The organism is Sporosarcina aquimarina, assembly GCF_033253705.1.
In the GTDB taxonomy this organism is placed as follows: Bacteria; Bacillota; Bacilli; order Bacillales_A; family Planococcaceae; genus Sporosarcina; species Sporosarcina aquimarina.
On the sequence record NZ_JAUBDH010000003.1, the window covers coordinates 1 to 57671 of the forward strand.

65 protein-coding genes and 1 pseudogene (1 of these 66 running past the window's edge) are annotated in these 57671 nt (G+C 41.2%); 36 read left to right on the top strand and 30 right to left on the bottom strand.

Going from position 1 to position 57671, the window contains the following annotated elements:
- Positions 1-260: 260 nt before the first annotated feature.
- Positions 261-686, bottom strand: coding sequence for an RDD family protein (locus tag QT716_RS05145; protein ID WP_317934965.1), 426 nt, complete (start codon positions 684-686; stop codon positions 261-263).
- Positions 687-901: 215 nt separating this feature from the next.
- On the opposite strand from QT716_RS05145, the gene QT716_RS05150 reads away from it, so the two are divergent.
- The 5 genes from QT716_RS05150 (at position 902) to QT716_RS05170 (ending at position 4456) form a co-directional block, all read left to right on the top strand.
- On the top strand, positions 902-2494 hold the full coding sequence (locus QT716_RS05150; protein WP_317934966.1) for a M3 family metallopeptidase: 1593 nt from the start codon (positions 902-904) through the stop codon (positions 2492-2494).
- Positions 2495-2506: 12 nt separating this feature from the next.
- Positions 2507-2965: a GNAT family N-acetyltransferase gene (locus QT716_RS05155; RefSeq protein ID WP_317934967.1), complete on the top strand. Its 459-nt coding sequence runs from the start codon at positions 2507-2509 to the stop codon at positions 2963-2965.
- Between the two features lie 57 nt (positions 2966-3022).
- On the top strand, positions 3023-3622 hold the full coding sequence (locus tag QT716_RS05160) for a hypothetical protein (protein WP_317934968.1): 600 nt from the start codon (positions 3023-3025) through the stop codon (positions 3620-3622).
- An 18-nt stretch (positions 3623-3640) separates the two neighbouring features.
- On the top strand, positions 3641-3958 hold the full coding sequence (locus QT716_RS05165; protein ID WP_317934969.1) for a DUF3784 domain-containing protein: 318 nt from the start codon (positions 3641-3643) through the stop codon (positions 3956-3958).
- A gap of 84 nt (positions 3959-4042) precedes the next feature.
- Positions 4043-4456 carry a VOC family protein gene (locus tag QT716_RS05170; protein WP_317934971.1) on the top strand — a complete coding sequence of 138 codons (414 nt, stop codon included), beginning with the start codon at positions 4043-4045 and terminating at the stop codon, positions 4454-4456.
- A 66-nt stretch (positions 4457-4522) separates the two neighbouring features.
- Here QT716_RS05170 and QT716_RS05175 read toward each other — a convergent pair whose 3' ends face one another.
- Positions 4523-5551 carry a DUF4097 family beta strand repeat-containing protein gene (locus QT716_RS05175; RefSeq protein ID WP_317934973.1) on the bottom strand — a complete coding sequence of 343 codons (1029 nt, stop codon included), beginning with the start codon at positions 5549-5551 and terminating at the stop codon, positions 4523-4525.
- Positions 5544-5867: a PadR family transcriptional regulator gene (locus QT716_RS05180; protein WP_317934974.1), complete on the bottom strand. Its 324-nt coding sequence runs from the start codon at positions 5865-5867 to the stop codon at positions 5544-5546. Before QT716_RS05180 ends, QT716_RS05175 begins: the two co-directional genes overlap by 8 nt.
- 235 nt (positions 5868-6102) lie before the next feature.
- On the opposite strand from QT716_RS05180, the gene QT716_RS05185 reads away from it, so the two are divergent.
- Positions 6103-6396, top strand: coding sequence for a hypothetical protein (locus QT716_RS05185; RefSeq protein WP_317934975.1), 294 nt, complete (start codon positions 6103-6105; stop codon positions 6394-6396).
- Positions 6397-6451: 55 nt separating this feature from the next.
- Here QT716_RS05185 and QT716_RS05190 read toward each other — a convergent pair whose 3' ends face one another.
- The gene (locus tag QT716_RS05190) at positions 6452-6670 is read right to left on the bottom strand and encodes a YjcZ family sporulation protein (RefSeq protein ID WP_317934976.1); all 219 of its coding nucleotides are present in this window, start codon (positions 6668-6670) and stop codon (positions 6452-6454) included.
- A 240-nt stretch (positions 6671-6910) separates the two neighbouring features.
- On the opposite strand from QT716_RS05190, the gene QT716_RS05195 reads away from it, so the two are divergent.
- A complete protein-coding gene (locus QT716_RS05195) occupies positions 6911-7174 on the top strand; it encodes a hypothetical protein (RefSeq protein ID WP_317934978.1) in 264 nt (87 codons plus the stop codon).
- Positions 7175-7252: 78 nt separating this feature from the next.
- Here the strand turns inward: QT716_RS05195 and QT716_RS05200 are convergent, their stop codons facing one another.
- Complete coding sequence (locus tag QT716_RS05200) at positions 7253-8038, bottom strand: DUF2268 domain-containing protein (protein ID WP_317934980.1); 786 nt, start codon at positions 8036-8038, stop codon at positions 7253-7255.
- 217 nt (positions 8039-8255) lie between these two features.
- Here QT716_RS05200 and QT716_RS05205 point away from each other — a divergent pair, with 217 nt between their 5' ends.
- The 4 genes from QT716_RS05205 to QT716_RS05220 all read left to right on the top strand — a co-directional run bounded on the left by QT716_RS05205 (position 8256) and on the right by QT716_RS05220 (position 11259).
- Positions 8256-8702, top strand: coding sequence for a GNAT family N-acetyltransferase (locus QT716_RS05205; protein ID WP_317934982.1), 447 nt, complete (start codon positions 8256-8258; stop codon positions 8700-8702).
- Positions 8703-8888: 186 nt separating this feature from the next.
- Complete coding sequence (locus tag QT716_RS05210) at positions 8889-9029, top strand: RAxF-45 family protein (protein WP_317934983.1); 141 nt, start codon at positions 8889-8891, stop codon at positions 9027-9029.
- 86 nt (positions 9030-9115) lie between these two features.
- Positions 9116-10729, top strand: a complete 1614-nt coding sequence (gene abc-f / locus QT716_RS05215; protein ID WP_317934985.1) for a ribosomal protection-like ABC-F family protein — start codon at positions 9116-9118, stop codon at positions 10727-10729.
- Positions 10730-10743: 14 nt separating this feature from the next.
- The gene (locus QT716_RS05220) at positions 10744-11259 is read left to right on the top strand and encodes a P-loop NTPase family protein (RefSeq protein ID WP_317934986.1); all 516 of its coding nucleotides are present in this window, start codon (positions 10744-10746) and stop codon (positions 11257-11259) included.
- Positions 11260-11860: 601 nt separating this feature from the next.
- On the opposite strand, the gene QT716_RS05225 is transcribed toward QT716_RS05220, so the two are convergent.
- Entirely contained in the window at positions 11861-12682 is an 822-nt protein-coding gene (locus QT716_RS05225) for a phytoene/squalene synthase family protein (RefSeq protein ID WP_317935361.1), read from the bottom strand.
- A 189-nt stretch (positions 12683-12871) separates the two neighbouring features.
- On the opposite strand from QT716_RS05225, the gene QT716_RS05230 reads away from it, so the two are divergent.
- The 5 genes and pseudogenes from QT716_RS05230 (at position 12872) to QT716_RS05250 (ending at position 17673) form a co-directional block, all read left to right on the top strand.
- Positions 12872-13324: a MarR family winged helix-turn-helix transcriptional regulator gene (locus tag QT716_RS05230; protein WP_317934988.1), complete on the top strand. Its 453-nt coding sequence runs from the start codon at positions 12872-12874 to the stop codon at positions 13322-13324.
- A gap of 96 nt (positions 13325-13420) precedes the next feature.
- A pseudogene (locus QT716_RS05235) lies at positions 13421-14370 on the top strand (MFS transporter).
- 53 nt (positions 14371-14423) lie between these two features.
- Entirely contained in the window at positions 14424-14906 is a 483-nt protein-coding gene (locus tag QT716_RS05240; protein WP_317934989.1) for an MFS transporter, read from the top strand.
- 286 nt (positions 14907-15192) lie between these two features.
- The gene (locus QT716_RS05245) at positions 15193-15954 is read left to right on the top strand and encodes a DUF3891 family protein (protein ID WP_317934990.1); all 762 of its coding nucleotides are present in this window, start codon (positions 15193-15195) and stop codon (positions 15952-15954) included.
- 126 nt (positions 15955-16080) lie between these two features.
- Positions 16081-17673: a fatty acyl-CoA synthetase gene (locus QT716_RS05250; RefSeq protein WP_317934991.1), complete on the top strand. Its 1593-nt coding sequence runs from the start codon at positions 16081-16083 to the stop codon at positions 17671-17673.
- A 13-nt stretch (positions 17674-17686) separates the two neighbouring features.
- On the opposite strand, the gene QT716_RS05255 is transcribed toward QT716_RS05250, so the two are convergent.
- Entirely contained in the window at positions 17687-18028 is a 342-nt protein-coding gene (locus QT716_RS05255; RefSeq protein WP_317934994.1) for a CHY zinc finger protein, read from the bottom strand.
- 143 nt (positions 18029-18171) lie between these two features.
- Here QT716_RS05255 and QT716_RS05260 point away from each other — a divergent pair, with 143 nt between their 5' ends.
- Positions 18172-18594, top strand: a complete 423-nt coding sequence (locus tag QT716_RS05260; RefSeq protein ID WP_317934997.1) for a DUF948 domain-containing protein — start codon at positions 18172-18174, stop codon at positions 18592-18594.
- Between the two features lie 13 nt (positions 18595-18607).
- Positions 18608-19159, top strand: coding sequence for a DUF948 domain-containing protein (locus QT716_RS05265; protein ID WP_317934999.1), 552 nt, complete (start codon positions 18608-18610; stop codon positions 19157-19159).
- Positions 19160-19287: 128 nt separating this feature from the next.
- Here the strand turns inward: QT716_RS05265 and QT716_RS05270 are convergent, their stop codons facing one another.
- The 3 genes from QT716_RS05270 to QT716_RS05280 form a co-directional block, all read right to left on the bottom strand.
- Positions 19288-19734 carry a DUF948 domain-containing protein gene (locus QT716_RS05270; RefSeq protein WP_317935001.1) on the bottom strand — a complete coding sequence of 149 codons (447 nt, stop codon included), beginning with the start codon at positions 19732-19734 and terminating at the stop codon, positions 19288-19290.
- A 16-nt stretch (positions 19735-19750) separates the two neighbouring features.
- Complete coding sequence (locus QT716_RS05275; RefSeq protein ID WP_317935003.1) at positions 19751-20272, bottom strand: DUF948 domain-containing protein; 522 nt, start codon at positions 20270-20272, stop codon at positions 19751-19753.
- A 97-nt stretch (positions 20273-20369) separates the two neighbouring features.
- Positions 20370-20714 (bottom strand): DUF3899 domain-containing protein, encoded by a 345-nt coding sequence (locus QT716_RS05280; protein WP_317935005.1) that lies wholly within the window; start codon positions 20712-20714, stop codon positions 20370-20372.
- A gap of 243 nt (positions 20715-20957) precedes the next feature.
- Here QT716_RS05280 and QT716_RS05285 point away from each other — a divergent pair, with 243 nt between their 5' ends.
- The 5 genes from QT716_RS05285 (at position 20958) to QT716_RS05305 (ending at position 26813) form a co-directional block, all read left to right on the top strand.
- Positions 20958-22679: a peptide ABC transporter substrate-binding protein gene (locus QT716_RS05285; RefSeq protein ID WP_317935006.1), complete on the top strand. Its 1722-nt coding sequence runs from the start codon at positions 20958-20960 to the stop codon at positions 22677-22679.
- A gap of 161 nt (positions 22680-22840) precedes the next feature.
- On the top strand, positions 22841-23773 hold the full coding sequence (opp3b, locus tag QT716_RS05290; RefSeq protein ID WP_317935007.1) for an oligopeptide ABC transporter permease: 933 nt from the start codon (positions 22841-22843) through the stop codon (positions 23771-23773).
- Entirely contained in the window at positions 23773-24792 is a 1020-nt protein-coding gene (gene opp3C, locus QT716_RS05295; RefSeq protein WP_317935008.1) for an oligopeptide ABC transporter permease, read from the top strand. The genes opp3b and opp3C overlap by 1 nt, the downstream gene beginning before the upstream one ends.
- A 15-nt stretch (positions 24793-24807) precedes the next feature.
- Positions 24808-25869, top strand: a complete 1062-nt coding sequence (locus QT716_RS05300) for an ABC transporter ATP-binding protein (RefSeq protein WP_317935009.1) — start codon at positions 24808-24810, stop codon at positions 25867-25869.
- Positions 25869-26813 carry an ABC transporter ATP-binding protein gene (locus QT716_RS05305; protein ID WP_317935010.1) on the top strand — a complete coding sequence of 315 codons (945 nt, stop codon included), beginning with the start codon at positions 25869-25871 and terminating at the stop codon, positions 26811-26813. The genes QT716_RS05300 and QT716_RS05305 overlap by 1 nt, the downstream gene beginning before the upstream one ends.
- A 59-nt stretch (positions 26814-26872) precedes the next feature.
- On the opposite strand, the gene glnA (QT716_RS05310) is transcribed toward QT716_RS05305, so the two are convergent.
- Together glnA (QT716_RS05310) and glnA (QT716_RS05315) are read right to left on the bottom strand one after the other, a co-directional pair.
- Positions 26873-28207: a type I glutamate--ammonia ligase gene (gene glnA, locus QT716_RS05310; RefSeq protein ID WP_317935011.1), complete on the bottom strand. Its 1335-nt coding sequence runs from the start codon at positions 28205-28207 to the stop codon at positions 26873-26875.
- A 331-nt stretch (positions 28208-28538) separates the two neighbouring features.
- Positions 28539-29873, bottom strand: coding sequence for a type I glutamate--ammonia ligase (gene glnA / locus QT716_RS05315; protein ID WP_317935362.1), 1335 nt, complete (start codon positions 29871-29873; stop codon positions 28539-28541).
- Between the two features lie 201 nt (positions 29874-30074).
- Between glnA (QT716_RS05315) and cax the strand changes: the two genes are divergently transcribed.
- Complete coding sequence (cax, locus tag QT716_RS05320; protein ID WP_398292719.1) at positions 30075-31127, top strand: calcium/proton exchanger; 1053 nt, start codon at positions 30075-30077, stop codon at positions 31125-31127.
- 26 nt (positions 31128-31153) lie between these two features.
- Here the strand turns inward: cax and msrA are convergent, their stop codons facing one another.
- Positions 31154-31687 (bottom strand): peptide-methionine (S)-S-oxide reductase MsrA, encoded by a 534-nt coding sequence (gene msrA / locus QT716_RS05325; protein WP_317935013.1) that lies wholly within the window; start codon positions 31685-31687, stop codon positions 31154-31156.
- Positions 31688-31854: 167 nt separating this feature from the next.
- Here msrA and QT716_RS05330 point away from each other — a divergent pair, with 167 nt between their 5' ends.
- The gene (locus tag QT716_RS05330) at positions 31855-32805 is read left to right on the top strand and encodes an LCP family protein (RefSeq protein ID WP_317935014.1); all 951 of its coding nucleotides are present in this window, start codon (positions 31855-31857) and stop codon (positions 32803-32805) included.
- A gap of 32 nt (positions 32806-32837) precedes the next feature.
- A complete protein-coding gene (locus QT716_RS05335; protein ID WP_398292482.1) occupies positions 32838-34067 on the top strand; it encodes an AI-2E family transporter in 1230 nt (409 codons plus the stop codon).
- Between the two features lie 113 nt (positions 34068-34180).
- On the opposite strand, the gene QT716_RS05340 is transcribed toward QT716_RS05335, so the two are convergent.
- Entirely contained in the window at positions 34181-35173 is a 993-nt protein-coding gene (locus tag QT716_RS05340) for a helix-turn-helix transcriptional regulator (RefSeq protein ID WP_317935015.1), read from the bottom strand.
- A gap of 184 nt (positions 35174-35357) precedes the next feature.
- Between QT716_RS05340 and modA the strand changes: the two genes are divergently transcribed.
- The 5 genes from modA to QT716_RS05365 all read left to right on the top strand — a co-directional run bounded on the left by modA (position 35358) and on the right by QT716_RS05365 (position 38469).
- Positions 35358-36152: a molybdate ABC transporter substrate-binding protein gene (gene modA, locus QT716_RS05345; protein ID WP_317935016.1), complete on the top strand. Its 795-nt coding sequence runs from the start codon at positions 35358-35360 to the stop codon at positions 36150-36152.
- 18 nt (positions 36153-36170) lie between these two features.
- The gene (modB, locus tag QT716_RS05350; RefSeq protein WP_317935017.1) at positions 36171-36851 is read left to right on the top strand and encodes a molybdate ABC transporter permease subunit; all 681 of its coding nucleotides are present in this window, start codon (positions 36171-36173) and stop codon (positions 36849-36851) included.
- 12 nt (positions 36852-36863) lie between these two features.
- Positions 36864-37535 carry an ATP-binding cassette domain-containing protein gene (locus QT716_RS05355; protein WP_317935018.1) on the top strand — a complete coding sequence of 224 codons (672 nt, stop codon included), beginning with the start codon at positions 36864-36866 and terminating at the stop codon, positions 37533-37535.
- A 24-nt stretch (positions 37536-37559) separates the two neighbouring features.
- Positions 37560-37994, top strand: coding sequence for a GNAT family N-acetyltransferase (locus tag QT716_RS05360; protein ID WP_317935019.1), 435 nt, complete (start codon positions 37560-37562; stop codon positions 37992-37994).
- Positions 37995-38097: 103 nt separating this feature from the next.
- On the top strand, positions 38098-38469 hold the full coding sequence (locus QT716_RS05365; RefSeq protein WP_317935020.1) for an rRNA methyltransferase: 372 nt from the start codon (positions 38098-38100) through the stop codon (positions 38467-38469).
- 183 nt (positions 38470-38652) lie between these two features.
- Here the strand turns inward: QT716_RS05365 and QT716_RS05370 are convergent, their stop codons facing one another.
- The 3 genes from QT716_RS05370 to parE form a co-directional block, all read right to left on the bottom strand.
- The gene (locus tag QT716_RS05370) at positions 38653-39888 is read right to left on the bottom strand and encodes an MFS transporter (protein ID WP_317935021.1); all 1236 of its coding nucleotides are present in this window, start codon (positions 39886-39888) and stop codon (positions 38653-38655) included.
- Between the two features lie 109 nt (positions 39889-39997).
- A complete protein-coding gene (parC, locus tag QT716_RS05375) occupies positions 39998-42442 on the bottom strand; it encodes a DNA topoisomerase IV subunit A (protein ID WP_317935022.1) in 2445 nt (814 codons plus the stop codon).
- The gene (parE, locus tag QT716_RS05380; RefSeq protein WP_317935364.1) at positions 42439-44394 is read right to left on the bottom strand and encodes a DNA topoisomerase IV subunit B; all 1956 of its coding nucleotides are present in this window, start codon (positions 44392-44394) and stop codon (positions 42439-42441) included. The genes parC and parE overlap by 4 nt, the downstream gene beginning before the upstream one ends.
- A gap of 235 nt (positions 44395-44629) precedes the next feature.
- Here parE and plsY point away from each other — a divergent pair, with 235 nt between their 5' ends.
- Both plsY and QT716_RS05390 read left to right on the top strand, forming a co-directional pair.
- A complete protein-coding gene (gene plsY / locus QT716_RS05385; RefSeq protein ID WP_317935023.1) occupies positions 44630-45232 on the top strand; it encodes a glycerol-3-phosphate 1-O-acyltransferase PlsY in 603 nt (200 codons plus the stop codon).
- Positions 45233-45267: 35 nt separating this feature from the next.
- A complete protein-coding gene (locus QT716_RS05390; RefSeq protein ID WP_317935024.1) occupies positions 45268-45564 on the top strand; it encodes a HesB/YadR/YfhF family protein in 297 nt (98 codons plus the stop codon).
- 197 nt (positions 45565-45761) lie between these two features.
- On the opposite strand, the gene QT716_RS05395 is transcribed toward QT716_RS05390, so the two are convergent.
- The 3 genes from QT716_RS05395 to acnA form a co-directional block, all read right to left on the bottom strand.
- Entirely contained in the window at positions 45762-45857 is a 96-nt protein-coding gene (locus QT716_RS05395; RefSeq protein ID WP_233505375.1) for a putative holin-like toxin, read from the bottom strand.
- Positions 45858-46511: 654 nt separating this feature from the next.
- The gene (locus tag QT716_RS05400; protein ID WP_317935025.1) at positions 46512-46937 is read right to left on the bottom strand and encodes an acyl-CoA thioesterase; all 426 of its coding nucleotides are present in this window, start codon (positions 46935-46937) and stop codon (positions 46512-46514) included.
- Between the two features lie 116 nt (positions 46938-47053).
- Entirely contained in the window at positions 47054-49768 is a 2715-nt protein-coding gene (gene acnA / locus QT716_RS05405; protein WP_317935026.1) for an aconitate hydratase AcnA, read from the bottom strand.
- A gap of 211 nt (positions 49769-49979) precedes the next feature.
- Between acnA and QT716_RS05410 the strand changes: the two genes are divergently transcribed.
- Positions 49980-50525, top strand: a complete 546-nt coding sequence (locus QT716_RS05410; protein WP_317935027.1) for a cysteine hydrolase family protein — start codon at positions 49980-49982, stop codon at positions 50523-50525.
- 93 nt (positions 50526-50618) lie between these two features.
- Positions 50619-50873: a GlsB/YeaQ/YmgE family stress response membrane protein gene (locus QT716_RS05415; protein WP_317935028.1), complete on the top strand. Its 255-nt coding sequence runs from the start codon at positions 50619-50621 to the stop codon at positions 50871-50873.
- A gap of 38 nt (positions 50874-50911) precedes the next feature.
- Here QT716_RS05415 and QT716_RS05420 read toward each other — a convergent pair whose 3' ends face one another.
- The 5 genes from QT716_RS05420 to QT716_RS05440 form a co-directional block, all read right to left on the bottom strand.
- Positions 50912-51577 (bottom strand): lytic transglycosylase domain-containing protein, encoded by a 666-nt coding sequence (locus QT716_RS05420; protein WP_317935029.1) that lies wholly within the window; start codon positions 51575-51577, stop codon positions 50912-50914.
- A 24-nt stretch (positions 51578-51601) separates the two neighbouring features.
- Positions 51602-52189, bottom strand: coding sequence for an SCO family protein (locus tag QT716_RS05425; RefSeq protein WP_317935030.1), 588 nt, complete (start codon positions 52187-52189; stop codon positions 51602-51604).
- Positions 52190-52297: 108 nt separating this feature from the next.
- Complete coding sequence (locus QT716_RS05430) at positions 52298-52438, bottom strand: YvrJ family protein (RefSeq protein ID WP_398292498.1); 141 nt, start codon at positions 52436-52438, stop codon at positions 52298-52300.
- A 118-nt stretch (positions 52439-52556) separates the two neighbouring features.
- Entirely contained in the window at positions 52557-52778 is a 222-nt protein-coding gene (locus tag QT716_RS05435) for a DUF2922 domain-containing protein (RefSeq protein ID WP_317935031.1), read from the bottom strand.
- A gap of 23 nt (positions 52779-52801) precedes the next feature.
- Complete coding sequence (locus tag QT716_RS05440; RefSeq protein ID WP_317935032.1) at positions 52802-53023, bottom strand: DUF1659 domain-containing protein; 222 nt, start codon at positions 53021-53023, stop codon at positions 52802-52804.
- Positions 53024-53149: 126 nt separating this feature from the next.
- Between QT716_RS05440 and QT716_RS05445 the strand changes: the two genes are divergently transcribed.
- On the top strand, positions 53150-53572 hold the full coding sequence (locus QT716_RS05445; RefSeq protein ID WP_317935033.1) for a DUF2621 domain-containing protein: 423 nt from the start codon (positions 53150-53152) through the stop codon (positions 53570-53572).
- Between the two features lie 22 nt (positions 53573-53594).
- On the opposite strand, the gene QT716_RS05450 is transcribed toward QT716_RS05445, so the two are convergent.
- The 5 genes from QT716_RS05450 to QT716_RS05470 all read right to left on the bottom strand — a co-directional run.
- The gene (locus QT716_RS05450; protein WP_317935034.1) at positions 53595-54122 is read right to left on the bottom strand and encodes a CcdC family protein; all 528 of its coding nucleotides are present in this window, start codon (positions 54120-54122) and stop codon (positions 53595-53597) included.
- Complete coding sequence (locus QT716_RS05455; protein ID WP_317935035.1) at positions 54119-54442, bottom strand: thioredoxin family protein; 324 nt, start codon at positions 54440-54442, stop codon at positions 54119-54121. The genes QT716_RS05450 and QT716_RS05455 overlap by 4 nt, the downstream gene beginning before the upstream one ends.
- 20 nt (positions 54443-54462) lie before the next feature.
- A complete protein-coding gene (locus tag QT716_RS05460; RefSeq protein WP_317935036.1) occupies positions 54463-55173 on the bottom strand; it encodes a cytochrome c biogenesis CcdA family protein in 711 nt (236 codons plus the stop codon).
- A 150-nt stretch (positions 55174-55323) separates the two neighbouring features.
- Positions 55324-57102, bottom strand: coding sequence for an ABC transporter ATP-binding protein (locus QT716_RS05465; RefSeq protein WP_317935037.1), 1779 nt, complete (start codon positions 57100-57102; stop codon positions 55324-55326).
- On the bottom strand, positions 57102-57671 hold the final stretch of the coding sequence (locus QT716_RS05470) for an ABC transporter ATP-binding protein (RefSeq protein ID WP_317935038.1). 1185 nt of this gene lie beyond the right edge of the window; the window shows 570 of its 1755 coding nt (coding positions 1186-1755); its start codon lies off the right edge, out of view; its stop codon occupies positions 57102-57104. Before QT716_RS05470 ends, QT716_RS05465 begins: the two co-directional genes overlap by 1 nt.

Genomic DNA, 57671 nt, shown 5'->3' on the forward strand with positions numbered 1-57671 from the left:
ACTTTTCCACATCCTATTCCTCTCTTTCTATAGACTGCCTACAGTATATAGAAAGTAGATTTATGATGGAAAACTGTTGAATCTTATTTGTTGAAAACTGTTGTCTCTAGTTTAACGTTTACAACGGATTAGGGAACAGTTACAATTGAAACTGTTTCTGTTCGATTAATGATTGAATAGGAAACAAAAAAGAACTTTCTAGGAAATGACTAGAATGTTCTCTTTCGAATTATATGTTGTCTTATCAAGACATTTACCATTCAATTCCTCGCAACATAAGTACCCCCAACTAAATCATGAATACTTCGTTTGTCTTCTCGAAATAAGATCATACCTGCACTAACCACTATTGAAATCCCGAGGGTTAGTGAACCAATTAAATAGTATCCTACGATTTCCCTCATGAACATATTAGATAGTGTTACATTTCCATGATCCATTCGCTTTACTTGGATATTGCACAATCTTTTTCCAATGATATAGCCGCTCCAAACAATGGGGACTACCATTAAATAAAGCGTGTATATAGATTGCCACGCAACTCCATTTGCAAAGCTCAACGAAAACGAACCTTTGATTATAAACGTAAATGAAGCCACGATAATAGACAATACTAAGAAATCCAAAAAACTGGCGAGGACTCTGATACCGAGTCCAGCATGATTCTCTTGAATCAATTCATTCAATCCTTTCTTTACTGACAGTGTTTTTCATTTCAACATTAAAGAATTGTGCTATCTTAATACTCTGCTAGAATTGGGATAAGGATAATATTGGTTTAGATTGAGTTATTAGAATTATACTGTAATTCAATGGAAGATAGATAGCGAAACTTTTTTGAACAATAGAAGTAAAGAATAGAAGTCATGACCTTTAAACTGGTAACAGGGGGCCCCTATAGATGATGAATGAAAAGTTAAGTACATTTTTGGCTGAACAGAATCAACGTTTTGAAGCTGTTTACAAGCCGGTTGTCTTACAAAATTGGATGGCGGCTACAACGGGTGAAAAACAGTGGGAAGAGTTACATGAGAAGTCGCTAACTGCTTATCATAGAAACTTTTCAGAAAAAGAGGACTTTGCAAAAGTCATTCAGTTTAGAAAGGAAACGTACCTTACAAGACTTGAACAGCGCCAACTGGATGACCTATATAGTAAAATGCTGCCCAATCAGCTTGATGAAAAACTAGTACAGGAAACGGTTGCTTTGGAAAAAGAACTATCGAGCAAATTCAATACTTTCCGACCTCTTTTACACGGAAAGAAATGTACCAATAATAAGATACTGAACATTTTGAAAAAAAGTGAAGATAGCGAAGTACGGAAAGAAGCATGGCTATCCAGCAAGCAAGTTGGAGTGGAAATCGAAGAGAAACTACTTCAACTAGTGCATATCAGAAATGAGAATGCACGCGCACTAGGTTACTCAGATTTTTATCAGATGAACTTGGATGTTCAAGATCTAAAAGACGCTGATGTATTTTTGATATTTGAACGTCTCAAGAAGGTTTCAGATGAACCATTCCGTAAAGTTAAAAAAGAAATCGACAACGAACTAGCACAAAAAATGAATATCGATGTAAAGGATCTCCGTCCTTGGCATTATGCAGATCCTTTTTTTCAGGAAGCACCCGCTAAACAGACTATAGACATAGACAAACATTTCACAGGAAAGAATATTGAGGAAGTCGCTTCAGCAACATTTGAAGCGGTGGGACTAAACATTGATGATATTCTCAAAGAAAGTGATTTGTATCCACGTGAGAATAAAAATCCATTCGGGTTCTGTACAAATATCGATAGACAAGGTGATGTTCGGATTTTAGTCAATATAGATGAAAGTGTTTTTTGGACGACTGCACTTCTGCATGAGCTCGGTCATGCTTCCTATTTCAAAAATATCGACAAGGGGTTGCCATTCCTTCTGCGAAGTCATTCACATTCAATCACTACGGAAGCGATTGCATTATTCTTCGGCCGCATGACTAAAATGTCTCAGTGGCAAAGTCGCTTTCTAGGTGTGGAACAAAAGGAACAGGATACCGCCATGAATCAGCTGTTGCAGCGACAACTGTTAGTATTTGCGAGATGGGTGATCACATTCGCCACTTTCGAAAGGGAATTGTACCAAAATCCAAATCAGGACTTGAATGGATTATGGTGGAAGTTAGCTGAAGAAATTCAATTCATAAATCCTCCGGAAAGAACGGATTATCCAGATTGGGCATCGAAAATGCATTTCTCTTTAGCGCCTGTAACCTATCAGGACTATTTGCTGGGGGAATTAGTAGCGTCGCAACTTCATCATCATATCGTTACTACTATTTCTTCGGATATTTTCACTATAAAGGTTGGAGAGTATTTTAAAGACCATATATTTAAGGATGGGGCATCTTTTCAATGGAATGAATTGATTGAAAACGCGACGGGCACTGGTTTAGATCCTACGCATTTTGTCAACCAGTTTTGTGTTGGGTGGAATATTAAAAGTTAAGGGTGATTTTTTATGAAGATACGAAAACTTAGGTTGGATGAGCAACTTCCTATGGATTTGCTGCTACTTGCAGATCCATCGGTTGAAATGATTGAAAAATATTGCGATGCAGGCGATTGTTTTATCGCAGAAAGTGAATCGAAGACTATAGGAGTTTATGTATTGATGCAAGCAAGTGTCAATCGTCTAGAGTTAGTCAATGTAGCGGTAGCTGAAGATTTTCAAGAAAGAGGAATTGGTAAGCAGTTAGTGTTAGATGCTATTAAGGTGGCTAAATATAAAGGCTTCAGCACACTACAAGTCGCCACAGGTAATTCAAGCATTGGTCAATTGGCACTTTATCAAAAGTGTGGTTTTAGAATCGTTGGTGTAGATCCAGACTATTTCCTGATTCATTATTCAGGAGCAATTTTCGAAAATGGTATACAGTGCAGAGATCGCATAAAATTAGAACTAAAGTTAAACAAATGATAATAGGAAAGACCAAAAAATAAATATATGTATGTATTCAAAGGAGTGAAATTTATTGTGAGGAAAAACCTAGTCCTCTTATTTGCTATACTGTTGGTTATTAGCGGGTGTTCAAGTATAAATGCTGAAACCAATACAATCACTGTTTCTGATTTAACGAATCGAGAACAAGCGCTTCTATCAATGAATACAGACAATGCGTTCATGTTCGATTATGATGTTGATAAGGAATTTAAAGAAGTAAGTGTGTGGGTAGAGAAGTATGAAGACGGGAAATTCGCTCATGATCCAATTTCTTCATTTATCACTCCTGTGGAAAAAGACGGTACGATTCTTTTTACATTGCAAAGACCTATACCTGGGTTTGACCAATCAGTTTTGAATCTAGGAGTTATAAGTAAAGACGGCAGCGGCTCTGTACAAAACTCAGATGAACAGCCTGAGAAATTCGAAGAAATGGCATCTACTGCGAGTACTTTTTCTGGAGAGCTGAACCCCCTTAATGAAGAGAATGTAATAGCGACCATCTGCTTCTCAAAGAACGACGCAGGGCTGAGTACAATCACTTCCAGCTATTATGAAGATCCTGAAGCGAATGTAGAAGAGTTGGCTCAATATGACCTCGTGTATGTTTTGAAGGTTCAGTTCAAGAAGTAGGGTAAGGAGAGGAAACAAATGATTATACTAATCGTGCTTATCGTTTTGTTTCTAGGATTGGCAATTCTATTTATGAATGGTAAGGGAGAATTCTTGATCGCTGGATATAACACGATGCCAGATGAAGAAAAAGAGAAGTATGATACAGTTCGCTTGTGTAAATTTATGGGCAAGTCGATGTTTGCACTTACCTTCAGTATGATTATTTGGGGATTAAGTGACTTATTCGGCATGCCTATCCTATTTTACGTAGGTTTGGTAGTATTCCTTGGTATCGTTGTATTTATGATCGTTTATATGAATACCGGCAAGAGATTTCAAAAGTCATCGTTATGATTGAGTGACTTTGAATGAGAAAGGATTACTTACGTAAACTGGTTTTGGGTTCACATGAATGATGTATCCAGAAGGAGGAAGACGATGAACTATGAGGTCGACCATATCGGGATTGCTGTCAGAAGCATTGAAGACGCACTGCCTTTTTATATTAATGTTTTGAAAGGGACGTTGGAAGATCAGTATACAAGTGATGTGCCTGGTGTTGAAGTCCACGTTGCTGTTGTCCAAACGCATGGACAAACATTTGAATTACTTGAACCAACAAATAGAGAGTCACCGATTGCCAGGTTTATAAGACAAAAAGGTAAAGGGGTTCACCATATCGCATATCGAGTCGAGGATTTGGACCAGGCAATCCAAGATGCGAGAGATAAAGGAATCCGCTTTTTAGAAGATACGTTGCGAACGAATGCCAGGGGACGGAGACTTATCTATTTAAATCCTGCTTCAACCGAGGGGACATTGTTTGAGCTATGCAGTTACCCTGGGGATTAACTCCATAATCTTTGCAAACAAAAAAACAGAGATGGAAAGTCTCTGTTTTCTTTTTACAATGTCTAGTTATTGAACAGTTATTCGTCCATTATCTGATCTTAATCGGATTATATGTTCACCTGCTCCAAATGCGGTTCGAGAGTTGTTTTCGCCGAAGACGTCTACTCGACCGTGAGCAGTTTTTGTTTGAATGGTAACATTTGTCGGCTTTTCTTCAGATTGTATTAAGATGCTGCCATTGTCAGTTTGCATATCAATATTACGATCCAAGCTATTGGTCAGCAGTGTAATACGGCCGTTATCCGTTTCGCCCACAATGTTTCCGTTCACGTTGCTGAGCTCAATACGACCATTGTCCGTTTCCACTGCAATTCCATCTGCTTCCACATGATGCATTTCGATCCGGCCATTATCCGTTTTTGCGATAATGCGGTCAGATTGTGTATTCGTAACGTCAATGCGTCCGTTGTCCGTTTTTGATTCCAATAGTCGAGTTGCGATTTCTCGTAATTGAATTCGTCCATTGTCGGATTTTACTCGGAGTGATTGACTCAGCAGCTTTTCAGCGCAAATTTTACCGTTGTCCGTTTTAAGTGAAATGGAATCATACAACTTTTTAGGAATCGAAACCTTTAACGTAACATTTTTCATTGGAAAACTGAACATCATAAATCGTGGACGCAGGCTTTTTACTTTAATAACAAGGAGGTTGCCTTTTACCTCAGCAGACAATTTTAACTTGTCATTGGTGCCTGACAACTCCACTGTTGTTATATGGTCTTCAGAAGGTAATAGGATCAGTGCACCGTATTGAACATCAATGGCAATATCTTTAAAGGAATCATCAGGGATCCGGATGATTTCAGTAGAAGCATCCGGTTTAAGGACTTCTGTCGGCGCAGGATTGGAATCTATCAGATCATTGGCAATGGAAAGAGGGGACCCAAGGGAAGCTGTAATCTCGCTATCTGACTTCCCATCTTTACGCCCGTCACCAAAGTATTCCCGTATGTCCTGAATAATGTCCTGCCGCTCTTCAAATGGAAGCCGGCTCAGCAAACTTTCAAGTTCAGTAATGTATTGGTTTTCAGTCATTATTAAACCCCTCCTTAATTAGTGTGTTCACGCCTTGTGAAAAATGCTGCCACTCCTTCAGCTGTTCATGAAGATACTCACGGCCTGAATCTGTTAGTGCGTAATATTTACGAGGCGGACCTTCTGTGGATTCTTTTAAGTACGTCGTAAAATAGCCTTCCTTTGTTAACCGGCGTAAGAGGGGATAGACTGAACCCTCAGAAATGGAGATTTGATTGGAGATCTTTTGTACCAATTCATAACCGTACCGATCTTGTTTGTCTAGAAGAACTAGTACACACAGGTTTAGAACACCTTTCTTAAATTGGATGTTCACAAGTATTCCACCTCCTCCACTACTATTCATAGTATAGTACTGATTTAAAAAAATACCTTATGGATACTATATCACTCAGTAGTGTTTAATGCAAGGTACTGATTTTAGAATACTTCGTGAAATACATATTGTCTGTGTAGGTATACCTATTTCTGTTAAATAATGAAACAATGGATAGACGTTTTACGTAAAAAAGTAATTCAACCATTGTATTTCATCGGAATGGGGGCACATTATGGCAAGTGAGGGATTAAAGGGAATAGTATTTTTAGGTGTTATTGTTTTGTTTGTCTTACTATTCATCTTCAAAAATGCGGCGCATCGATTTAAAGTAACTTTTTCAAGTTTTTTAATTGCTTTGTTATCATTTGCAATCGTGTACTTGCCGGGTATAGGTTATATATTATTTCTATTTTGGGCGCTTGGATTTTTATTTTCTGGGTTGGGAATCATCGCATTACTAGTTGAAACCATCCTATTTGTGAAGAGGAAGAAAAAACAGGATGAGACTTCTGGTAGTAATCGATAACTAATTGAATAGGCTGAGTTCCCTTATGTATAAGGGAACCCAGCCTGTGTTAAAATTAGCAATCTTTTTTGTGGTGATGACAATTGTCGTTTCCATTTGATACGTAAGAAGCACCAATGATAATTAGTAGAATGAAGAGAACTACGAGAAGTGCAAAACCGCGCCCATTACCTTGACCACGGCCATATCCGCCTTGTTCGCAACATCCACCATGACCGCCATGTCCTCCGTAACCCCCATGTCCATTCCAGCAAGGATCACATCCATAACCCATACTTTTCACCTCCCCGAACTATTAGAATCTCTCTGTCGAACATAATCATAAGCTGTTAAGAGTTAACGAGTTTAAACTCGATTTTCCCCACCTCCAAGTTGCCTATGTAAGTAGAGTATGCGGGCAATTGGTAAGTGACCTGGACGTTCACACAGTTCCTGATATTTTGCGTGTTGTCCCTGCCGATCCATCTTTACTTTCATATACTGCTAGAGGATGACCACGATTGGGGGGATATTAATGGCAAATGGAAACATGTTTCAGACGTGCAGCCGACATCGAGGTAAAGCGGTTATGATCCGAACAAAAGATGGCAGGGAACATCGCGGAATTATCCAGCATGTGGATAATCGGCAAGTGTATTTGCGGCCCATGAATAGCGGAAGGAACTTGGGAGGATTCGGCTACGGTTTTGGAGGTTACAGCTATCGAGGGAGAGGATTTGGTTTTGGAATAGCATTAGGGGCAATCGCGACACTTGTGCTACTCCCGTTCTTTATTTAGTGTGTTGAGGAACGATGGATTTAAAGGGTGTGCCAGGTACTTATTCAATAAGTACCTCCTTCTTTTTTGATATCAGCTTTACGAATAAGAAAGGTTTGCAATGACTTCTGATTCTTCGCCTAAAATATCGACTATACCTATCTTTTTCTCCCGCAAATAATTTTCTACCAAATAATAACCAACGCAATAACCAGCCATTTTAGGGAACTTATTCCACCCGTATAAAAGTTGATTGTGCAGGGGATGGGATCTATTCAGCTTTCGGTCAGGTAAAATAACTTTGTTCCAGATCCTATTAATCTGTTCGTTGGAATAAAAATTTGTCCAGTTCGAAATGAAAGCCGTTCCCAAACGTTCACGTACCGCATGTTCAGCTAGACCTTCCAGAATAATTGAATCGAGCAATGTAAACAACTGTTCATCTTTTTGCAGGTGCCATAATCTGCAAACATGATTGTATTCATGAATGAGTAACGCTTTTAGTTCATGTTCGGAAATCGTTGCAGGAACAAAAAGAATTAGTTTATCCGAAAATGCTAATCCTGCTTTCCCTTTAGTTTCAGTCATTAACTTCTGATTTGCTGTATTCGAGGGCAATATCACAATGGGAACGTCTGGACCTTTCCATTTCTTTTTTAGGGCTTTGTGTTCCTGGTCCACAATTGACCAAATATTACTTTGTTCCATAGTTCGGACAACTTCTCGGCCGCTATGCGATGACTTTTGATACATCCCGTGCATCCGAAAGTAATCCAATATATCCTTTGAAGAAACGTCAGGGAATAAGGGTTTCATTTTATTACACAATTCAATGGGAACCTGATAGAAGTCCATTAACCAATGATCCGTGTCAATAACAGGCATCACAACACTCCTCTTACTGCTATCGTATGCAGCTTTTAACTTGAGGACACCTAACTAAGATACTTTGAACTGCGTACCTGTTTTCATTTCAACAGAAACTTGCATATCTATAGTAAGAGAAGGAGTCAGGTCGTTTGAATAACATAGATTAGGTTAGTTCAGATGTTTTGTTGCTCAGGACTTATAAAGGCACAAATAGATGAGATGGAGGAATGTAGTGGAAATCCGGATGGCTGAAGATAAAGAGATTTTAGAGATTTTGACACATTGGAAGACTGTCATGTCTGAAGCGACTGCAGGATATCTAGATCCGAAAAAGGATAGCGAGCTCACACCGCTTGCTCCATTTTTTTATGGTGATTTCGATTACCTAGTTTGTTTGGAAGATGAAAAAATCCAAGGTTGGATCGGGATAGGGGAAATCCGTGATATATATATAGATGAATCAAAAGGTTTCATATCAGAGCTCTATGTATTACCCGAACACCGAAATACTGGAATAGGTCGGTACCTTTGCATGGAAGCAATCAGGAGGTTCAAAATCGAACAGTATCACTCGGTACAGTTAAATGTATTTAATGGAAATCACGCAAAGAATCTATACGGGGATTTAGGATTTTCTGAAGTAAGTACGTTGATGGAATTAAAGTTGGATACTCAGTAGTTATTACTAATGAATAAGGCTATTCAAGATGAATACTGAAAGCTATGACTTGAAGGTGTGTATTTAACTTTGCAGATTAAGTTTTACCAATGGGTGAAAATTCAAGTTTGTGTTTCGAAGTTTTCTTGCAAGTCAATCAATGGAATGTTACTATGATAGTAACTATTACGAACGGAGGTGGAAAGAATGAATAATACAGTTGCGCTGACAGGTGTACAAGTAGATATAGCTACATATTTTGCACGTGTCATCACTTTCGATTTTTTGGAGAACGGGATAAGTCTGTCCTTTTTTAGAAAACCAAAAAATCTATGCGTAACTGATTAACTTCATTCTTTTTGCGAAAAGACTGCTTGTTAACAGGTAGTCTTTTTTGTTTGCCTGAAATCAGTGCGCTCTTGGAGGCACTTACTATGCATATTAAAGCGGAAAACCTTACAAAATCGCTGGGCGGCACCACTATACTTGAACAGTTAACAATGGACGTGAAATCGGGTGAACACGTTGCACTCGTTGGTCGAAATGGATGCGGGAAAACGACATTATTGAGTTTGCTTGCGCGAATTGAATTTCCAGATGAAGGTCGCGTGATTCAATCAAAAGACAGTAAAATTGGATACTTACATCAAATTCCTTCTTACCCTGATCTCCTTGTCAAAGAAGTGCTATTAGAAGCATTCGATGAGTTATTAACTATTGAAAAGCGCATGAAAGAACTTGAATTATGTATGGCTGCTGAAGTTTCTGAAAGGGTCCTTAGTCAATACGGGGAACTGCAGGAGTCATTCATGGAACTTGGCGGATATGAAATGGAATCTAGACTCGCTAGTATCGCAAATGGATTAGGAATTACCCAATTCTTACCTCAAAAGTTCAAAGAGTTAAGTGGGGGTGAGAAAACTAAAGTGATGTTGGGGCAGATCTTGTTGGAAAATCCAGATATTCTTCTTTTGGATGAACCGACAAATCATCTGGACTTATCAGCCATTCAATGGCTAGAGCAACACATCCAACAGTTCCAAGGTATCGTTATTCTAGTTTCACACGACCGCCAATTCATGAACCGCGTTGTTCATAAAGTGATTGAGTTAGAGGACGGTCAATGTTGGGTTAGTCATGGAAATTATGATGCATTCTTATCTAATCGGGAAGCAAAATTAGAACAGCAGTTTTCAGAGTATAAAGAACAGCAAAAGAAAATTAAAAAGATTAAAGATGCGATCAGACGGCTGCGCCAATGGGCGAATGAAGCATCCCCGCCTAATCCTGATTTATATCGCAAGGCGAAGTCCATGGAGAAAATGCTAACAAGAATCGAAGTCGTTAAAAGGCCTAAAACAGAGAAGGCGATGCGATTGAGTTTGGAAGCAGGTGAACGGAGTGGAAAAGAAGTGGTTCGGCTTGAACAGCTTAGTCATCGTTTTTCATCATCAGACCCAACACTTTTTGACAGGGTTTCAATGTCTGTTTTTTGGCAGGATCGCATAGCGATTGTTGGAGATAACGGAACTGGTAAGTCCACGCTTTTAAAATTGATAATGAATCAAGAAATTCCTACGAATGGACGAATTCATATTGGAAGTAATGTTAATATAGGGTACTTGGCTCAACAATTCGATACATTGAATAATGAAATGCGACTTATTGATGCCTTTCGGGATGAAATAGCAATGCCAGAACCCGAAGCGCGCCATGTACTTGCACAGTTTTTGTTTTACGGACATGAGGTTTTTAAGAAAATAAAAGATTTAAGCGGCGGAGAAAAGATGCGACTTAGACTCGCACAGCTGATGCAGCAGAATGTTAATTTACTACTTTTAGATGAGCCAACGAATCATTTGGATATTGAAAGTCGAGAAGTTCTAGAAGACGTTCTAGAAAATTTCGAGGGTACCATCATCGCGGTAAGTCACGATCGTTACTTTCTGCAGAAGCTATTTTTAAAAATTGCTTGGATTGATAAAAAAACACTTACCGTTCACGATGGAGACTTTGAGTTTGCTGAACGAAAACAAACTGAACTTTGAATGAGGAGGTACTGATGCAGCGGATTGTCGTGTTGGGTGTTTCTGCTGGTGTAGGCAAATCCACTTTCGCTCGTCAGTTGGGAGCAAAGCTTACGCTTCCCGTCACGTATTTGGATAGGTTGTATTTCGAGCCAGGCTGGAAAGAGGTTAGCGAGGAAGTGTTTCAACAACGACAGGCGGAAGTGTGCGTTCAAAGAGCATGGATAATTGAAGGAAACTATTCAAAAACCCTGTCATTACGAGAAGCGCATGCTGATACGATTATCTATTTGGAACTTCCTCTTTTGGTTTGTTTAGGTCGGGTAGTCAAAAGACGAATCAATTTTCATCAACAGACTAGACCGGAACTTGGCGTGGGCTGTCCTGAAAAAATGGATTGGGAATTCCTGAAATATATTGTAACTACGTATAACCGACGTAAGTTCAATATGCGGAATAGAATGAACCGATATGAGCGTGAAGGAAAAGAAGTAATTCGACTATTTTCTAGACGGCAAATTCAAGAGTATCTACAAAAAGAATTTCCATGAAAAGTTAGCGCACTGCATGAGCAGTTTCCAAGTGAAGTGAGTGTGGTAAATAGTGGGGTTTATGATTACATTGCAGGGTTATGAGCGGAATCGGGGATTGATGATCACATTCGAGAGTTTATGAGCGGAATGAGGGATTTATGATCACATTCGAGAGTTTATGAGCGGAATTGGGGATTTATGATCACCTTCGAGAGTTTATGAGCGGAATGAGGGATTTATGATCACATTCGAAAGTTTATGAGCGGAATGAGGAATTTATGATCACATTCGAGAGTTTATGAGCGGAATGAGGAATTTATGATCACATTCGAGAGTTTATGAGCGGAATGAGGGATTTATAATCACATTCGAAAGTTTATGAGCGGAATGAGGAATTTATGATCACATTCGAGAGTTTATGAGCGGAATGAGGGATTTATAATCACATTCGAAAGTTTATGAGCGGAATGAGTAATTTATGATCACATTCGAGAATTTATGAGTAGAATGGGAGATTTTTGATCTAAATTCCAAATTTATGAGCAGACCCAGCTTTAAAACAACTAGCAATCCACACAGCCACAAAACATAAAAAAAGAGCAGCCACAGCTGCTCTTTTTCATGTGGTTTCTTTTAAGATTTCATCCACTGTTTCATTCACTTCGTTGCGTTTCATCTTCTCTTCTCCTTTTTCAAGGGCAGATAAAGTCTTTTTCGCGAGTGCTAGCGGTATCTTGCAAAATAGCGTAATATTTTTCGTTTGAATGGACTTCATGTATTCATCCGCCATCGCCAAGTTTTCCCGCGCGTAGTCGAACAAGTCTTCACGCGTCCAACCTTCTGGAAGGAATTGAACACCACGTTCGGCGTCTTCATCCTGATTCCGCAGCATATTGACTGCTTGCAGTCCGCGGCCATAGCCAATGGCAAGATTGCGATCTGTTTCGGTGCCATCGTATTGCTCCCAAATATCTGAAAGCATGACGCCAACAAGTCCAGCTACATAATACGTATACTCATCCAAGTCTTCTTTTGTTTCAACTTGGAAGTCTTTCTCTACCCATTTCGCCATACCATCCGCCATAATCGCCGTGACATTCCGGACATTTTCATATAAATCAGGTGGACATACAGAAAGCCAGTCTGCTAAACGCAGTGTGACTTCGGGTAATTGGCCTTCAACAGGTTTTAGCAATTCAGCGTAAGCCTCTTCAGTAAATCCATTCCGAAGAAGTTCAGCAGTTGCACGAAGTAATGCTGTTTTTTTAACTGGATCGAGTTGTTCGTGATCTTCAATTTCATCGATTGCACGTAAGCATAGATAAGCAGAACCGACTGTTTTGCGCAAAGTGGGATTCAATAATTTTATCGGTATGTAAAAAGTGCGGCTCGTTGCTTTCAAAACGCGCATCGCATCTTTTTGTAACGTAGCATCATTCATGTTGGTATCCTTCTTTCCATAAAACAAAGTAGTAGTCTCTAATGTTTCCATCATACCGCTTACTGCAACCGTTTTCCATTGATAAGCGGTTTTTATCATTTGACTACGGAGCAAATGGAATTTATACTGATTAACACTTCAATCATTAAAGTATTTAATCGATGAAGGATATATTTTAGGAGGCATTCTATGAATCAAGAAAACCCGTCTGATTTTGTAAAGTTTGAAGAATTGTTTTGGAGCGTTACACGTGAAATGGGGAAGATGTGGAAACAGATATTCGAGGAACAGTTACCGGGATCCCAATCACATCTGGTTTTTACACTTTCACGAAAAGGTTCAATGAAAATGTCTGAACTTGCAACTGTCCTTGGTCTTACAGCGGGTGCAGTGACTGCAACTTCCGATAAATTGATTGATCATGGCTATGTAAAACGAACCCGTGATGACAAAGATCGCCGTATCGTCTATTTAGCGATTACGGATGAAGGAAGAACCATGTTGCAGGAGTTAAGGGAGGTTGGCAGGACAAAGATGTCCGAAGCATTCAGTCATTTGACTGAAGAACAAATGCCTTTTGTTATCGAAGTGTTTGAACAAGCAGCAAAAAATATATCTACGATGAAAGGGAATGAAGAATGACTCATTTATCTGCAAAAGAAAAAGTAACGATTATGATCGCCATTATGATGGCAATGTTTTTTCTCTGCAATTAACCAAACCATTATCGGTGTTGCTATGCCGCGCATCATTTCACGTCTTGGCGGCATGGATTATTACACATGGGTCATTACCATCTATGTATTGACGATGGCGGTTGCGACAATTTTGGTTGGAAAGTTATCTGATATATACGGAAGAAAACCTTTTCTACTGGCAGGTATCGGAATTTTTATGCTTGGTGCCTTCCTGTCTGGTTTCTCTTCAACTATATTCCAATTAATCGTATTTAGAGGAATCACAGGTATTGGCGGCGGTGTGATTATGTCCACTGCATGTACAGCTGTCGGAGATTTGTATTTGCCTAGGGAACGGGCAAAGTGGACGGGTGCAATAGTGGGATTTTTGGTATTTCAAGTGTGCTGGGACCCCTTATGGGCGGATATATTGTAGACCATCTCGACTGGCATTGGGTATTTTGGATTTTCCTACCTCTTGGACTAGTAGCCTTTGTTTTGATAGCTAAACTTTTTCCAAAGGTACCTAGAAGAGAGGGAGAATCCATCGATTACTTTGGTTCTTTCTTCCTTACAGTGACAATCGTTGCGCTATTGCTCGCATTCAGTTTAGCGGGAGAAGGAGTTGGAAAATACGCCTGGGGTTCTTGGCAAATTATTGGGCTCTTCGGGATGACCGCAGTTGGATTAATTGCCTTCATCATTACAGAGAGTAAAGTGAAAACGCCAGTACTGCCATTGTCACTTTTCAAAAATGATATTGTGACGATGTCAAATATCGCAGGCTTCTTGCTTGGAGCAGGTATGATGGGGGTTATGATCTATACACCATTCTTCATTCAAGGTGTAAAAGGAATTTCCCCAAGCGGCTCTGGTTACATTATGATGCCGATGTCAATTACAATGGTATTTGCTACCACTTTTGCAGGGAGCTTCATGACTAAAACTGGGAAGTACAAAGGCTTAGCCATTATTGGGTTAACTATTGGGGCAATCGGATATTTTTACTGAGCTTTATATCGATTAGTACACCCATTGCGTTACTTATTACGTATTTGTGTATCGTGGGTATTGGACTTGGGCTAAGTATGCCGGTCTTCTCGTTAACTGTGCAAAATGCTGTCAGCCTGCGTCAATTGGGTGTAGCATCGGCTTCTTCTCAATCATTCAGATCTTTAGGAAATACAGTTGGCATTGGTATTTTTGGAGCCATTATGAGTTCAGTTATGACAAAGAAAATGACCTCGCAGTTCTCAGGCACTGCAGAAGATACTTTGGCGAATATACCTCCTGAGGAGGCTGGAAAACTCGGTCAACTCATGAATCCTAAAATTTTGCTGGACACTCCAAGACTTGAACAATTGAAAGCAAGCCTTCCGAATGACATTCAACCAATCGCCACCCAGCTGATCAGCTCCATTAAGAATGTGTTTTCAGATGCATTAACGACTACATTCTTTGTTGCTGCTTGTATTATGGTTTTGGGTGCGGTGGTGACGATTTTCCTAAGGGTTATCCCGCTAGTGTCTGCCAGCGATTTTAAGTAGGACAATAAGACTATAGAAAAGTAACTGCTAATAATAAGCTTAGTCGATTCCATAATCGGCTAAGCTGTTTTTTATGAAGGAAGACAAATTGACACGAATTCGGTTAGAATGAGCAGTTAAATTGTCAAGTTATGCGGGAAATATTGAATTGATAATTTACTCGATGTAAACTAACTTTAGTATTGAGAAAATAACTTGAACACACTTTACTTTCTGAAGAGTGTTTTTGAAGTATAACTTTATCCGTTCACTAGTTTACAGAAATGGGGATGTGCTAAAAATGATCATGAGGGAACGCATAGATTCTTTTGTACTAATTGAACAAAATCACCATGGGCAGCTTTCTGAAGAAATTATGAGGCATTGGAAAAAAGAATTATTTCCGGATTCAAGACTGCGTGATTCTGTTTTAACCGCCATTAAATTTCATGATCTTGGATGGGAAGCTTTTGACAAAGAGCCCTTCTGGAATGATGCTAAAAAGAAACCGTATCTTTTTACTGACTTTCCCTTGCCGGGGAAGCTTTCGTTATACTCGCAAGGGTTAGACGAAGTAGAAAAAATGGATAGTTATGCTGCGATGTTATGCAGCTTTCACTACTGTCAATTCATGCTGGAAAGTGAAAATGAGGATGCTAAAAAGTTTCTTGTACAGGAAGAGAAGCGAAGAACACGACTAAAAAGCAGTTATCCTGGCTTTGATGAAAAAGTCTTTCATCAACATTACGGATTGCTGCAACTGGGAGATAACTTTTCACTGTATGTATGTGTGAATGAACCCGGAGCTTCTAAAAGTCAGGAACATCCATTTTTCGTGAATGGAATACCTTCACCGGAAGCCCTGAATGGATTACCAACTCACAGAATGGACATCCATTTTACAGATCATAATACGATTCATATAGAGGGATTTCCTTTTGAAGAATCATTTGAAATTTGCTACAAACAGAAAAACGTACTAAAAAGCAAAATTCAAGAAGTTGGATTAATCCGAGCATACGTGGAAACAGAGAGTGAAGAAGTCAAGTTGAGATTCTTAGAAGAATAAGAGAACAGAGAAGGAGTTATCTCAAAGTGGTCTTAAAAAGCCTTGAGGGATAACTCCTTCTCTTGTTTTAAATAGATATCTGAATTATCATTATAGTTAGTTTTAAAAAGTGATAGGGGGATGTTTATGACGGAGCAACTCAATTTGGCAGAAATTATTGACAGCGCACAGAAAGTTCGGCGGAATACATTAGGAGATCTACTCCAGCGTACAAGTGAGCGGTTTCCAAAAAAGAATGCTCTCGTTTACAAAAACCAACGAATAACGTATGAAGAACTTAATGCATTGGTCAATCGTACAGCTCAAGGACTACTGGCCAGTTCACTAACAAAAGGTGATTTTGTCACGGTAATATCTAGAAATAGTTTGGATTTTGTGGTACTTAACTTTGCATTAGCTCGAACAGGTGCAGTAATGGTACCCATAAATTATATGTTAACAGAAGAAGAGATTGTCTATATTCTTGAGCATGCTAAAATTCGTGCTGTATTTTCTTCGGAGGAATTCCAACCGATTATGGATCAGGCACTTGCTCATCACCAAGTAGATTATAAATTCGTTATGGGAGATTGCAGTCAAGAAGTATCGGATGGATGGACGCATATCCATGATCTGCAAAAGAATCAACCGTTTTCCGCACCTGATGTTCAGCTTGATGACGATGATGTGGTACACGTCCTTTATACCAGCGGCACGGAGTCAAGACCAAAAGGCGTCATGTTAAGTCATAAGAGTCTGATTAGTGAGTACGTAAGTTCGATTATTGATGGTAAAATGAGCGATGAAGACATTGTAATTCATGCATTGCCGCTTTATCACAGTGCTCAGCTGCATGTTTTTCTTGGACCGAGTATTTATTTGGGTTCGAGAGGTATTATATTAGAGCAGCCTAGCCCAGAAAAAATTCTTCAAATAATTGAGGAAGAACGTGCTACTTTATTATTCTGCCCACCTACTGTTTGGATAGCGCTTCTTCGTCATCCCGATTTCGATAAAAGAGATTTGTCATCATTGAAAAAGTGTTACTATGGAGCAGCTATTATGCCGATGGAAATTTTGAAAGAGTTAAAGGAAAGACTGCCTGGTGCATCTCTTTGGAACTTTTATGGTCAAACTGAAGTGGCACCTCTTGCAACCGCTTTACAGCCTGAAGATCAGCTAAGGAAATTAGGATCTGCAGGGTTGCCAAGCCTTAATGTACAAACGAAAATTGTAAATGATCAAGATGAAGAAGTGCCGCGAGGGGAATTAGGGGAGATTGTACACAGAACCCCTCATGCGATGAAGGGATATTTGCATGATGCCGAAAAAACAGCGGAAGCCTTTCGTAGCGGTTGGTTTCATAGTGGAGATTTAGGAATTATGGATGATGAAGGATATATCACGATCGTCGATCGAAAAAAAGATATGATCAACACGGGCGGCGTCAATGTTTCTAGCCGTGAAGTTGAAGAAGTGATATATGAAATGGAAGCCGTATCTGAGGTTGCAGTCATAAGTATACCGGATTCGTATTGGATTGAAGCAGTTACCGCAATTATTGTAACAAAAGAAAGTCATTTGGTAACGGAACAAGAGGTTATTGACTTCTGTAAAACACGGCTTTCCTCTTTTAAAACACCTAAGCATGTGTATTTTGCAGAAGAATTGCCCAAAAACCCTAGTGGAAAAGTATTGAAACGTTCTTTGCGCACAGATTATACGGAACGAGAAAAGTAAGGGCTATTATATTTTATGTATGTCTATCCACTTCAAAATATAAGTGAGTGTGTGCATTACAGCCAGGATTGAAACTGCTTTGACAGTTTGGGCACTCTGACGCGCAGCCTAAGTACTGATTGATGGACAGTTCGAAACCACATGTGCCGCAAAGGATTGCTTTTTCATTAAAGTGGGTTTGCGGCCATCTTCTCAACTGACCACATCCATGCTGTGAATGACATTGATAACAAGGAAAATATTGATTGCAGCAATAAAACTTAATAGCTATGCGGTCGATATCCTTATGAAAATGAGCACATCTTGTTTCTAGATCGACTTGCTCGCCAATCACTACACGTCCATTAATGTTCATAATACTTTCAACTCCTTTTCCATTAGTGTACTTTAAAAAAGGGAAGTATACAAAATGAGTGAATATTTTAAGGACATTAAGTCAATTTGATGCATACTGCAGAAGGTTTTGTGGTATACACAAGTAGGAAGGAGTGATTTTGGATGGCTTTTGTCCATATCGGTGTATTTTTACTCGCCGTATCGTTTGCCATTTTCGCAATCTATTTATGCATTGTTCTTACGCGTATTTCAGGCTTATTAACGACAGTTGGAAAAACAGCAAAACGAATGGAAGACAAAGTTGGAGTCTCCCTAAACGAACTCGAACTAGTAATTGTTGAAGCGCGAACTTCAACTACAGATGTGCAAATGAAATTAGATGCGTTAAACAGTATCGCAGAAACAGCTAAAAATGTGGGGGATACTGCGTACACCGCTACAGAAAGTGTACATAGTATGGTTGAAACTTACGCACAGCAGCCGAATTTGCCAGGTACAAAACCATTTGTCGGTCTGATTCAAGTGTCGGAGTTTGCAGCTAGCCTTTTTTCTACATGGAAAAAAGCTGAAAAAGTAACAAAGTGATGGAGGGATGACGATGAGTTTAAGCGGAATTGGAGTACTCTTAATAGGTATTGCGTTTCTTATTTTAGCGATTTTCCTAGCTCGTGTTCTAAATGGAGTCGCAGGCACGCTAGGTGGTATAAATAAGACACTCGACCAGCTGCCTGATCAGTTAGATGGAATTTTAGGTGAAACGGGCCAATTAATACGGCATTCAAATGATACGTTATCTGATGTTAACGTGAAACTTGAAAACTTAACACCAATGTTTCAAGTTGTAGGAGATGTAGGAAACACAACGCGTAATTTAACTTCTTCAGTGCAAAATGTTACAGATGCCGCAAAACGTAAAGTAGATCATGTTGATGAAGAAACCCGAAACAAATCTATCGGCGGGATATACGGAACAGCGGCACTTGGTTATTTTGCAGTACGAAAGAAAAAAGCTATGAAAAGTCCAGAGAGCTACCCGCGACCAGGAACATTGCTGAGTGAAGGCGAACAACGTTCTAATGACATTGAACGAATGAAAGCAGAAGCTGCTGTCGCTGCTAAAACAGGAAAGTATGTAAAAGAAGATCGTTAAGAAATTAGAAAGCGCTGGCATATGTCAGCGCTTTTTTATGTTGAAAATCACAAATGTCTGTTAGATTGAACGGGTACTCTCAATAAAAGTTATATAAAAAAACCGATGCATAAGCACCGGCTTTTCAATTATTTTTTTAGAACTTCGGCTTCGGCTTTAACTTCTTTCTTGTTTTGCTGAAGATAAAACAGGAAAGAAAGGAAACCATAAAGTCCTTGATACTTTTCACGCCGTGTTAAGTTTGCAGCGTCTGTTGTCGTCGTTTTTAATGAATTCGACTTTTGTAAAGCAGATTGAGTAAGCGACCGAGCCGCTTCACCTGTGTCTCCTACGATCTTGAAAAGCGGAGTAACTTCGTTTACTTGCTGATTCACGTTACCAATCGTTTCATTACTAGTGTTCAATACAAGTTGGGCTTGTCCCGTTACATCATCCATAACAGCAGGAAGCTTGTCTGTTGTTTGTTTCAAGTTTTCCATTACGTCTCCAAGTTTTTTAAGTGGTTTAATCAGAACCACAACTAAAACTGCGAAGGCGACTCCGATGACCAATACACCAATACCTAACCAATCCATCTACATCACCTCAAAGTTAGTTTTTCTGCCCAGGCTCAGGAAGCCTTTTTTGTGGATAGGGGAGCAGATCCATATTTTGTGAAGCAGGGTTGTGATATCGTTCCTGTGAAGAATAATTCGCCTGCTTTGCTTTTTCCCGCTTAGCTCGGAAGAAGATACTTGCTGCAATTCCTGTAATCGTGTTTGCTTTTTGCATAAGATCCTTGTATTTAGGATCCGGATTACTGATTTGCTCTGACAACGATTGAAATGACTTGTTCATATAGGCTGTTGAATCATCCAATTTTTCTGCTGTCTTCGCAACACTGTTCAATGATTGCATTTTGCGCTCTACATCTTCTGTTATTCGATTAGTGTTTGCGAGCAGTTCGTTGGCTTGATCAGTAATGCCGTTCAGCTTGCCTTGCATACTTGTTAAAGTCTCAGACACTTCGTTCATCGTCGCTTTCGCACTTTTCAATGTCGTAATCACGAAAATAGCGATGAGGAGAAGTGATAACGCTGCGATTGCTGCGCTGACGTACAAGAGAATTTCCATTCCACAACACTCCATTCTGACTTTCTTTTCAATTTAACCCCACTTACCTAGTTGTACCACTATTTCATTGTGCATAAACACTTCGCTACATGCAAGTTCAACTATAATAGATAGCCATCGCAACAAACATAACGATATAAATTGGGATACCTGTGAGGAAAAGAACTTTCGGACTCATAGAAAAGACTTCTGAAGGAGAACGCATAGAGTCAAAAGCATCCCTAGTATTCTTCGTAGACATGACTTTTCGCATGCTGCTAGTAAAAAAATCAAATGAGCCTGTGCGAAAGATATAGACTATTCCTCCTGTGAAAAGTAAAAAGCCCCCTACATAGAATGAATTATTAATGTACGTTAGCAGGGTTATTCCGTCATTTGAAAGATATGATAGAATAAAAATAATAAATTGACTAACTAAAAACAACACAGTGATTTTTTTCAAAATTCAAACCTCTTTTTCTTAAAACTCTCTATATTTATTATGTATAATACAATACTATGACAAATTTAACAAAGAAAAAACATAGAAGAAACCGCTTACCGACACAATTCATGGACAATTCATACTCGTCAGTTGGTTATACCTAATTAAATTTCTTTGAAAAAACACTTTGACTTAAGAGAAATTAATTGTATAATGAAATAGTGTTAATTCTTCAGACAATTATAAAAAGGGGGCTAGGCCTTGAAGAACACAAAGTGGTTTTTACTAATGGCAATGACATTAGTACTAAGTATTTTCCTTGCTGCATGTGGCGGTACGGACGATAAAAAAGATGATGCTTCAAAAGACGAAGGTAAAGATGACAATGCAACAGAAACTCCTGCAAAAGAAGATGGGGAGCCAGATGCTGAACAGATCTTGAATCTATCAGAATCTGCTGCGATTCCATCTGTTGACTCAGCAATCGTTGAGGATGCAGTTGGTTTCAACGTATTGAACAACGTAAACGAAGGTCTTTATCGTTTGAACCAAGATAACATTGCAGAACCGGCTATGGCTGCAGAAGAAGCAGAAGAAAGTGAAGATGGACTTACTTACACATTCAAACTTCGCGATGCTAAATGGTCAGATGGAACACCTGTTACTGCTGATGATTTCGTATTTGCTTGGCAGCGTGCAATTGATCCTGCAACTGGATCACCTTACGGACCATTCATGATGTCTGGAACAGTTAAGAATGCTACAGCTATCAGTGAAGGTAAAATGGACAAGAAAGAACTAGGAATCGTAGCGAAAGATGAAAAGACTTTGGAAGTAACGCTTGAGCGTCCAGTTCCTTATTTCTTATCATTAATGTCTTTCGGAACATTCTACCCGCAAAAAGAAGAATTCGTAACTGAAAAAGGCGATGCATACGCAACTAACTCTGACAACCTTCTTTACAACGGACCATTCACACTTACTGACTGGGACGGAACTGGCGGAAGCTGGGTTTACAAGAAGAATGATGAGTATTGGGATGCAGAAAACGTAAAGCTTACACAAATCAATGTAAACGTAGTACAAGATTCAGCGACTGCAGTTAAACTTTACAAAGATGGAAAACTTGACCGCGCTGGAGTATCTGGCGACTTGGCAATGCAGTATTCTACTGATCCAGAAGCTGTAACACAGGCTGAAACATCTGTATTCTACTTCAAGTTCAACCAGGAAAAGGGTGGAGAAAAAACTCCGCTTGCAAACGAAAACATTCGTAAAGCAATTGCAAAATCATTCCAAAAAGAAGACCTTGCAGATGTTGTTCTAGCTAATGGTTCTATCCCTGCAAACTTCCTAGTACCTAAAGACTTCGCATTCGACAAAGACGAGAAAGATTTCCGTGAACTTAGTGGAGATCACTTAGAATATAATGTTGAAGAAGCACAAGAACTATGGAAAAAAGGTTTAGAAGAGTTAGGTGTGGATTCACTTGAGCTTGAAATCTTAGGTGGAGATACAGAGCTTTCTAAAAAGATGGACGAGTACTTCATGTCTCAGCTTCAAACGAATCTTGAAGGTTTGACTATCAAACTTAAAGAAGTACCATTCGCAGTTCGTCTTGAGCTTGACGGCAACCAAGACTATGATATTCAAGTTTCTGGTTGGGGACCTGACTTCCAAGACCCAATTTCATTCCTTGACTTGTTCGTTACTGATGGAACGAATAACTTAATGTCTTATTCTAACCCAGAATATGACAAGTTGATTGCTGATTCAAAAGGAGATCTTGCTTTGAAGCCAGCAGAACGTTATGAAGCATTTGCTAAAGCTGAAAAAATCCTTCTTGATGAGGATGCAGCAATTGCACCAATTTATCAACGTGGATTGATTTTCCTTGAAAAACCATACTTCAAAGGTTTAGTAAGTCACCCATTCGGTGCTGACTATAGCTTCAAGTGGGCTTATATTTCAGGTAAAGAGTAAGCGATAGACAGCTGAATAACGGGAGTATATGGTGGGTTAACGCCATATACTCTCTTTTTAATAATAGCGAGTTTTGTGAATGTTTTGTAAGTGCTTTCATTTTGAAAAGAAACCATCTCGTCGGTTTTATATAAATTAGTACATAGATCTGGAGGTGCACCATGGTTAAATATGTCGGAAAACGAATTATCTATATGTTCATAACAATGTTTTTAATTGCGACTGCAACATTTTTCTTAATGCAAACATTACCGGGTTCGCCAATTGCTTCTTATAACAAATTGAATGACAATCAAAAAGCAATTGTTGAGAAGAAGTACGGAATTGATAAGCCGAAACCTGTTCAATATGCAATTTATATGAAGAACTTAGCTAAAGGTGACCTAGGTACATCATTTGCTTTCAAAGGTAAAAGTGTAAATGATCTGCTTGCTTCACGTATTAAGCCTTCCTTTATACTGGGGGCACAGGCAATGGTCTTCGGAACAATAATCGGGATTTTGCTAGGTATGATTGCTGCATTAAAACAAAATACTTTCTGGGATTACGGAAGTACGTTCTTTGCGATATTAGGAATATCAATACCTTCCTTTGTATTTGCAACGCTACTTCAATATTATATTGCATCACAGTGGCACCTTTTACCAGTTGGATTATGGAATGACGGTTGGAAATCTAGTGTCCTGCCATCGATCGCATTGGCAATGGGACCACTTGCATTATCTGCGCGTTTCATCCGTACAGAGATGATTGAAGTGATGGGGTCCGATTATATTACTCTTGCGAAAGCAAAAGGTGCAAACGGGTTTGAAATCGCATTTAAACACGCATTCCGAAATGCACTGATTCCATTGATTACTGTTTTAGGACCGGTTGCAGCAGGACTAGTTACAGGTTCACTCGTAGTTGAGCAAATATTCGCGATTCCTGGTATCGGTGAGCAATTTGTATCTTCAATTATGGTGAACGACTTTGCAACAATTATGGGTACAACTTTATTCTTCTCAGCATTCCTAATTGTTGTTATTTTCATCGTGGATATTTTATATGGAGTCATTGACCCTCGTATCCGCTTGTCTGGAGGGAAAGCATAATGAAAAAAGATATTGAACAGCTGCCTCAAGACCAATTTGAACGGATTGAAATCGACAGCACACATGCTGAACGTATAGAAAAACCGAGTTTAAGTTTCTGGCAAGATGCATGGCTGCGTCTACGTAAAAACAAGGCGGCCATTGTTAGTATGATCGTTCTTGTTTTACTAGTGATTATGGCGTTAGTGGGACCACATTTAAACGGCCATGACGGCGCAGCACAAAACCTAAGACACGCAAATTTACCTCCTAAAATGCCAGGCATTGAAAAAATGGGGATTATGGATGGAGTAGGTAATTTAAGCGGGGAAAAGGTTGATTTGTATGCGATGAAGAAAGTGGATGAGTATTATTGGTTCGGAACAGACGGATTAGGCCGCGACCTATTTACTCGTCTTTGGGAAGGTACTCAAATTTCACTTCTAATCGCATTTGTTGCAGCCTTAATTGACTTAGTGATCGGGGTATTATACGGAGGGATTTCCGGATACTTCGGTGGTCGTACAGATGATATAATGCAGCGTATCGTAGAGATCCTGATTGGTATACCAACACTGATTGTAGTTATACTCATGATCATGCTGATGGAGCCGGGGATTGGAGCAATCATTATTGCCATCTCTATTACAGGATGGATCGGTATGTCCCGTATCGTACGTGCTCAAATTTTAAAATACAAAAACCAAGAATTCGTGTTAGCTGCCCGTACACTTGGAACGAACGATTCTAGAATAATTGGTAAACACTTAATGCCAAACGTTTTAGGTATAATCATCATCAACACAATGTTTACAATTCCAAACGCGATTTTCTTCGAAGCGTTTCTGAGCTTCATTGGAATCGGATTGCAACCGCCAGCGGCATCACTTGGTACGCTCATTAATGACGGATACAAAGTAATGGAATTCCAGCCTTACGTGTTGTTATTCCCATCCATTGTTATTAGTATTTTGATGATTGCCTTCAACTTAATTGGTGATGGGTTACGTGATGCACTCGATCCGAAAATGAAAGACTGATAGGAGGAAAGCAAAATGAGTAAAATATTACAAGTTAAAGATTTAGAGCTTTCCTTCCATACGTTTGCTGGTGAAGTGAAAGCGATTCGTGGAGTGAATTTCGACTTGAACAAAGGAGAGACACTTGCGATTGTAGGAGAATCCGGCTCAGGTAAATCCGTAACGACAAAATCGATTATGCGATTGCTGCCTGAATCCAGTTCTGAATTTAAAAATGGAGAGATCTTGTTTGATGGTAAAGATCTAACGAAGCTGACAGATAAAGAGATGCAAAAAATTCGAGGTAAAGATATTTCAATGATTTTCCAAGACCCGATGACTTCTTTGAATCCAACGATGACAATTGGAAAACAGATTATGGAACCCATTTTGAAGCACCAAAAAGTCAGCAAATCTAAAGCACGTAAAGTTGCGATTGAATTGTTGAACATGGTAGGGATTCCAAATGCGGAAAACCGTTATAAAATGTACCCTCACCAGTTTTCAGGTGGACAGCGTCAACGTATCGTTATTGCAACGGCTCTTGCTTGTAATCCACAGATTCTAATTGCGGATGAGCCGACAACTGCACTGGATGTTACGATTCAAGCTCAAATTTTAGAATTAATGAAAGATATTCAAAAGAAAATCGATACGTCAATTATCTTCATCACTCATGATTTGGGTGTTGTTGCGAACGTAGCGGACCGTGTGGCTGTTATGTATGGTGGGATGATTGTTGAGATCGGCACAGTCGATGAAATTTTCTATAACCCACAACACCCGTATACGTGGGGCTTGTTAAGCTCTATGCCATCGATGGATGTTAATGAAGAGAAGTTATACGCAATTCCAGGAACGCCGCCTGATTTGCTGAATCCTCCTAAGGGAGATGCGTTCGCATTAAGAAGTGAGTATGCATTGAAAATTGACATGGAGCAGCCGCCTCCATTTTTCCAAGTAAGCGATACGCACTATGCGGCAACTTGGTTATTGCATCCTCAAGCACCTCATGTGGAACCGCCTGCAGGAATCATTGAGCGTATGCGTACTTTCCCAGGAAGCAGATACTATGAAGCAACAGGAGGGCGTGCGTAATGTCTGATGTATTACTAGAAGTAAAGAATCTCAAACAATATTTCAATGAAGGCAAGCCGTCCGAAGTCCGGGCGATTGACGACATCAGCTTCTCTATTAATCGTGGTGAAACATTTGGTCTAGTTGGAGAATCCGGTTGTGGTAAATCAACGACAGGACGGACGATTATCCGGCTATATGATGCAACAGATGGAGAAGTGCTCTTTAACGGAGTGAACGTTCAAGATAAGAAATCAAAAGCTGGAAACAAAGATTTCAACCGTAAAATGCAGATGATCTTCCAAGATCCTTATGCATCATTGAATCCGCGGATGAAAGTTATGGACATCATTGCAGAAGGTATCGATGTCCACGGTCTTGCAAAATCTAAAAAAGAACGAAAAGACATGGTTATCGATTTACTTGAAACTGTTGGGCTAAATCGCGAGCATGCAGAGCGCTACCCCCATGAATTCTCTGGCGGACAACGCCAGCGTATCGGTATTGCGCGAGCACTTGCTGTAGATCCTGAATTCATCATCGCAGATGAGCCGATTTCAGCTTTGGATGTATCCATTCAAGCGCAGGTTGTTAACTTGCTTAGAGAATTGCAAGAAGAGCGCGGATTGACGTATTTGTTCATCGCTCACGATTTGTCTATGGTTAAATATATTTCAGATCGTATCGGCGTAATGTATTTCGGTAAACTAGTGGAAATGGCTTCTGCTGATGAATTGTACCGAAACCCGATGCATTCTTATACAAAGTCGTTACTATCCGCAATTCCACTGCCGGATCCGATTTATGAACGGTCACGGGTACGGACGCCTTACAATCCGAAAGACCATAATTATGGACCTGATGAACATGTAGAGTTTCGTGAAATTGCGCCAGAACATTTTGTGTTATGTTCCGATAAAGAATTTAAAGAAATGAAAGCACAATACGTACCAAAAGAAGGTTAATGTAAAAAGCCAGACACTCTACATTAGAGCGTCTGGCTTTTTTATATATTGTAAGATGATCAATAAACTTTCATATAACGATCTATTTCCCATGGGTGAACAGTGATTCGGTAGCTGTCCCATTCTCTCTTTTTCGCTTCTTTGTAATTTGCGTAAATATGGCTGCCTAATGCTTCTTGAATGACAGCATCTTCACCAAGAGCTAATAATGCGTGGTCAAGATCGGTAGGCAGTGTTACAATTCCTTCACTTTCCAGTTCTGCTGTATTCATTTCATAAATATTGCGATCACATGGTTTGCCAGGATCAAGATTCCGTTGGATGCCGTCAAGACCGGATTTCAGGATGGCTGCTAATGCTAAATAAGGATTTGCTACAGAGTCGACAGAACGTACTTCAATTCGTGTGCTCAGTCCTCTAGAAGCTGGAATCCGAATAAGCGGACTGCGGTTTTGTGCAGACCAGGCAATGTAGCACGGGGCTTCATATCCAGGCACAAGACGTTTGTAAGAGTTGACCGTCGGATTTGTGATTGCTGTAAAACCTTCCACGTGATCGAGGACACCCGCCATGAACTGATAAGCAGTCTTACTTAACTTGCGCTCACCGTTTTCGTCAAAGAAAGAATTTACACCATCTTTGAATAAGGAGATGTTGCAGTGCATGCCAGAACCATTCACTCCAAAAATCGGCTTTGGCATAAACGTTGCATGAAGACCGTGTTTTCTTGCGATCGTTTTAACAACGAGTTTGAAGGTTTGGATATTGTCACAAGCAGTTAACGCGTCTGCATATTTAAAGTCGATCTCGTGCTGTCCCGGGGCAGCCTCATGGTGGGATGCTTCCACTTCAAAACCCAGTGCTTCTAATTCAAGTACAATATCACGGCGGCAGTTTTCACCGAGATCGAGCGGAGCAAAGTCGAAGTAGTCCCCATGGTCGTTCAGCTCCATTGTTGGTTCACCATTAGAATCTAATTTAAACAAGAAAAATTCTGGCTCTGGCCCGAGATTGAAATCGGTGAAGCCCATGGATTTCATTTCTTCAAGAATTCTCTTCAAGTTGCCTCTTGGGTCGCCGGGGAAGGGTTCTCCATTTGCTAGTGAAACATCACAAATGAGACGTGCAACTTTTCCATTACCTGAAGGCCACGGAAAGACCATCCACGTATCTAAATCCGGAATTAAATACATATCGGATTCTTCAATTCTAACGAAACCTTCTATAGAAGAACCGTCAAACATCATTTTGTTGTCGAGTGCTTTCTCTAATTGGCTGATAGGAATTTCAACGTTCTTGATCATCCCGAGAATGTCGGTAAATTGAAGGCGCAGAAAATTTACGTTATCCTCGATCACATATTTTCGAATATCGTCTTTTGTTGTATTCCTCATCAGGCCACTTCCTTTGTTTAGAATGTATCATTACGACAGTTGCATAATAATTTTTTATAATACGCAACTGAGAGTTAAATTACAAGAATTTTTTTCAATTAAATTGAAGAAAATGGCTAATTGTCGAATTTTATTTTTATAGTATCTATTGGTGTGGAGATATATTACAAAAAAAGGAGGTGGAGCCTAGCTTTTGAAAGGGAATTTTACAGAATTATCTCAAGTTCGCTATCAAGAGCCTGATAGTCGGGAATATAAAAAATAAACCCTGAGGACTCTATTTTTAAAAGAGTCCTCAGGGTTTAAATGAAAATCTGCATATGCAGATAAGTTAATAAATCTTTCTGTATTGATCGATTTCCCAAGGATGTACTGTAATTCGATAGCTATCCCATTCTTTTTGCTTTACTGCACGGAAGTTTTCGTAAATATGGTCACCTAACGCTTCTTGTACGACCTTGTCTTTATCAAGAGCGATCAGCGCATGGTCCAGGTCTGTAGGTAAGGTTGCGATACCAGCTTCCTCCAGCTCTTTTGGCCCCATTTCATAAATATTGCGATCACATGGCTGGCCCGGATCCAGCTTTTGCTGAATTCCGCTAAGTCCAGCTTTTAGAATTACCGCCAGCGCTAAATATGGATTGGCGACGGAGTCTACGGAACGTACTTCAATTCGTGTACTCAGTCCGCGAGAAGCAGGAATTCGGATTGCCGGGCTTCGATTTTTAGCTGACCAGGCAACATAGCAAGGGGCTTCGAAACCAGGGACAAGACGTTTGTAGGAATTGACAATTGGATTGGTGATGGATGTGAATCCTGTCACGTGTTTTAGAATGCCAGCCATGAATTGATATGCTGTTGTGCTCAACTGATGCTCTGTCGCTTCGTCGTAAAAAGCATTCTTGCCATCTTTAAATAGTGAAACGTTACAGTGCATACCGGACCCATTGACGCCAAATATAGGCTTTGGCATAAATGTAGCGTGTAAACCGTGTTCACGGGCAATGGTCTTAACAACAAGTTTAAATGTTTGGATATTGTCACAAGCTTTTAAAGCATCGGCGTATTTAAAATCAATCTCATGTTGACCAGGTGCTGATTCGTGGTGGGAGGCTTCTACCTCAAATCCTAACTCTTCTAATTGCAATACGATATCGCGTCTGCAATCCTCACCTAAATCTAAAGGAGAAAAATCAAAATAATCTCCTTGGTCATTCAAATGCATTGTCGGCTCACCATGTTTATCTAGTTTGAATAGGAAAAATTCTGGTTCTGGACCTAAGTTAAAATCAGTGAAGCCCATTTCCTTCATTTCTTTAAGAATTCGTTTAAGGTTCCCGCGGGGATCTCCTAAGAAGGGTTCACCATTTGAAAGAGAGACATCACAAATCAATCTGGCTACTTTCCCATTACCAGAAGGCCATGGGAATACCATCCAAGTGTCTAGATCGGGGATAAGGTACATATCGGATTCTTCAATTCGAGTGAAACCTTCAATAGAAGATCCGTCAAACATCATTTTGTTGTCTAGTGCTTTGTCGAGCTGGGTGACAGGTATTTCTACGCTTTTGATCATCCCGAGAATGTCCGTAATTTGGAGACGGATGAAATTCACGTTCTCCTCTTTTGCGTATTTACGTATGTCATCTTTTGTTGTCTTACTCATCATTGCACTCCCTTTGAAAGTATCATAGTAGTCTGATAACTAACAATGTTACTAAAAGCGCCAAGTGTTTACAAGAAATAACTTTTCGTTAATAGAGTATTTGGTATATCATGCGATTCATTTTTGCGTTTGTACTTCTTAACAAAAGGGGAATTAGTATAGGTAGAACATAAAGTTTTGACAGAGGAGGGAGGCGGATTGATGAATCGTATTTTTTCTATAGTAGTTTTTACTGGAGTGCCAGTTGTCGCACTCGGAGCTTTCTTGCATTGGTCAGACATTGTCATGTTTGTGCTCAGTTGCATAACAATCATCGGGTTATCCGGATTTATCGGTCGTGCCACTGAGAGTTTAGCAATTGTTAGCGGACCTCGAATTGGCGGTTTGTTGAATGCGACATTTGGAAATGCAGTTGAATTAATCATTTCGATTTTTACGTTAAAAGCAGGACTAATCGGAATCGTACTTGCTTCATTGACTGGTTCGGTTTTAGGAAACTTATTGCTTGTTTTAGGGTTATCATTTTTTGCAGGCGGCGTGAAGTTTAAACGACAAAAGTTCAGCTTACTCGATGCGCGCTATAATTCCGGATTACTTATCTTTGCAATCATCATTGCATTCATTATTCCTGAAGTTTTTTCTATTTCGATGAATGAATCGACCACGTTTAACTTGAGTGTAGGGATTTCTGTCATTCTGATTGCGATTTACCTATCAGGATTATTTTTTAAATTAGTAACACACCGAGGCGTTTTCGCTTCAGGTGATGAGGAATCGACTGTTGAAGAAGTTCCTGAATGGAGCAAAAAGAAATCGATTCTTGTATTATTGCTGAGTACTGTAGCGGTAGCATTTGTTTCAGAGCGACTCGTACATACATTTGAAACGCTGGGAGAGCAATTTGGATGGAGTGAACTTTTCATCGGGATTATTATTGTTGCGATTGTCGGAAATGCAGCTGAACACGTATCTGCGATTACAATGGCGATGAAAAACCGGATGGATGTATCCGTTGAAATCGCTGTAGGCTCAACGTTACAAGTTGCGATGTTTGTTGCGCCGGCACTTGTGCTTATTTCCATCCTGATGCCGCAGCAAATGCCGCTCGTTTTTACTATTCAAGAGCTAGTTGCCATGGTAACTGCTGCGCTGTTGGTCATTAATCTGTCGAATGACGGTGAATCGAATTGGTTTGAAGGTCTGATTCTATTTGCTGCCTATATCATTATGGCAATAGGCTTCTATCTTTTGTAATTAAAAGGAATTAAAAAAGACCGCTGTTACACGCGGTCTTTCCAGTTCTCTTCTATAAAGTCGTCACGGCCTGATTCGGCACGGTCTGCTTCGTAAGCTGCTTTTTCATGTTTGTAGAAATCTTGGTGATAGGCTTCCGCTTCGTAAAATGTTTCTGCCGGTCGGATATCCGTAACAATCGGCTTGGTAAATCGGCCGCTTGCTGCCAGTTCTTCTTTTGAACGCTCCGCTGCTATCTGTTGTGCTTCAGATGTATAGAAGATGGCCGTTGTATAGGAATGACCCCGATCTTGGAATTGACCGCCTGCATCTGTTGGATCAATTTGCGGCCAATAAATAGTTAGCAGTTGCTCGTACGGGAAAATTGCAGGGTCATAGGTGATTTCTACAACCTCCAAATGTCCTGAATTCCCTTCTTTCACTTGACTGTATGTGGGATTTTCAATGGTTCCTCCCATATAACCAGAGACAACTGCATGAATCCCTTCAAATTCTGTAAATGGTTTCACCATACACCAAAAGCAGCCGCCGGCGAAAATTGCCTTTTCAAGTTGTTCCATGTTTTCTACCTTCTTCCTGATGCTAGTAATCGTTTAAGTTCTTTAATTTTAGTCGTTCGTCTAAGAGGTGTCCAGTAATCGAGCATGATATAATAAAGTTTCAGTATGCAACCATCGACTCAAGTGAACGTCCTGTTTTATGACTTCACTAATGGGGGAATAAAATAATGTCAGAACAATATGAAGGTCCAATTCCGAAGCGGCGGAGAAGAAAAAAGTTACGAAAAGGTAGGGTGCTTGTCACTTTATTATTAGTCGGCTTCGTCGGAACAGGACTTTTTTCTTCTTATCAATATGTGGCGGGAAAACGAGCCGTTTCAAAAAATGCAATTGAACCAGGAGACTTTGAAGGTGATTTACTCGATCCTTCAGAATCGTCTGTTGAAAACTATTTGCTATTAGGTGTCGATGACGACGGAAGTGGTAAATCCCGGACGGATACCATGATGGTTCTGTCGTGGGACAAGCAAGCACACAAAATGAAACTCATCTCATTTATGCGTGATATTTATGCAGATATCCCTGGCTATAAATCCTATAAACTGAATACAGCGTATTACTTAGGCGGCGTTCAGAGTGCGAAAGATACGATTACCGGTATGTTTAATTTACCGATTCACCATTATGCCATTGTGGATTTCGATAACTTCGAAACAATTGCAGATACTGCATTTCCTGACGGTGTCGAAATCAACGTGAAAAAAGAGATGTCTGAGAAAATAGGGGTTACGTTACTCCCTGGGGTACGGAATCTAAATGGAAAAGAGCTTCTTGGATATGCAAGATTTCGTGCAGACGCAGAAGGTGACTTTGGACGAGTTCAGCGTCAGCAAGAAGTACTGGCTGCCGTTAAGAAACAAGCGATGTCACCAGGTATGATTTTCCGTGCTCCTAAGATTGCAGGAGTTTTTGCACAAACAGTAGAAACAGATTTAAGTTCTAAAGAAGAGCTGTCTCGTATTTTGAGTCTTCTTGTAAAAGGGGGAGCGGAAATTGAAGCAATGACCGTTCCTGTAAAAGGATCTTATTCATTTAACAATTACCAACATGCCGGTTCCGTAATTGAAGTGAATCTAGAGAAAAACCAAGAGGCGATACGATCTTTTGTCTCGAATTGAACTAACAACTGAATAGTAGAGGAGTGGGGGAGTTGGCGGACAAAAAGGAAAGACCAGCTAAAGAGGAATCGAATGATTATGGGTTCCCGTCTAAGAATCGAATTGTCCGGTTCTTAGGTGGTAAAACGACTCTCTTTATTTTAATTGTCCTGATGCTATTTGGACTAAATGTTATGATATTTGACAAAGTGTCTTTTATCTTTTATCCGATACAAGTACTGTTTTCAACTGTGGTTCTACCTATCGTTTTAGCGACTATTTTGTATTACCTTTTACGACCGCTGCTTCACCTTTTAGAGAGAATTAAGATCCCTAAAATATGGGGGATTGTCATTATATTTTTAACAGCGGTTGGATTGATTACATTGCTCGTATTTTTGGTATTACCATTCTTGAAAACACAGTTTTGGAAACTAGTTGACGAGTTTCCAACTTATTTCAATCAATTAATTTTGACGCTGGATTCGTTCTTCAGCAATTCATTATTTGCTCCTTATTACAATCAACTCGATATCAATGCTGCGGAGCTGCTGGACTCAGGGCTTGAAAACATCGGTCAAATGATTGCGGATGCTTTAGGCGGAATCGCATCAGGATTAACGACTTTTTTATCTGCATTAACGGGTATTATCCTATCCATAGTAACGGTCCCAATCATTTTGTTCTATCTCTTAAAGGATGGGGAAAATCTCACTGGTTATGTCTTAAAGCTTTTGCCGCCAAGAATGCGGGATGATGCACAGACAATCTTTACAAATGCGGACCGTCAAATCAGTGCTTATATCCAAGGTCAAATTCTCGTTGCGATATGTATTGGATTGATGGTAACGATAGGGTTCCTGATCATAGACATGAAATACGCATTTCTCCTCGGTGTGTTAGCGATGTTTACAAGTGTTGTTCCTTATCTTGGTCCGGTAATTGCGATAACACCAGCCATTATCATCGCAATTGTCACATCTCCATTTATGCTGGTGAAACTAGCAGTCGTTTGGACAATCGTTCAGATTGTGGAAGGGAAGTTTATCTCTCCTCAAATCATGGGTAAATCGCTGCATATTCATCCCATCACTATTATTTTTGTATTATTGACTGGCGGCTCCTTATTTGGAGTGGCAGGAGTCATTTTAGGAATTCCCGGATATGCTCTGCTCAAAGTATTCTTTACACATTTCTTCCAGTTACTAAAAGTGCGGTATAACAAATATGAAGTGGATGTGCGGATGCATTATGAAAGACCAGATCGTGACGAACGTGAATAGATAAAAGCAGTCGTGCTGAAAATGCGCGGCTGTTTTTTTATGCGATTAACGACCATAATAATATTATGTAAAGTAGATGTGAAAAAAGACTCTTTCTATTTTAAAAGAGTCTTTTAAGGAGTGTCGAATAGAATTCGGCCCATTTGAGAGAAGTCATAGTCCTTGATAGTAGAGAGTTCTTTTTTAAATGTTTCAGATTGTAAGATCTGCAATACGGTTCCGCGTAATAATTGATTGTCCTCTTTTTTGATCATGACAATATCATATTGTTCTTGCGTCATGGGGATATACTCTACATTTACAAGGTTGGCTGTTTTTTCTATCCCGATTCCAACGTCTGCTTCTCCAATAGCCACTTTACTTGCTACAGCTAAGTGGGTTGTTTCGATATTTCCGTAACCTGTTATCGTCTTCGGAAGAACACCTTCTAACCGAAGTCTTTCGTCCGTCAATACTCGAATACCGGACCCTAGTTCGCGGTTAACCAGTTGAACGTCTTTACGGTTTAGGTCACGCCAGCTCGTAATGTTTTTTGGATTACCGGGCTGAACGTAAAAACCTGCAGATCGGGAGAGTAAGCTTACAACTGTGTATTCACGTCCAACTAGTATTCTGCGAATGTAGGGGAGGTTATAAGAACCCGTGTCTCCATCGAAAAGATGAGTACTTACAATATCGGCTTCACCTTGAACAAGTGCCAGCAAACTATTTAAACTTCCCGTATGAGATCTAAGGGTGCGAAAGTTACTTGCTGCTGCAGAAATTGCGTTTGCTAACAAATCGAGTGTAACGTCTTGTCCGCTAATGATTACGTGCTGCATTGTACGTGGTTGGGGCAGAGGGACATTAGGCTGACTCTCCAATATAGTTTGAGCAGCAGGTTCTTTTTTTTGCACTGGAGGAGGCTCTGTTGTTGGACGTTCTGCTCCGCTTTTCATACGGTCTTTATAGGCTTCAAAGTCAGAAGCGTCAATTCTCATTTGTCTTCCCACACGATAGGCAACGATTTCTCCTTTTTTTATAAGGTCATACACAGTTAACTTGGAAACTTGAAGTAAGTCGGCGAGATCTTCAGTCGTATACGATACTTTACCTTGTGCATTCAACCTAAAAACCTCCATTTCTTTCTTCTATCTTCTCTTATTTTTAGAATTATTGCAATAGATGTAACGGGATATAGATGATAGTATTTAGAATTATATAAATATATATAGATATAGAGAGTACCCTTATGTTATAAATAGTTATATGTAGTTATAATTAGTTATAAATAAGAAAGGGGAGTTTGATTTGAGTAGATTACGAATTGGGATTTTGATGGCGGTCTTGGTAGTATTGCTGGCGGGGTGTTCAAATCACCAGAAAGGTACTGAAGGGAGTGGAACTGACCCGACAGAAAAAGTGGAACTTCATATTTCAGCCGCGGCGAGTTTAACGGATGCGCTCGATGATTTTAAGAAAACGTTTGAAAAAGAACACGAGAACATTGAGTTGACGTTCATGTATGGCGGTTCCGGAAAACTTGCGACATCGATTGATAACGGGGCGCCTGCTGATGTGTTTTTATCTGCAAGTAAAAAGGATATGGATACGTTAGAGGACAAAGGTCTATTGGATGCTGGGACACGTACAGATTTCACAAAAAACGCATTAGTATTGATCGCGAATGAGGATTCCGACTCGGCAGTTACTAGTTTTGATGAGATTAATCCGTCCGCTTTTGACCATTTTGTCATTGGGGAGCCTGACAGTGTTCCTGCGGGGCGTTATACCAAAGAGGTATTGGAACACTTAAAGTTATGGGGACCATTGCAGGATAAGCTTGTGCTAGCTTCAGACGTGCGGCAAGTTCTCACACAAGTTGAACTTGGTAATGCAGATTATGGTGTAGTCTATTCGAGTGATGCGTTCATTTCTGATAAAGTGAAAGTACTTGCTGAGTCGGATTCGAGCTGGCATGAACCGATTGTCTATCCCGGAGCTGTTTTGAAAGACTCTGAGCATACGGAGGAAGCTCAAGTGTTTTTTGACGCATTACAAGGAGAGCAAGGTCAAGAAGCCCTCGCAAAGTATGGATTTAAGTGAGGAAAGGAGGTAGCTGATGTGGATTTAAGCCCTTTATGGCTATCTGTAAAAGTGGCGGTCATCTCTACTGTTATCGTGTTCGTTCTAGGTGTCTTTTTGGCGCATTTGTTAGCAAAACGGCAGTTTTTCGGAAAGTCTATTGTTGAATCGCTGTTTCTTTTGCCATTAGTCTTACCGCCTACTGTTGTAGGCTTTGGATTACTGATTTTATTCGGGAAAAAAGGGTGGATCGGCAGCTGGTTACTTGAAACGTTCGATATCCAAGTTGTATTCACTTGGACGGCCGCAGTCATTGCATCTGTAGTCGTCAGTTTTCCGCTGATGTATCAAAGTGCATCGGCAGCATTTGATAGTTTGGATAACAAGCTGGGAGATGCTGCACGGACTATGGGTGCTACGGAGTGGCGGGTTTTTCGAACCATTACGTTTCCGCTTGCATGGCCGGGGTTGTTGGCGGGACTTGTTCTTTCATTCGCGAGAGGGCTTGGAGAATTTGGAGCAACTTTGATGCTTGCCGGATACATACCAGGTAAGACCGATACGATTCCAATGGCGATCTATTTTGCGGTTGAAGCAGGGAAGATGGAGAAAGCTTCGTTTTGGGTCATCATTATTACCGCGCTAGGTTTCAGCACTATACTTTGGCTTAACTGGTGGAGCAGACGTAATTTAAGGCGTTTTGCTTCACAGAAACGATAGGCAGGTGATTCGATGTTAGACGTATCAATTAGAAAACAATTAGATCATTTTGAGCTCGATGTCAGTTTTCAAGCACACGACGAAATTATTGTTTTAGCGGGCTCATCCGGAGCAGGTAAAACTTCAATTTTACAGGCAATTGGTGGGTTAACAGACCCAGACAGCGGAACAATTACTCTGAATGGCAAAAGCTTCTTTGAAGGAACGAAAACATCATTACCGGCTCGTTCCCGCAATATTGGATACTTGTTCCAAGACTACGCATTGTTTCCGCATATGACCGTTGAGCGCAATATACATTACGGCATTCATAAAAAAACGTCTGCAGAGACGGGTTTCATCATCGAACAATTACTGACTGTTCTCGGTATCAGCCACTTATTGAACAAATACCCGCATCAGATATCCGGCGGTGAGAAGCAGCGCGTTGCACTAGCTCGAGCTCTCGCTACAGAGCCAGAACTGCTGCTGCTGGATGAACCACTATCTGCACTGGACGAAGAAACGCGCGAGGAGTGTCAAGATGAGCTGCTTCGGCTGCACGAATTATGGAAGATTCCATTTCTAATAGTGACGCACAGCCGTACAGAAGCTGAGAAATTAGGAGATCGCGTCCTTCATTTGAAAAAGGGCTTGCTTGTCAAGGAAACTCATGGAACAATGAAAGAAATCCCTGTTCAGTAAAAACGGGATTCAGGAGGCGATTCTATGGATACCATTACAATTGTTCCGTTAGTTACGGAAGAAGAACTAATTGAGGCTTTTCCGCTTATGAATCAGCTTCGCACCCATTTAAACCTGGAAGAATACTTGGAACTCGTCTATGAGTCTGGAGCAAAAGAACGTTACCAAATGCTCGGTCTGCGTGATAAAGATGTATTAAAAGCGGTAATTGGCTTTAAACCGATGATCACCTTGTACTATGGCCGTTCGTTATGGGTGTGTGATTTGGTGACTGACAAACAGGCGCGCTCTAAAGGATACGGGGAAAAGCTGTTATCGCATGTAGAACATTGGGGCAAGCAGCACAATTACGAGTCGATTGCACTGTCGTCCGGTTTGCAGCGCACGAATGCACATCACTTTTATGAGGGGAAAATGGATTACATCAAAGTGAGTGTTGTCTTTAAAAAAGAATTTTAATGGGCAAAGTGCCATTTTTGCGGGTATGCGAACACAGATGCGAACAGCCGGCGGATGCTCATGATCTGCCGGTTTTAACAATGAAAAAGGAGTTGCTGGACATATGTGGGTCAATGAAAACGGAATGCTGCGACAAACCGCAGATGATACACGTGTGAAATTCAGAACATCTATTAGTCAAGAGATTCTGGAGCAATTGAAGCAATTAGCTGATCAGCATAGCACGTTTGTGAATTACTTACTTGAAGACGGTCTCAAAGTCGTTTTGCAACAAGATACGATTACGTTTAATAAAGAGACGCGTCCTAAAGACCGTATTCAATATAAAACAACTTACGATAAGCAGTTGTTGGAAAGTGTGCGGGCGTTGGCAAAAGATAATCAGTTGTATATAAATGATGTGATTGAGTACGGGGTGCAGTTTATTGATGTAGAGCGAGCGAAAGAAGGGCAATATAGATATCGGATTGAATAATAGTTGCTTTCCTTTGACGCCCCCGTCATAATATATATTATAGGAAGTTACGTATCACTAATAAGTATACTTAGGATAGTGAGATGAAACAGCAAAATTGAGTTGTTGCCATTAAAAATTATAAAACGCGACTTTTACTTACAAGTCGCGTTTTTTAGTGCTTTCTATACGTTTTACAGGTGCTTAACCGATTTTCACTGGAATAATTGTTTCCACATCAGCTGCCGGTTCCTCTAACTGAATCTTTCTCTGTTTCATCTGTAAGAAGAAAATTGCCGTTAAACTGATGCTGATCATCCCGAATACCAGTACCATTACTTGAAGTCCGACAATATCCAGGAACGCCCCTGTCGCTAATAAAACGACTTGGAACACGACTCTTTCAAGCATATTTCGGAATGAGAAAAATCTTCCGTGGTACGCTTTCGGCATCTGTTTCTGGAAAATCACCATTGCTGTTGGGAAAAAACAGCCTAAACTAAAACCGAGTACTGTAAATGCAGCTAGCGTAAATAGCTGGCTTTGTGCGAAAAACAATAAAAATTCTGCTACAGCTACCATACTTGCAAAGAAAAACAAAATCATCGTTGTACGCCATTTCATTGCAATTTTCTTTACTGCAAATGAGCCGATCATGAATGCGACACCTTCGCATGTATAAATTAACCCTTTGATGGATGCTGAGTTTTGAATTTCACTAATATTAATGACTACTAAGTTGAAAGATCCGAGAAACAACAACGGAATTAAAGTCATCACAAGCGTCATTCCAACTGCTGGATATGCTTTTAATACAGGAAACATTTCCATGAAGCCACCTTTAGCAGGTTCAGCTTGCACCGGAGACACACTTCCCTCCCCTTCGTTGATGGTTAGCATCAACGTGAAAACAAGTAATAGCGCATAAGCGATTATGGAGATCCAATATAAAGAGGATAATGACCAGTACACGAGGATGACACCAGCTAAAGCGGTCCCTGACACCCTTGCGATGGTCGCCACGTTCATGTGCATCCCATTCATAGTAAGTAAGTCGTCATCTTTCACAACAAGCGGTATCGCGGCTTGCAGCGCCGGGAAATAAAACGTTGCCGCCAGCTGAATACTGACTACAAATGCAATCATCCACCATACTGAACCTGTTGCAATCGCGATTAGCATGAAGACAACACTGACTAATCTCCCTGCTCCCGCGACAATTAATATCCGTTTCTTTTTTTGCTGGTCTATTATTTTACCAGCTAACGGCCCCACTAAAATGCCTGCTAAGAGTCCTATTGATAAAATTAGCGCTTTAGCAAAATCAGAAGGGATCTTTTCTTGCATGAATTCCAAGTTTCCAATGATTCCGGTCCATAAACCAATCCCTGCAATCAATTCACCGGAAAGTATTATCCAAACATTGCGATTTTTCCACATACACTTTCCTACTTTCCCGAAGATAATTCGCTTCCCGAATTATTATACGACAGAAATGCAAAAAGCACACGAGAAATTTAACAGACTCGTGTGCTTTAGATGAATTCGCTTATTTAGACGCTGGTTTGTCGGTTTTAGCAGTCGGTTCGTAATACAACCGATTGGCCAATCCATTTTTAGTTTCATCGGACAGTGCACTTCCGTTAGATTGTCGGTCTGACAATCTCAGGCTGCTTGGTTCGATTTCAGTTTTTACATCTTTTACAGTGGTTAAAATCAGTTTATCAGCAGGACCGGTTACTTTTGCACCTATGACACGATACGGGTTCTTTTTGAGCTCTTTTAAGATCATCAGACCGCGCTGTGCACGTGAGCCGACCTCTATTTCTTTCAATGCTGTCCGTTTCACGGTGCCTCGCTGAGTTGCCACCACAATGGATGCTGAACTATCCGTAATGGTTTCAGCAGATGCTACATAGTCCTCAGCTTTTAGATTAATTCCTTTTACGCCTCCTGTGCGGACGCTAGTTGTGCTCACGTCACTCAGTGGGAATCGTAAAATGTAGGCTTGATGAGTTACAAGAATCAGATCTTCACTGCCTTTGACGATGCGGGCATCGACTAACCTGTCTCCTTTTTTCACATTCATCGCTTTGTACGCTCGACCGAAGCGCTGAACGTGGTAATCCGCCAACTTGGATAGCTTCACAAATCCGTTTTTCGTAACCGTCAGCACGGAGTGGATATCATCGAATTGTTCGAGACCAATTGCTGAAACAATCGACTCACTTGGTTCGAGCGAAACGATACTTGAAATATGCTGTCCGAGGTCCTTCCATTTGATGTCCGGCAGCTCATGGACAGGCTGATAAATATAATTTCCAAGCGACGTGAACAGCAGCAGATGATGCTGAGTGTTCATCGTTCGTTCCATTACTGGATAGTCAGACTCTTTCATGTCCATTCCAGCCCCGTTAGTCGCGCTATAGGAACGGATACTCGTACGCTTGACATAGCCATCCTTTGTAACAGAAACAACGACTTCTTCACTAGGAATTAAAATATCAAGATCCACTTTCAATTCTTCGATTTTTTCTTCGATTACAGAATTACGCGGCTCTGCAAATTGCTTACGTACAGCATGCAGTTCCTTTTGAATAACGCGTGATAACTTCGCCGGGCTTGTTAAAATCGCATTCAATTCATCGATCAGTTTACGAAGTTCTGCATCTTCTTGTTTCAAATCGGTGATATCCGTGTTGGTCAGCCGGTAGAGCTGCAACGAAACAATTGCTTCTGCTTGAACTTCAGAGAACTGGAACCGATCGATCAAGTTATTCTTTGCGTCCCGCTTATCGTTTGAACTGCGGATTGTTTGAATCACTTCATCCAAAATAGAGAGTGCTTTCATCAAACCTTCTACAATATGTAGGCGATCTTGCGCTTTTCTCACATCGAAACGAGAACGGCGTGTCACAACATCTTTTTGGTGCCCGATATAAGCATCCAGCAGCATCGGAAGTGACATCAGCTTTGGCCGTCTGTCCGAAATCGCAACCATATTAAAGTTATAGGCAACCTGCAGGTCGGTATTCTTCAGCAAATAGCGCAAAATGGGGTCGCCTGCGATATCCTTTTTCAATTCAACTACAATGCGGAGTCCTGTACGGTCTGACTCATCCCGCACTTCTGCAATTCCGTCCAGTTTACGGTCCACACGAAGTTCGTCCATCTTTTTAACAAGATTGGCTTTGTTCACGTCATATGGAATTTCAGTGATGACAATTTGGGACTTTCCGGCTTTCAGCTGTTCGATTTCTGATTTAGAACGTACAATTACTCGCCCCTTACCCGTTTCATAAGCTGCTTTAATACCGTCCGTTCCTTGAATGATTCCGCCAGTTGGGAAATCTGGCCCTTTTAACACGGTCATTAGATCATCTACAGTAGCTTCTGGATTATCCATTCGCATTAATACCGCATCAATCGCTTCATGCAGTGCGTGAGGCGGAATGTCCGTTGCATATCCCGCTGAAATCCCTGTGGATCCATTCACAAGTAAGTTTGGGAAACGTGCCGGAAGAACGGTCGGCTCCGGCTCGGTGTCGTCAAAGTTCGGAATGAAATCTACCGTTTCTTTGTTCAAATCCCGCAGCATTTCACTTGCGATTGCAGATAATCGGGCTTCTGTATAACGCATCGCAGCTGCAGAATCTCCGTCTACCGAACCATTGTTTCCGTGCATTTCTACCATGAGATGACGCAGTTTCCAGTCTTGACTCATACGGACCATCGCTTCATACACAGAAGAGTCTCCGTGAGGGTGATAGTTACCAATTACGTTACCGACCGTTTTAGCTGATTTACGGAAGGCTTTATCATTCGTATTGCCTTCGTTGAACATGGCATACAAAATACGACGCTGTACGGGTTTTAACCCGTCACGAGCGTCTGGTAATGCACGATCTTGAATAATATATTTACTATATCGGCCAAATCGATCGCCGATGACTTCCTCTAACGGAAGATCCTGAAAGCGTTCTGTTGCAGTCATTCAACTTCCTCCTCAACATGCAGGAACTCGTTTTCCAATATGGTGCTTCCTTCTTCAAGACTAAAGTCGACGTTGCTTTCAATCCAACGGCGTCGGGGTTCGACTTTGTCCCCCATCAACGTTGTCACTCTGCGTTCTGATTGTGCACCGTCTTCAATAGTCACTCGGATCAGTGTGCGTGTTTCAGGATCCATCGTGGTTTCCCATAACTGTCCCGCGTTCATCTCACCGAGACCTTTATAACGCTGAAGAATGTACCCTTTACCAATCTTACGGGTCGCTTCACCTAGGTCACGTTCTGTCCATGCGTATTCTACTTTTTCCTTTTTACCGACACCTTTAGATACTTTGTAAAGCGGCGGCAGTGCGATGAATACCTTACCTGCTTCTATAAGCGGTTTCATATAGCGATAAAAGAATGTCAGTAACAGTACTTGAATATGCGCGCCATCGGTATCGGCATCTGTCATAATAATGACTTTGTCGTACGCTGCGTCTTCAATTGTGAAGTCAGCACCGACGCCTGCACCAATCGCATGAATGATTGTGTTGATTTCTTCGTTTTTCATAATATCTTCGAGTTTCGCTTTTTCCGTGTTAATGACTTTACCCCGGAGCGGCAAGATTGCCTGGAACGTTCGATCGCGTCCTTGTTTTGCGGAACCGCCAGCAGAATCCCCCTCGACAAGATACAATTCGTTCTTTTTGGCATTTCTGGATTGAGCAGGTGTCAGCTTGCCGGAAAGCAGCGTGTCGCCTTTCTTGCGCTTCTTACCTGAACGCGCATCTTCCCGCGCTTTACGGGCCGCCTCGCGTGCCTGATGTGCACGTACAGCCTTGCGTATCAAGTTCGCGCTCAGCTCAGCGTTTTCTTCCAGGAAATACAATAGTTGCTGTGAAATAACGGCGTCCGTAACGGTCCGTGCTTCACTAGTTCCTAGTTTTCCTTTTGTTTGACCTTCAAACTGTAAAATTTCTTCTGGAATGCGTACTGAAACGATGGCGGCAATTCCTTCACGGATATCAGAACCATCTAGATTTTTGTCTTTTTCTTTCAATAAACCAGTTTTTCTCGCATATTCATTGAAGATACGAGTCATTGCCGTTTTGGCACCGGTTTCGTGTGTACCGCCATCTTTTGTCCGCACGTTATTGACGAACGACAGAATCGTTTCTGAGTATCCATCATTGAATTGGAAAGCAAATTCTACTTCAATTCCTTCCGCTTCACCTTCTAGGTAAGCGACGTCATGAAGCGTATCTTTTTCCTCGTTCAAATAAGAGACGAAGGCTTTAATGCCAGTTTCATAGAAAAATGTCTCAGATTTCTCTGTGCTTTCTTCAGTAAGAACGATTTTTAGTCCTTTTAGTAGAAAGGCAGACTCACGAAGCCGTTCTGCGAGAATGTCATATTGGTATTTAGTCGTTGAAAAAATGGTTGGATCGGGTTTGAAATGGATTGTGGTTCCCGTTTCTTTAGTTTTTCCAATGACTTCTAACCCTGTAGCAGGTTTTCCGCCGTGTTCAAAGCGCTGCTTGAAGATCTGCCCATCACGATGAATAATGACGTCCAACCATTCAGATAGCGCATTCACTACGGAAGCACCCACACCATGCAGTCCGCCACTCGTTTTGTATCCGCCTTGGCCGAACTTTCCTCCCGCATGCAGAACAGTTAAAATAATCTCTGTCGTCGGTTTGCCGGTTCTGTGAGTACCTGTCGGCATGCCTCGTCCGTGATCGCGGACACTGATGCTGTTGTCTTTATGAATCGTTACGTTAATCTCAGATCCGAAGCCGCTTAACGCTTCGTCTACTGCATTGTCTACTATTTCAAAAACAAGGTGGTGCAATCCTCTTCCATCGGTTGACCCGATGTACATACCAGGTCTTTTCCGAACGGCTTCCAAGCCTTCGAGTACCTGTATTGAATCATCATTATACACGTTCATTTCTTTTTGTTTCGTCAAGATGAAACCTCCATCAAACAAATGTTCTTATTTATCTAATGATACGGCGCCTATTTTTCTGTGTCAACTTCATACGTCGGCGCATTGCTTAAATAATTGTATAGAAGAACCTCTTTTTATGCAATGCCGGGCAAATAGGGCATGAACAGTAATTGTCGTTCGCTTAAGGTTCTGTTAAAATGAAGAAGATACATACTTTTTCGCGAAGGGGCTTGTCATGGACATTATTTTATTGTTGTTAATTGCATATTTACTAGGTTCTCTCCCTTCTGCATTATGGGTGGGAAAGCTGTTTTATAAAACAGACATCCGTCAACATGGCAGTGGAAATATGGGCGCGACGAATACCTTTCGGGTCCTTGGTAAAAAAGCTGGAATTACAGTCACCATTGTAGATATTTTAAAGGGTACTGCTGCGGTTCTGATTGCTTCACTTCCCTATTTCAGTGATTCTTCAATCCATCCGCTAGTCGTTGGAGTTGTCGCGGTTATTGGTCACATGTTTCCTGTGTTTGCCAGCTTTAAAGGGGGCAAGGCTGTCGCAACTTCGGGCGGGGTCTTGCTCGGGTATAGCTGGCCGATCTTTGTGCTAGTCATTTTGACATTCCTGATTGCGCTCAAAATCACGAAGATGGTCTCTCTTACTTCGATGATTGTCGCAGTGTTGGGTGTGATTTACGGGATTATTTATTATTTCATTACCGGTGATATTTACTTGGGTCTGGTCATCTTTTTAATGGGAGCTTTCATCTTTTATCGTCATAGAGCAAACATTGCACGCATTAAAGCAGGAACCGAGCCAAAAGTGAAGTGGTTGTAATATACTTTAGGTCACACAGAAAGGCAGGGTTCTGAATGAATATATATATTTCAAATGATGCAGCTCGATGGTTTGCCGAAGAGATGGACGCTGAATCTGGTGACGCAATTCGATTTTTCGCCCGTTATGGCGGGAGCAGTCCGTTACATGAAGGATTTTCACTCGGGATCATGAAAGAACTTCCGGATGAAGTGGCGGTTGAATTTATTGAGGACGGCGTACGGTATTACATTGAAACACGAGATTTGTGGTACTTCGATGGGCATGACTTGCATGTTGGGGTGAACGATGAGCTTGGAGAATTGCACTATGAGTATGTAAAGCCTGAGTAATCAGCCGGGCTTTACAGGAATCCATAACTAGACAGACAATTCTTCGTTTGGTATACTAGTCATGAAAAATGGATATTGTAAAAAGACCAAGAAGATGTGATGATCTTCCTGGCCTTGTAATAGAATAGCGTTCGCTTCAAAGGCGAATCGCATAGTGCGAAGTAAACCGCTCCTCTGCTTGGAGGCTCAAGGGCGGTTTACTTTTTTCTTGAAAAAGTATATGACAAAGCAAGAATGGTCACGATCAAACTTCCAAAGCCGATCATGAGACTCAGTGCTTCAAATGGTGTCATACGCATCACCTCCTCCCGTCCTGAATTGTGTTTCTTTCAGGAAGTTGGGATTGCAGGTCTGCGAACCGCCTATGAGCTCGTGCTATTCCAGTACCCTATTAGTATAACATATTTTACTAGCTCGTACATATGTTCGGATGGCTTAAAAAGTGCATTTTATATGATAATCGACATCTCGCTTTTGTAGCGGGATGTTTTTGTTTTTTGTTAAATTTTGCGTTGGTAGGGGCGGGTTGCGCAAGTTATGATCACATTTTGTGATTTATGAGCGGAATCTGCGGGTTATGATCACATTTTGTGGTTTATGAGCGGAATCTGCGGGTTTATGATCACATTCAGTGATTTATGAGCGGAATCTGCGGGTTATGATCACATTTCGTGTTTTATGAGCGGAATCTGGGGGTTATGATCACATTCTGTGGTTTATGAGCGGAATCTGGGGGTTATGATCACATTCTGGGGTTTATGAGCGGAATCTGCGGGTTTATGATCACATTCAGTGATTTATGAGCGGAAACTAGAGGTTATGATCACATTCTGCAGATTATGAGCAAAATCTCCAATTTATGCTCACATTCTCTGACATACGTGACACTATCTTAATTTCCAACAAAAAATGAGCTTCCTGGACAATCCCGGGAAGCTCATTTTCGATTAATCTACCTGGTTTGCAACTTCGACATACTTTGCATCCCATATCGGGTCGATTTTACGCAGTGAGACGGGACGGAATGTGTCTTTTCTTACGACGACGTGTTCCGAAGTCGCTGTCGCCGCCACAGTGCCGTCTGCATGCAAGATTTGATAGCCATACGTCGTGCGCAACTTACCGTGGGATTCAATCCACGTGCGAATTGTAGCAGACGTGCCGTAGCGCATGGCGGCTTTGTACTTGATGGACAAATCCGTCACAGGCGATAAATACCCTTCTGCTTCGAGACCTGCATAGGTGAAGCCCAGATCCTCGATGAGTTTTGTGCGTCCAATTTCCATCCATACGAGGTAATTCGCATGATAGACGACACCCATCTGGTCGGTTTCTGCGTATCGAATTTCGATTTCTTTTTCACTGACAAACATGTAAGGTCACCTCTTCTACATAGCTCAGTATACAAAAGTCCATACTAAAAATCAGGCATGGCGATTTAAAAAACCTCCTTACTGAACTGAATCAGTAAGGGGGTTCGCTTTAATGCTTATTCGCTTTTCATCTTGTCGCGAAGTACCATTTGAAGAATTCCGCCGTGACGGTAGTAGTCGATCTCGACTTCTGAATCAAAACGCGCAAGCGCTTCGAATTCCGTTACAGTTCCATCTTCTGCAGTTGCTGTCACTTTCAAGATGTCGCGCGGCTTAACGCCTTCTGCGATATTTACGCTGATTGCTTCCTGGCCTGTCAATCCAAGAGATTCTGCACTTTGTCCGTTCACGAACTGAAGTGGAAGAACACCCATCATGACAAGGTTAGAGCGGTGAATCCGCTCGTAGCTTTCTGCGATAACTGTCTTGATGCCTAGAAGAGATGTACCCTTCGCAGCCCAGTCACGTGAAGAGCCCATTCCGTAATCTTTACCAGCGATGACAGCAAGACCTGTACCATCTGCCTGGTACTTCATGCATGCGTCATAGATTGGCATGATTTCTTTGTTTGGCCAGTAAGTTGTGTAACCGCCTTCTGTGCCTTTTGCGATTTGGTTACGGATGCGGATGTTGGCAAACGTACCGCGCATCATTACTTCGTGGTTACCGCGGCGTGAACCGTATGAGTTGAAGTAACGTGGCTCTACGCCGTTTTCACGCAAATAGAGACCTGCTGGTGTATCTTTACCAATTGCTCCTGCTGGAGAAATATGGTCCGTCGTAATTGAATCACCAAATTTACCGACAACGCGCAAGTCATTCAATGCACCGATATCTTCTGGCTCTTTTGAAAGACCTTCGAAGAATGGCGGGTTTTGAATGTATGTGGAGTTTTCATCGAAATCATACAAAGAATCGTCTGTTGTTTCGATTGCATTCCATGCTTCGTTTTCAGTGAATACACGTGCATACTCTTTGCGGAAGAGTTCAGGAGTGACCGTCTTCTCGATCATTGCCTTTACTTCTTCAGTTGAAGGCCAGATGTCTTTGAAGAATACATCTTTACCGTCTTTAGATTTGCCGATAGGCTCTTTTTTGAAGTCGATATCCACTGTTCCAGCGAGTGCATATGCAACAACTAATGGCGGTGAAGCCAAGTAGTTCGCTTTTACGAATGGGTGAATACGTCCTTCGAAGTTACGGTTACCGGAAAGAACGGATGAAACGAGCAAGTCGTTTTCGCCGATTGTCTTTTCGATTTCAGGAAGCAATGGACCGGAGTTACCGATACATGTTGTACATCCGTATCCAACTGTGTTGAACCCGATTTGGTCGAGGTACTTATTAAGTCCTGACTCTTCCAAGTAACCTGTTACTACTTTTGAACCTGGTGCGAGTGAAGTTTTCACATATGCAGGCGGTGTGAGTCCAAGCTCAACTGCTTTTTTAGCAACGAGTCCAGCGCCGAGCATTACGTATGGGTTCGATGTATTTGTACATGAAGTGATTGCTGCAATCGCAAGATCGCCTGTTTTCATCTCCATTTTTGTACCGTTTGCGAACTCGATTGTGCCACTCTTCTTCATTTCTTTCGGCGTGAGTCCGAATCCTTGGTTGCCTTCAGGTGCTACAACCGCGTCATTGAATTCACGCTTCATGTCTGATAGTGGAATCATATCTTGAGGACGTTTCGGTCCAGCAAGGTTCGCTTCTACTTGAGTTAAATCGATTTCGATACACTCTGTGTAAATTGGATCTTCTTTGTCTGTTGTGAAGAACATGTCGTTTTCTTGCAAGTACTTTTTCACGACATCGATATGTTCTGAGTCGCGGCCAGTCAAACGCATGTAGTTCAGTGATTCTTCATCAACTGGGAAGAATCCGCATGTTGCGCCGTATTCAGGTGCCATGTTGGCAATGGTTGCACGGTCAGCAAGTGGCAATTGTGGTACACCTGGTCCGAAGAACTCGACGAATTTACCAACTACTCCATGCGCACGAAGCGTTTGTGTCACTTTAAGTGCAAGGTCTGTTGCAGTTGTTCCGTTTGGAAGTTCGCCTGTCAACTTCACACCGATAACCTGTGGAATTGGGAAGTAAGAAGGCTGTCCAAGCATTCCTGCTTCAGCTTCGATTCCGCCAACGCCCCATCCGAGTACGCCGATTCCGTTAATCATCGTTGTATGGGAGTCTGTTCCGACTAATGTATCTGGATACGCTTCGAACGATCCATCTTCGTTTTCGATAGCATGAACAACACTTGCCAAGTACTCAAGGTTTACTTGGTGAACGATTCCTGTTGCTGGAGGAACTGCACGATAGTTGTCGTATGCTTTTTGTGCCCAGCTTAAGAACTGGTAACGTTCAGCATTACGCTCAAACTCGAGTTCCATGTTTTTCTGAAGTGCATCTGATGTTCCGTAGCTGTCAACTTGAACCGAGTGGTCAATGACGAGGTCTACTGGAATTTCAGGGTTAATCTTGTCTGGATCTCCACCCATTTCTGCCATTGCAGAACGCAGGGATGCCAAATCGACGACTACTGGTACACCAGTGAAGTCTTGCAAGATAACGCGGGATGGTTTGAAAGGTACTTCTGCATCCGCTTCTGCGTCCTTGCCCCATTTTGCCAGGTTGTTTACATGATTGTCTTGGATGACATATCCGTCGTGTTGGCGCAGGACAGATTCTAACAGTACTTTGATCGAGTAAGGCAATCTTGAGACTTTTGCAATACCTGCTTCTTCTATCGCTCCAATGCGGTAGTAGTTATACTTTTTACCGTTCAGGTCAAATGAGGAGCGGCTGTTGTGGAAATTGCTCTTTGTCATTGTTAAATTCCTCCTTTACGTACTGAAAAGGCTCTATAAATAAGCATCTTTTCTCTACTCCATCATATAACAGCAAAGTCTATAAGTAAATTACATTAAATTTATAGTAATCCATAAGGAAACATGATTGCTAGTTATAATAGAAGAAAAGATGCAACTTTTTACTGTGTTGTGCATAATGGAAGAACAATGTATAGAAGGAGTGAAGCGCGTGAAGAAAGCATTATTAGTCATTGATTATACTGTGGATTTTGTTGCAAAAGATGGAGCGTTGACTTGTGGGGAGCCTGGAATTGTATTAGAAGGCTACATCGAGCAGTTAACAAAAGAATTTATCGATCGAACAGAAGCTGTCGTGTTTGCGGTAGATGTCCATGACAAAAACGATCCGTATCATCCAGAAAGTGTTCTATTCCCTCCGCATAATTTGCGCGATACAGCCGGGAGAGAACCGTTCGGTGCGTTAAAACAACTGTATCACGATCATCACGAACAAATTTACTGGATGGATAAAACCCGCTATAGCGCATTCTGCGGAACGGATCTTGAAATATGGTTACGCGCCCGCGGTATTGAAGAGCTTCATCTCGTCGGGGTTTGTACAGACATTTGTATCTTGCATACAGCTATCGATGCTTACAATAAAGGATTTTCGACAGTTGTCCATGAACAAGGTGTAGCAAGTTTTGACGCAGCAGGCCATGAATGGGCGCTTCGCCATTTTGAAAATACATTAGGTGCCGTCATAGTTCGATAATTTTTTTTAGCTAATATGTTTCAAATAGGTCATTTAAGGTTATTACAATAACTACAAGCAACATATTATATAGCTAAAAGGAGAGTGTTTCTAATGAGTTTCATTTGGTTCTTAATTATCGGCGGAATTATTGGTTGGCTTGCCGGACTTATTCTAGGGAAAGATATCCCAGGCGGAATTATCGGTAATATTATTGCAGGTATCGTAGGTGCATGGATTGGTGGAATGCTACTTGGATCTTGGGGTCCTAAAGTTTCGGACTTTTATCTTGTTCCGTCAATTATCGGTGCTGTCGTACTCGTCTTCATCGTCAGCCTGATTTTGAAAGCTATGCGTAAAGCAGCATAATTCAACAATAAAAGGACTCCGCAAATTGCGGAGTCCTTTTATTGTTTTGCTTGTTTTGTTTGCTGTGCGTCGAATTCTTTGTAAAACCAAAGAACATCATCTACATATTTATCACTATGATTGTAGTGAAAAATTGCTTTCTCGATATCCCCATCTGCTGCTCCGCTTTGGGATAAATAATTAGCTGCGCTAAAAATCGCATCTTCCAAATTATAAGGATCTGCAATTCCATCGCCGTTCCCATCGACTCCGTAACCGCCGTATTTCGCAATCACGTCAAGATTGGTTTTGTCCTCTTCCGGAATATTCCCTTTTCCTAAGTCTGTACACCCCGGATAGCCCCAACCGACAAAAGTACACGGCATAAATTGCATATGCCCTTCTGCACCAGTCGGAGAGACCATCGTTTTCATTGTAGAAAATCGTGTTTCTACGCGATGGTGTGCAGCGAGCAATGTCCAGGGAATCTCATATTTTTCAGCTGCAGCTTTGTAAATGGGAATGTATTCATCTGGAATTGTCAATCCGCCATGACGATCGGTTAAGTCGATTAGTGTACTTGCAGATTTTTGAATAACGTCTGGATGACGAATGCTTGTCCATATAATTGCTGTTAGAGTAAAGAGGACGGCTGAAACAGGAATAAGCAGCGCGATCATTAAAATTTTCGCTTTCGCGGTAAGCTTGCGTTTCTTTTTCTTCACCCGTCCCTCCCCTTTCTGTCAGTGTTAGTCTTCTTTGCTTAAAGCTTTCATGTCTTTAACGATGGTATCAAATGGAACGTCTACATTACCTGCATACGTTTTGACAACTTTTCCTTCTTTATTCACCAGTCCGAATCGTGAACCATGAATCACTTGGTCGGAGTTCGGGTCATCAATAACCGGCATCTTAAATGATTTAACAGCTAGATCGCTAATGTCTTCCATTTTATAGCCTGTGAGCATCTCCCACTTAGCTGGATCCGGCACGTCAAAGTTAGTTAAGTATTCCCCTAGTTTTTCGGGAGTATCGACTTCAGGATCCACACTGAAGGATACGATTTTATAATTTTCAACGCCTTTGTCTTCCAAGCCCTCCTGGAGCTCTGCCATGTTGGACATCATAGGCGGACAAACGGTCGTACAAGATGTAAATACAAACTGTGCAAGCCAAATATCACCTTTTAAATCGTCCAATGAAACTTTTTCATTGTTTTGGTTCGTGAATTCGAATGGCGCAATGCTATAGTGATGGTCGGCTTTAAACCCGCCGGAGCATGCACTCAATACAAGTGCCATCATGAATACGCCAACTACTAGTACCTTTTTCTTCATTACACTTCCCCCAAACTCTATTGTTTACCTTATCATATCGGACAAACAAACGCCAAACAACACGGAAAACAAGAGTTGTTTGGCGTTTGTTTGTCTGTTATGTGAAGACTACTTCACTTTTAGTGTTACCAGTGCTCCGTGGATTGCTTCAAGCTTCGTTTCCAGGCGGTGGAGCAGATAGAAGGAAACAAAGATAGGGAATCCAATTTCTTGGATGAATCCCATTGCTTGTACCATCATTTGTTCCATCACGTTCGCCTCCTCTACGTATGTTCAACAGGTTCGCATAGCGTCTATTGACAAGTGTCTTTTAAAAAAGCCGATCCCTGTCTTAGTGACAAGGGATCGACTTTTTGACGTGCCGCTGTTACTTATTGTTGACGAGCTCGTCTACGGAGCGGTCGATAAGTCGTGCGCTTTTCACAGCTGTCAGGATGTCCCCGTCTTTTTTGAAGACATTGGCAGCGATAATTTGTTCCATTGCCGTCTCGACTTCAGTTGGTGTGAGACCGGGACGCGGTTCATCGACTGTTAAGACAAAGTCCTTCCCATCCGATTTCGTAAATACGAGTTGTAGTGTCAGTGCCATTTGTTAACTCCTCCTTTTTTTGGTTAGCCTGTAATTTCAGACGTGACAATTTTTTCGTAACTTAATGCGGTCATTGCGGACAGTTGACCAAGCTGAGTAAGTGCAATCTGTAAATTGGCCGGTGTTACGTTTTGCTCAACAAAGCGGTAACTCTTTGTCTTGCGGATCTGACGTCCTTCAGGTGTTGAACCTGCAATGAATGTAATCTTACCAACTGCGGTTTGAAACTCGAGTGCTGCTGCCATGTGCGTTCCCCTCCTTTCACAGTCTAGATAGACGAATCTCGTAGAAAGAGATACAATGTTCGTGAAAGTTTTTAAGTTTACGGGTACAATTGAGAATGTATAGAGTCTTAAAGAGGTGAACGGATTATGCCAGGCTGGTTTATCTGGTTTATTGTATTTTGGTGTGTTGTTTTAATTGGGCTGTTTGCAATCGGTGGATTTTTCATGTTCCGTAAGTTCCTGAAAGTGTTCCCGAAGGAAGATGGGAAATCGACGTTAGATTGGGAAGAGTATTACGTGGATCGTTCGCTTCATCTATGGAACAAAGAAGCGAAAACGTTGCTGAATGAACTGGTTCAACCGGTTCCTGAACTGTTCCGCCCTGTGGCAAAACAAAAGATTGCGGGTCGTATTGGTCAAATTGCATTGGACGAGCATGCAAAAAAGATTGAATTCGATCACATTATTAGAGGATACATTGTGGCGACTCCGAAACGGGATCACAAGTTTCTGCGGAAAAAGCTTGCGACGATGGACGTCGATATGACGCCGTACGAGCACCTTTTTTAACATTAAAAAGAGAGAGATCGGGTCATTTGACCGCGAGTCTCTCTCTTTTTTTTAGGTTGTTGTATTTGATAAGCATACCAATCCGCCACGGGACGATCATTGCAAAAGCGAGAATGAAAAACATACCTGCTAGCTCGCCGACATTAATGGAGCTGCTGAGAATCAATTTCGCAACGAGCCGGAAAATCAGCAATCCCGCCAAGATAAAGAGGAAAGCTTTCGACCTTTTGACGAACAACTGACCATTCTTATGTTCAAAATTCGTAGTTGCAATTAAAATCGTGGAAAAGATCAGTCCTACAACAGCGGCCTCCATTACTTGACTCCATGGAACTTGGAACTGTGTAAATAAAAACATCAGCATCCCGGTAGACATGAATAATGGCGGCAGTATAATTCGTACGGGTGATATCGGACGCTCTGCTGCTCTTGAGCGTACAAAAAAACCAAGCAGTCCCATAAAGAAGAAGGCGACTGTGGATCCGACAATTAAGTAGACGGAAGGAATTTTTGTGAAAACGAAATCTATCAGTTCCTGAAGTTGACTCATTTTTCCAGCGCCTCCTTCAGTTCGTCTAACCGTTTAACCAACGGATCCATTGGAACGAATCGGGCAAAACGAGTCGTTTCTTTTCCCTGTCTGAATAACAACACAACAGGTGCTGTAAATAACGAAAGTTGACCTGCCATTTCAGGAACTTTTGCTGCATTCACATAAAGAAATGGAAACGGATATTCCTTTTCATAGGCTTCCACTTGTGGATACAGCCCATCGCATACAGAACAATGATCTGTTTTAACAAACAGCAGTAGTGCTTCGTGTTGTGACAATATTTTCTGCCATGCAGCGTAGGATGTTATTTCATCCATTGTTCCAGCCTCCCTAATGATTAAAATCCTTGGAAATCTCCAAAGATCGGACTTAGTAAGCTGATCAAGAATGTCATACCGTCAAAGAACAGCAAGATACCGAAGGCGATCATTAAGACTCCGCCAATACGCATAATGGTCCGGTTATGACGACGAATCCATCCGAGTCTCGTTACGAAGAATGAAAGCACGAAGAATGGAATCGCAAATCCAAGGACATATGTCATCATGTAAAGCATGCTTGAGCCTGGATTTGAAGCCGCCAGTCCGATGATTGCACCGATAATCGGTCCCATACAAGGCTGCCATCCTGCCGAAAAAGCCAGTCCAATCAGAGCCGATCCTAAATAGCCGGATGGACGGTTTTTAAACTGTAGTTTGCGTTCTTGCATCAAAAACTTCGGGGTGAAAATCCCCACTACCATGAGTCCGAATAATACGATGAATATAGCACCGATTTGCCGTAGGAGATCCATGTATTCTATAAAGAAACGGCCGATGAATGAGGAACCGAATCCAAGAAAAATAAATACAATTGAAAATCCTAAAAGGAAAAACAGCGTATGTAACATTCCGTTTCGGTTCATCCGCTTTTCATCCGACTTCAAATCTTCAATGGACATCCCAGTAATGTAAGAAATGAATGCTGGATACAGCGGCAGTACACACGGAGAGATGAAACTTAAAAAACCCGCGCCGAATGCAAGGAATACGTTCACATCTGTTGCCACGGAACTTCCCCCTTTAGTATATTCTCTTTTTCCTATCCATCGTATCAGAACACGACTTCGAATACGTACTTTTTGTCTGTGAACAGTTTATGACACATTAGAAAACCGTACGCAACATGTTATGCGTACGGTTTTCTAAACAGCTTAAGGTCAAGCCGTTTGACCATTTTGTAACTGATACATTTTATAATAGAGGCCTTTCAATTGAAGAAGCTGCTGATGGGTTCCGCGTTCAGCAATCTCTCCCTTATGCAGCACCAAAATCAGTTCTGCGTCTTGAATCGTACTTAGCCGGTGTGCGATGGCAATTGTAGTCCGGCCTTTTCGCATCTTTTGTAGACTGGCTTGGATTGCGATTTCCGTTTCTGTGTCGATATTAGCTGTAGCTTCATCAAGTACTAACACCTTCGGATCCACTGCCATTGTACGTGCAAATGCAATGAGCTGCCGTTGACCGCTTGAGAGGGTTGCTCCCCGCTCCATCACTTTGTGAGCGTATTCGCCTTCTAGTTGTTCAATGAACTTATTTGCTTGGACAAATTCCGATGCTGCTTTTACGTCTTCCAATGTCATCGATTCGTTATGCATGCGAATGTTGCTTTCAATATCCCCGTAAAACATAAATGGATCTTGAAGAACGAGCCCGACTTTGTTCCGTAATTCCTCCATTGGATAGGACTTCAGTGAGCGCCCATCGATGGTAATTGAACCATGTTCATACTCATAGAACCTCATAAGCAAGTTGATGATTGAACTTTTCCCGCTGCCGGTATGTCCAACCAGTGCAACAGTTTCACCAGCATTTGCAGTGAACGATATATCTTTCAACACATCCGTTTTGCCATCATAACTAAATGTTACGTCTTCAAAGACGATAGTTCCATCTGTGATTTTTGTGTCCTTTTCCAGCAGCTGCACAGGCTCCATGTCCGGCTCGTCAATCAGTGTAAAGACACGTGACGCAGATACTAGGGCTTGCTGGAAAATTGACAACCGATTCATCACTTGTTGAATAGGTTGGAACAAACGTCTTAATAATGTAGTGAATGCATAGATGACCCCAACGTCGACGGCCGATGATAGAGAAGTAAATCCAAAGTATGCGAGTGCGAAGACAACGACTGCTGCATACATGATATCTATGAATGGACCTAACAGAGCACTATCAAATCGAATGTTACGAAGACCTGCGCGATAGTGTCCGTCGTTGATGGATTTAAATTCATCAGCAAATCGCTGTTCTTGACGGAATGCTTGTACCATACCCATTCCGGACAAGGATTCTGATATTTTCCCATTCAATTGGCTGAGTCTTTCACGAATATCCTGATAGAAATCCGCACTATAGTAACGATAGACTGCAACTAACAGCAAGAATAAAGGAAGTAAAGCCATCGAGTAGAAGGCGAGGGTTGCATCCAGTGAAAAGAGTGCAATGTAAACGCCGACAATCCCGAAGATTGCTTGTAGGAAGGTCACGATGACACTGACAAACATCTCCTTGATAGCTTCTGTATCATTCGTTACGCGAGAGACGATTGAACCTGCTGGCGTTTTGTCAAAGTAACGCATTCCAAGTCCATGGATTTTTGTAAAGGCATCTACACGAATTTGTTGAATAATTTGTAGTGCAATTCGTTGAAATCGTAAGGACTGAAAGTATGAAATGATAACGATAGTAATTTGGACTATGATATAAGCAATCAGCAGTCGAACAACGCTTGTGCGTTCAAAGTCTAGTGTTACCAAGTGATTATCAATGAACGACTGAATGAGAAGCGGACTGACAATGCCTCCCGTAATCGTAATCACTAGTAATACTAAAGCAATCGTAATTGACAATTTATGAGGTTTTAAGTAGCGAAGCAATCTGATGAAAACACCTAATTGTTCACTCGCAGACATGCTTTTACGATTCGAATCCTGCATTATGCCTCACCTCCTTGTTCAACCGATGCTTCTAATTGCTGTAAATCATACATCTCTTTATAGGCGCCATCTAATGCCATCAGTTCAGTGTGTGTTCCACTTTCAACGATTCGGCCTTGCTCCATCACGATAATGTTATGAGCGTGCTGGATTGCACTTAACCGATGCGATGTAATAATAGTCGTTTCTCCATGTCGCGTTTCTTTTAATGAACGGAGAATAGCTTCTTCCGTTTTCGCATCTACTGCGGAAAGAGAGTCATCTAAAATGAGGAGCTCCGGTTTCATCAATAATGCACGTGCAATCGATATCCGTTGTTTTTGTCCGCCTGATAAAGACACGCCTCGTTCTCCTACTATTGTTTTATAGCCTTCTGAGAATTCTTGAATATCCTCATCGATATGAGCTAAGCGAGCTGCAAGGCGAATTTCTTCCATTTGAACAGTCGGATTCGCGAATGCGATATTTTCAGCAAGCGTCGTAGAGAATAAGAAATGATCTTGTGGTACATAACCGATAGATTCACGAAGACGCTGCTGACGATAATGTTGAATAGAATGTCCACCGAA

Coding starts and splice junctions, on each gene's coding strand:
- QT716_RS05150 (WP_317934966.1), top strand. CDS start 902: ATGATGAATGAAAAGTTAAGTACATTTTTGGCTGAACAGAATCAACGT.
- QT716_RS05155 (WP_317934967.1), top strand. CDS start 2,507: ATGAAGATACGAAAACTTAGGTTGGATGAGCAACTTCCTATGGATTTG.
- QT716_RS05165 (WP_317934969.1), top strand. CDS start 3,641: ATGATTATACTAATCGTGCTTATCGTTTTGTTTCTAGGATTGGCAATT.
- QT716_RS05170 (WP_317934971.1), top strand. CDS start 4,043: ATGAACTATGAGGTCGACCATATCGGGATTGCTGTCAGAAGCATTGAA.
- QT716_RS05175 (WP_317934973.1), bottom strand. CDS start 5,551: ATGACTGAAAACCAATACATTACTGAACTTGAAAGTTTGCTGAGCCGG.
- QT716_RS05185 (WP_317934975.1), top strand. CDS start 6,103: ATGGCAAGTGAGGGATTAAAGGGAATAGTATTTTTAGGTGTTATTGTT.
- QT716_RS05190 (WP_317934976.1), bottom strand. CDS start 6,670: ATGGGTTATGGATGTGATCCTTGCTGGAATGGACATGGGGGTTACGGA.
- QT716_RS05195 (WP_317934978.1), top strand. CDS start 6,911: ATGGCAAATGGAAACATGTTTCAGACGTGCAGCCGACATCGAGGTAAA.
- QT716_RS05200 (WP_317934980.1), bottom strand. CDS start 8,038: ATGCCTGTTATTGACACGGATCATTGGTTAATGGACTTCTATCAGGTT.
- QT716_RS05210 (WP_317934983.1), top strand. CDS start 8,889: ATGAATAATACAGTTGCGCTGACAGGTGTACAAGTAGATATAGCTACA.
- abc-f (WP_317934985.1), top strand. CDS start 9,116: ATGCATATTAAAGCGGAAAACCTTACAAAATCGCTGGGCGGCACCACT.
- QT716_RS05220 (WP_317934986.1), top strand. CDS start 10,744: ATGCAGCGGATTGTCGTGTTGGGTGTTTCTGCTGGTGTAGGCAAATCC.
- QT716_RS05225 (WP_317935361.1), bottom strand. CDS start 12,682: ATGAATGATGCTACGTTACAAAAAGATGCGATGCGCGTTTTGAAAGCA.
- QT716_RS05230 (WP_317934988.1), top strand. CDS start 12,872: ATGAATCAAGAAAACCCGTCTGATTTTGTAAAGTTTGAAGAATTGTTT.
- QT716_RS05245 (WP_317934990.1), top strand. CDS start 15,193: ATGAGGGAACGCATAGATTCTTTTGTACTAATTGAACAAAATCACCAT.
- QT716_RS05250 (WP_317934991.1), top strand. CDS start 16,081: ATGACGGAGCAACTCAATTTGGCAGAAATTATTGACAGCGCACAGAAA.
- QT716_RS05255 (WP_317934994.1), bottom strand. CDS start 18,028: ATGAACATTAATGGACGTGTAGTGATTGGCGAGCAAGTCGATCTAGAA.
- QT716_RS05260 (WP_317934997.1), top strand. CDS start 18,172: ATGGCTTTTGTCCATATCGGTGTATTTTTACTCGCCGTATCGTTTGCC.
- QT716_RS05265 (WP_317934999.1), top strand. CDS start 18,608: ATGAGTTTAAGCGGAATTGGAGTACTCTTAATAGGTATTGCGTTTCTT.
- QT716_RS05270 (WP_317935001.1), bottom strand. CDS start 19,734: ATGGATTGGTTAGGTATTGGTGTATTGGTCATCGGAGTCGCCTTCGCA.
- QT716_RS05275 (WP_317935003.1), bottom strand. CDS start 20,272: ATGGAAATTCTCTTGTACGTCAGCGCAGCAATCGCAGCGTTATCACTT.
- opp3b (WP_317935007.1), top strand. CDS start 22,841: ATGGTTAAATATGTCGGAAAACGAATTATCTATATGTTCATAACAATG.
- opp3C (WP_317935008.1), top strand. CDS start 23,773: ATGAAAAAAGATATTGAACAGCTGCCTCAAGACCAATTTGAACGGATT.
- QT716_RS05300 (WP_317935009.1), top strand. CDS start 24,808: ATGAGTAAAATATTACAAGTTAAAGATTTAGAGCTTTCCTTCCATACG.
- QT716_RS05305 (WP_317935010.1), top strand. CDS start 25,869: ATGTCTGATGTATTACTAGAAGTAAAGAATCTCAAACAATATTTCAAT.
- glnA (WP_317935011.1), bottom strand. CDS start 28,207: ATGAGGAATACAACAAAAGACGATATTCGAAAATATGTGATCGAGGAT.
- glnA (WP_317935362.1), bottom strand. CDS start 29,873: ATGAGTAAGACAACAAAAGATGACATACGTAAATACGCAAAAGAGGAG.
- cax (WP_398292719.1), top strand. CDS start 30,075: ATGAATCGTATTTTTTCTATAGTAGTTTTTACTGGAGTGCCAGTTGTC.
- msrA (WP_317935013.1), bottom strand. CDS start 31,687: ATGGAACAACTTGAAAAGGCAATTTTCGCCGGCGGCTGCTTTTGGTGT.
- QT716_RS05330 (WP_317935014.1), top strand. CDS start 31,855: ATGTCAGAACAATATGAAGGTCCAATTCCGAAGCGGCGGAGAAGAAAA.
- QT716_RS05355 (WP_317935018.1), top strand. CDS start 36,864: ATGTTAGACGTATCAATTAGAAAACAATTAGATCATTTTGAGCTCGAT.
- QT716_RS05360 (WP_317935019.1), top strand. CDS start 37,560: ATGGATACCATTACAATTGTTCCGTTAGTTACGGAAGAAGAACTAATT.
- QT716_RS05365 (WP_317935020.1), top strand. CDS start 38,098: ATGTGGGTCAATGAAAACGGAATGCTGCGACAAACCGCAGATGATACA.
- QT716_RS05370 (WP_317935021.1), bottom strand. CDS start 39,888: ATGTGGAAAAATCGCAATGTTTGGATAATACTTTCCGGTGAATTGATT.
- parC (WP_317935022.1), bottom strand. CDS start 42,442: ATGACTGCAACAGAACGCTTTCAGGATCTTCCGTTAGAGGAAGTCATC.
- parE (WP_317935364.1), bottom strand. CDS start 44,394: ATGAACGTGTATAATGATGATTCAATACAGGTACTCGAAGGCTTGGAA.
- plsY (WP_317935023.1), top strand. CDS start 44,630: ATGGACATTATTTTATTGTTGTTAATTGCATATTTACTAGGTTCTCTC.
- QT716_RS05390 (WP_317935024.1), top strand. CDS start 45,268: ATGAATATATATATTTCAAATGATGCAGCTCGATGGTTTGCCGAAGAG.
- QT716_RS05395 (WP_233505375.1), bottom strand. CDS start 45,857: ATGACACCATTTGAAGCACTGAGTCTCATGATCGGCTTTGGAAGTTTG.
- QT716_RS05400 (WP_317935025.1), bottom strand. CDS start 46,937: ATGTTTGTCAGTGAAAAAGAAATCGAAATTCGATACGCAGAAACCGAC.
- acnA (WP_317935026.1), bottom strand. CDS start 49,768: ATGACAAAGAGCAATTTCCACAACAGCCGCTCCTCATTTGACCTGAAC.
- QT716_RS05415 (WP_317935028.1), top strand. CDS start 50,619: ATGAGTTTCATTTGGTTCTTAATTATCGGCGGAATTATTGGTTGGCTT.
- QT716_RS05425 (WP_317935030.1), bottom strand. CDS start 52,189: ATGAAGAAAAAGGTACTAGTAGTTGGCGTATTCATGATGGCACTTGTA.
- QT716_RS05430 (WP_398292498.1), bottom strand. CDS start 52,438: ATGGAACAAATGATGGTACAAGCAATGGGATTCATCCAAGAAATTGGA.
- QT716_RS05435 (WP_317935031.1), bottom strand. CDS start 52,778: ATGGCACTGACACTACAACTCGTATTTACGAAATCGGATGGGAAGGAC.
- QT716_RS05440 (WP_317935032.1), bottom strand. CDS start 53,023: ATGGCAGCAGCACTCGAGTTTCAAACCGCAGTTGGTAAGATTACATTC.
- QT716_RS05445 (WP_317935033.1), top strand. CDS start 53,150: ATGCCAGGCTGGTTTATCTGGTTTATTGTATTTTGGTGTGTTGTTTTA.
- QT716_RS05450 (WP_317935034.1), bottom strand. CDS start 54,122: ATGAGTCAACTTCAGGAACTGATAGATTTCGTTTTCACAAAAATTCCT.
- QT716_RS05455 (WP_317935035.1), bottom strand. CDS start 54,442: ATGGATGAAATAACATCCTACGCTGCATGGCAGAAAATATTGTCACAA.
- QT716_RS05465 (WP_317935037.1), bottom strand. CDS start 57,102: ATGCAGGATTCGAATCGTAAAAGCATGTCTGCGAGTGAACAATTAGGT.